Here is a 57,671-nt window from a genome sequence, read left to right as displayed (position 1 = left end):
TTGAGTTGGCAAAACTTAATCTCGATCACACAAAGATTTTATCTCCTCGAACAGGCTATATTGGATTAGTTGGAGCGCGGGTAGGGCAATATGTTATGCCGGGGACACAATTGGTCTCTGTTATTTCTGATGATATTTGGATTATTGCTAATTATAAGGAAACGCAACTTTCTCAGATGCGTGTGGGACAACCGGTTGTTTTTTCTGTTGATGCATTGAACAACAAAAAGTTAACAGGGCGTGTGGTTCGTTTTGCACCTGCTACAGGCTCAGAATTTTCATTGTTAAAAACGGATACGACAATTGGTAATTTTATCAAAATTGCGCAACGTATTTCAGTACGGATTGCTTTAGATCCTGGGCAGGAAGGGATTGAAAAACTCATTCCTGGCATGTCCGTAGTTACCTATGTAGATACTTCGCAGCGAGTCGATTCTGGAGGATGAAATTTTGGGTTTTTTCAGTTTAATTTTTGCGTCATTTACTTATAGCAAGTGGTTGTTTACATTGGAAGATTTCGTTTGGTTTGCTATACTACATGTTTTAAAGCTCTTAGGCTTCTTATACTTTTATGTCATGATGTAAAATAATGTTCCTTAGAATATTAAAGCGCATGCATCTTTACTCACTTCCATTTCTTTTGAACTAACTCAGTAGGGGGGGTGGAGTATTGGAAGCTTTGCTTGTGGTTTTGCACAACACTGTCCTTTGAGGTGTGGTGTCACCGCATGTTTGGAAGATGGGGGTAGGGGGAAGCCAGATAAAAAATTGGATTATAGACTGGGTTGGATGGGAAACTTATCCTTTTGGGTGAGGGCGTAAAGTTAGGAGGAAGACGTAAAGTTTATATTTTGTAAACCATAAAAATGCCCGTTTTAAGGCGGGCATTAAAAGGGAAGGTTATTGGTTGTGTTATTAATTTTTACGGATCAGTAAGAAGCTTACTAAAACGACTCCTGCTGCTAATGCGAGGGTTTTTTTAGGATTTTCTTTCGCTTTTTTCTTTAATTCTGTAGCATGTTCGTTGAGGTGATAAAGTGCGTGACGGCCTTTTTGTTTCCATGTGTTAAACAGCTCAGAAATATTTTCAAAGCTATCATTTTGAAAACTCCAATGATTTACGGGGACCAGCTCTCTTTTTAATTGTGCTATACGTTTTTTAATTTTAGCATTTTTTCTATGGGGTGAAAATAGACACATTTATTGACTCCTTCATGTGTTAAATTGTTGTGTGACAGTTGGGATGGTGTTTGGGGTTTTGCTATAACGGCTTGAACATTGAAAGGTTGCATTGATAATGCCGCGCGTGGGTGAGATGAGAATTAAAAGTTTGGGTTTAATGAGGCATTTCTTAATGTACTTGAGTTCATTTCGTGATGGTGTTTGTTAAGGATGTAAGGTAAAAATTTTTACAAAATGGTGTAAGATTCATTCATAAAGATGGTGGGCGATGTCTTCATTTTTTTGTTTGTTTAAAGTGTTGGGATAGCTTTTGGCACTTGAAATAGTTTATAAGGAGTTTTTATCTATCTATTCTCTTGTGGCTGTAGGGAGTGGTATTGATTGATTCAATTAAGAAGATTTAAAATGAGGAAATCTTACGATATTTGGGGTTGCTATTCAAATTTGTAAAAAATAGATTATTATAAATCAATATGTTGGATTAATTTGGTGATGTCTTTCATGCATTTTTAAAAATTGCGCTTTGATAGGCGTTATCTGTTGTGTTGTAAAACATTGTTTTGTGGTGACGTTGATTAAGGTATCGGCATGCAACTTAAAAATACAGTATTGTCTCTGTTTTGTTTCAGTTTCTTTTTGAAGCAACCAAGTGTAGAAGTATAAACTTGAACAGAAGTAGTAGAACTTATCCGGTGCGTCTATAGAATGAATCTACCTATGAATTGTATTGCATCAGTGTTAGTAGGTAGAACCTTTTGAGAGCAATCTGTTAAGATTGGTGGGCGGTGTAATTTTCGTCCTTTGAAGCGCGGAGGAAGTCAATGTAAATAATGATTGATAGCGCAGGTTTTAAAAATTTGAGGACTTGATGAGTACGACCTATTTTTTATCTAAACCACTTGAGCGTCGTCGATCTGTTGGTGTTGTTGTTGGTGATGTGATTATTGGGGGGCAGAGCCCGATAGTTGTACAGTCAATGACTAATACAGATACCGCTGATGTTGATGCAACTGTTTCTCAAGTAGCTGCTCTTTGGCAAGCTGGTTCACAATTGGTTCGAATTACTGTTGATCGCGATGAAGCGGCGGCGGCTGTACCAAAAATACGGGAGCGATTGGAGAGGTTAGGATTTTTTATCCCATTGGTGGGGGATTTTCATTATATTGGTCATAAGCTTTTATCTGAGCATCCTGCGTGTGCTGAGGCGCTTGCAAAATATCGCATCAATCCTGGAAATGTTGGTTTTGGCGCAAAAAAAGATCGTCAATTTGCAGAAATTATTGAGATTGCTTGTCGGTATCATAAACCTATTCGCATTGGCGTGAATTGGGGCTCTCTTGATAATGCGTTGTTAACACGGCTTATGGATGAAAATGCACAGCAAGAAAAACCCTTATCTGTGGCTGAAGTGATGCGGGAAACTGTTGTTCAGTCGGCTTTGCTTTCGGCTGCTTTAGCAGAAGAGTTAGGATTGGGGCGTGATAAAATTATTCTTTCTGCTAAAGTGAGTGATGTCCAAGATCTTATTGCTGTTTATACCACCTTGGCGGCGCGTTGTGATTATGCTCTTCATTTGGGATTAACGGAAGCTGGGATGGGAACAAAGGGCATTGTTGCTTCTTCGGTGGCTTTGGGTATTTTATTACAGCAAGGGATTGGTGATACGATACGAATTTCCTTAACACCAAAACCTGGTGGTGATCGGACACGAGAAGTAAAGGTGGGGCAAGAACTTTTGCAAGTGATGGGGTTTCGCCAATTTTTGCCTGTTGTTGCGGCTTGTCCTGGTTGTGGGCGCACAACTTCTACGGTCTTTCAACAATTGGCGCAAAAAATTGAAGCAGATTTATACAAAAATATGCCTGTTTGGCGTGAAAAATACCCTGGCGTTGAAAGCTTGAAGGTTGCTGTGATGGGATGTATCGTCAATGGACCGGGGGAGTCAAAGCATGCGGATATTGGAATCTCTTTGCCTGGAGTGGGGGAAAGTCCTGCGGCACCTGTTTTTATTGAGGGACAAAAGGTAAAAACTTTGCGGGGTGATCACATTGCTGAAGAATTTGAAGCGCTTTTGAGTGATTATATTCATACACGCTTTGGGCAAGGTTGAGGTAAAAATCGCATAAGGTTGAAGTAAAAAGGGTGTGTCGTTTTTTTTAAAACAAGCTGTCTTCAATGTGAAGAGGGTGCTGTTGTATGCTGCTTTAGCTATGGTCAATACTGTTGTTGGTTGCTTATTATTTTAGGTAAAACCAGATGATATGCCTGTTTTAGAATCAGAAGCTTATGAAGGATATTAATGAGTTTGAGTGTGTTAAGACTATTAAGCAAAACGATATGAATACTTTAAATGGATCCGTAAATGTTGTTGCTGGTTTTTGGCTGCTCTTGAGACAGTAAAATATTTAACGGATTCTTCAAATATCAAATTATAGAAAGAACATTGTTTATTGATTTTTCAGGCATTTTCCCAGCATTTTTTGGGGTATCAAATTGATAGGATTGGAAATCCTTATAGCGATTATAGTCCTATTTGTCGTAAAATGTAAGCTTTTATATGGATATAAAATGATGTATACGGGTGCCTTTTTTGGCGTTATTGGGGGAGTGCATGACAAGTATATTAGCGTTTGGCTTTTTATTTAATGGTATAAGGATTTTAACTGGCGCCTTTATTGTCTTTTATATGCTTGAAAAAGGCTTAACGCTTATTGATATTGGTGTCATTAAGTCGTTTCAGGCTTTTATTATGATGGTTACAGATATTCCTCTGGGATATTTTGCTGATCGAAAAAGTTATAAAATATCGATCGTTTTGGCAGCGGCTTTTGCTGCCACATGGCTCTTTCTCATGGGATTTTCTACAAGCTTTTATGGTTTTCTTTTGGCAGAAACTTTTAATGCCTTATCGCTGACATTGATTGCGGGGGCCTATAATGCTTTACTTGTTCAATATGCAAAAGAAAAATTGACATCTACTAAAAAAGTGCTTGGTTCCAGCTCTCAATATAATTACATCGGCATGTTTATATTCAGTTTAATCGGGGCATATTTTGCTGATTATTCTAGCCAATATATATGGTATATCGCGGCGTTTTTAATGTTGATGACGACACTATTTGGTTTGTTTTTTCTTGATGACTTGAAGGGGGAGAAAAAACCAAATAAAGTGAATTCTCTCATTTGTGAAGCTAAGGAGATGTTGTCTATTTTTATTAAAGTTCCTTATATCTCTTTATGCTTTTATTTTTCATTGATCTTTTTCAATATATTCTCGCAGTATTGGCAGTGGATATTTAAAGATCATAATATTAATGTCACTTATTTTGATCTTGGTGTGACATTTTCACTTATATTGTTCTCTCAGCTCTTGGCTAGTCTTCTCTTTACAAAACTAAGTGAAAGAGTGAATTTTATTTTACTGTTGTTTCTTTCGGCTTCACTGATTTTTACCGTTGCTTTCTTTGAACCAAGAAAAGAAATGGCTGTCATTTTAGTCTGTATGATTTTTTATCTCATTAAGTATACATATCTTCGTGTAGAAGTTGTTTTGCATGATAGTATTAGTGATTATTTCAGGGCTACATATGAATCTTTCTTGTCAACTGTTGGGAGATTTAGCTTATTGGTATTTTTTTACATGAGTGCGTATATGGTCAATATATTTGGCTTTTTCTCACTCGTTTATATTTTTGCTATTTATTTATTGATTTACTTGTTAGCAGTATTTTTTTTAGAAGGAACTCTCAAAAAAGTTCAGTGAGAATATTAACTTATTACGATACGTGTTTTATAGGGTTTCATAGTGGGGCAAGGCTTTGATTTATTAAGGCGCATCGTTGTTTTTGCATGTTGAATGAGAAAGACTGAATAGTGTCAGTTACTCTTATTTCAAATCTATGTATGTTGAAGTAATCAAAGTCATCTGCTTGTACATTATAAGTGGGCTTGGCATAATAATCGTTAAAAAGGAAATAAAAATGCTGCTCATGAATATTGCACAAAGAGTTGCTGATAAGATTGGACGCTGATAAAGAAAATGATTGTGCCAGATTATATGCTTATTAAGGAATGGTGATAGAGCAGTTTTCCCGTTTTTATTGGTTCCTTGCTGGTAACACTTTATCTCATTAGAGCTAATTTAAGCAGTCGGACAATTTATAGCCTGTTCAAATAGGCTTTCCTCATGACTGATTTTATTGTTGATATATTTAACGCGTTTTATTGCTGTTTTCTTTAAAATATCAATTATCTTGTTGAGATAATTTTTTTACGTTGTTCATTCTCGTTTTTGAGTATTTTCTCTTTGATTGTGGCGTTAGCTCTGTATTTTCTGATGTTAGAAAATTTCTGATCCAGATAATAAACTTATCTATGGAAACTTTGAATGATATCTCCCCTCTTTGAGAGGGAATAAAACCAAGTACAGAAATATTGTTGAGTACAATTTGCTACAAATAAGCCACAAGAAAACAGCATATATTGATATATTTGATAGGAATCTGTTAAGCCGTACAAATTATGGTCATTAAAAGGTAAAGCGATGAAATCGTTATCCATAACGCGTGTTGTAACATTGATAACTCTTTTTTTGTATCTGTGTTGTTGGGATGTACGCGCGTGGATAGTCTAGAACAGTACGATAGACTTTACGAAAAATATATCAGTGAAAATTACGGCGCTTTTGAACATTTTCAAAAGCATGAACAAGCAAAAAAATTTGTATACAGCCATGGCTATCAGAATATCGTACCAAAGTTTGACATTATACGGCATCGTCACATACTGATTGTTTTATGTGGACGTTTTGTTAATTTATTGCGTGGTGATTATAATGAATGGATATCAGCAGATATGTTACTCAATGTCATAAGCAGTTTGCGTAATGACTATAACTAGAGAGAAAACGATTTTATTTGGGCCTATAATATGTCTATGAATGCTACCGACCCCATGATTGATTACGCGAAAAAGTTTCTTAATTCTTCAAGTGAAAATGGCATGAGTTTCAAAACACAAATGATTGATCTCGTGTCGAGTATGAGGACCGGTGATGATGAAAATGTTAAACAAATAGCGCGTTTTTGCATAGAGCTAAACACGATATATGACATGATGAAACCAAGAAGAATTTACAAATGACATTGAATGGATAATGAGAAAAATTCTCTCGAAGGATATTCAATGGCTATAATACTCTTGATAATCGCGGCATTTTCTTGGCCATGTTGCATGTTTTTTTATTATGGCTTCAAAAGGTGGACATATTTTCCAGCTTTTACAACAGGCATAGGTTCACTTACAATGATGCTTTTCATCTTAATAAGAAAATTGCATTTAAAGGAGGAAATTTGCACTTGGATTGAAAAAACTACTTATCACAAATTAGATTGCGCTATTATATATAATAATAAGGACTTTTTTTATCTTTCTGTTGCAATGATCATTCTCTGTTTAATCTTATCAATTTTCTTTTTATGTGATGAATTGAATAAACGAGATAAAGAGCGTGATGAATTAAAGTTGTACAGTGATCATGATTATTATTCAATTGAAGTTATTACACACTTTTGTAAATAAAAATGTTTCTGCTTTTGAAGGAGCATGCCGACACAATTATTCACTTTGCTAGCCCCTAATGTTGCGGACAGCCCTTGGCTTTTAAGACGGTTCATAAGAGGCAGTTTTTAGTCTTTTCTTTGATGTTTTGCCCCACACGGCTTTTCCCGCTTGTGACGTGCAAGCAAGTGATTTTGATTGATTTAACATACACAGATTTGAAATGAGAGAATCTTACGGTATTCAGGGTTCTTATTCAAGTTAAAAACCGCAAATTATCATTATAAATCAATGTATTATATATTTCTTGCTAAGAAAAGAGAGATCGGTAATAATATTTTTTTGGTCTTTCGTTCTATTGAAATTAATGGCTTTATTTATCCTGTTATGCCGTAACATACTGTCATTTGAGGGGTGGTGAAGGTATCTTGTTTGATACATTAAGTATTTTAAGAAGTGTATGGTGAATATTCTTAAGTCTTGTTTATTGCGTCTTTAGTTTAAGTGAATCGCATGCGTGGAAAACGAGAGAAACCTACTCGGTAGGACACTAGACTGTTTACAGAGCAGATTGGATTAAAAGACTTTGTTCTTTGAGGGTGGCATAAAAATCAAAATAGCCATTATATTCATTTTTTTCTGATATTTTAAATACGAGCTTCAAAAAAATGATGCCTAAACTAAACAACGAGCACTTTTGTAAAAGTGTTTTTAGAGAGCAAGTAATACACGAGTGAATTTACAGAATGTGACCATATTTGATCTTTTACAACAAGATAGCGTGGAAAGGCATAAAAATTACGACTCTTTACTGAGGGCAGTGTACTCCTAGGGTTGGCAATAAACAACAGATGACTTTGATAAGGCTACAAAGCCAATCGGCATTTTTATTGTTTTTTGCGGGTTTATAAAATGCCTGGTTTTATACTTATTCTGTTTATTTTTTGCCTTATCGTTAGAAGATTAAAGATATAAAGGAGAAAATGAGTTTTCCTCTTTCCGGTTGTTTTTTATTCGGCTTTAAAGCATCCACTGTAATATCTTTTAAAGCCTGAATATTACGCATTGCTTTACCGTTTTTGTTTCTTTCAGTCTTTAATGGAAGGCATTTTTTATGCAAAATAGGATACCCAGAATGCATTTGTGTTATAAATTTACGCGGCTTGTTTTAATGAAATTCCTCTTAAGATTTGTCGCACCCATTTCATGATAAGGACTATAATGGAGATTAATGGTAATGTTTCTTTGAAAAATCTATTATGCATTCAATAAATATGATGGTGTACACTATGTACAATAGGGCGGATGAAGTTTAATTTTGGCGTATTGCACTAAAGTGTGCTGCTTGTTGGAGGGGGAGTGCTTTAGCGCCAAAAGGATGTAAGAATGCTTCTGCTTTACTGATGAGTGTATCTCGCTTTTTTTGGGTTTCTTTAATGCCGTAAAGATGAACAAAAGTGGCTTTTTGTGCCGTTTCATCTTTTCCAGCCGTTTTTCCTAGGGTTTGCGTGTTGGCAGTGACATCAAGAAGGTCATCGGTTAATTGAAAGGCTAAACCAAGATAGGTCCCAAAATCAGTAAGTTTTTCAGTTAATTCTTTAGATGCATTGCCAATGATGGCACCTGCTTGGCAAGCAAAGCTTATCAGGGCTGCTGTTTTCATGTGTTGTAGAGTGATGATGTCAGTACTTTCTTGCGGTCTTTTTTCAGCTTCAAGGTCCAGCATTTGTCCACCTAACATACCGCCAAGTCCTGCCGATTGTGCAAGAGACGTGATCAGCTTGATTCTAATATCTGTAGATAGATTACTAGCTTTATGGGCAATGATTTCAAAGGCAAATGTTAAGAGGGCATTGCCTGCTAGAATTGCTGTTGCTTCATCAAATGCTACATGGACAGTGGGTTTTCCACGCCGGAGTATATCGTTATCCATAGCGGGAAGATCATCATGAATGAGCGAATAACAATGGATACATTCTAAGGCACACGCAACATCAAGAGAATGTTCTACAGGGACATCAAAAAGTGCAGCACTTTGAATTACAAGAAAAGGACGCAAGCGTTTTCCACCGTTCAGCACACCATAGCGCATGGCTTTGATTAAATTTTTAGGGCGTGAAATTTCACCAGTTTGGATTTGATCACTTAACAGGGTATCAAGCCGCTTTTCAACGGTATTTCCATGTTTTGCAAGAAGGGTGGTAAATTCGTGCATTCTTGCTTCCTTTGTTTTTACAAAAATGAAATTATGAAGTTTAAAGAGAAAGGTTGTTGCTTTTTCTTGTTTTCATAAATTGGCGTCGTTTTTTATTAAAAATCAACTTCTCTTTTTATCTGTATCTCTACTGTATGCGCAAATCCCTTTTTAAACCAAATAAAAATTGAATGAAGGGCTTATAAAAAAGCTTTCATTGGTGTATAAAATTCTTAAATTTTGCAGTGTTTTTGATATTCATTTGATTATTGTGACACCATTTTTGATAACAGGAAGGTCATTTTTGGTAAGAGGAGGATCATTTTGACATTGCCTCTTCTTTTTTATCAGTGTATAATATACTCAAATTTTATGGTATTTTAAATGAAGCATTGTCATTTTTGACATTGCTTTTTCTGTTTTAATGGATTTGGAGTGTCTTTTTATGGCTGTACCTAAACGAAAAACCTCTCCAGCGAAGAGGGGCATGCGCCGTTCGGCTGATGCTCTGAAGGCGCCGACTTATATCGAAGATAAAAATTCTGGTGAATTACGTCGTCCTCATCACATTGATTTGAAAACGGGAATGTATCGTGGGCGTTCCGTTTTAGTGGTTAAAGACTGAGCGTTTTCTTTCTTTTCCAGAGGTCAACTTCTTTTATTTCATCGATCAATGCACGCTTGGGGCGTGCATTTTCGCTTTAAGATGAATGTTGAGGTTCCCTTGCGTCGTCTTCTATCGATGTGGAACAGGGAATGTATCGTGGGCGTTCTGTTTTAGTGGTTAAAACTTTAGCGTTTTCTTTCTTTTCCAGTGGTGAACTTCTTTTATTTCATTAGTGAATGCATTGGGTAAGATGCGTTTTTCACTTTTTCTTGAGAACATGTGTGGGATAAAGTTTTGCTGTAGAGAAATGATTCTATTGTGGGAGATGATTTTCTTGTTTTCTTGAGAGGCTATAAGGGATTGCTTGTATCAGTGTCTTTTATGATGACTTCGTTAAGAGCTTGGGTATTGATATAAGTTAGCTCAGTAATAGAATCATTTTGTATCGCACTTAATCTTTATTGACTATAGAGAGAATCCTATTAGACCGTAAAATATCATCGTTTAAGGCGGTTGATCTATGTAAGGATTTAAGCATACCGGTGTTTTCCGGTGTTTGTTATGAGAATATTTAAGGCAATGGTTTGTCTATAGACTTATATTGTGACATGTGATTCTCCTTAAAAAAATAGAGATCGACATCACATTGATTTATAAAGATCATTTGTTGTTTTGCGCCTTGAATGGAAGCTCTATCGTAGGATTTTCTCATTTCAAATTTTTCCCCATGTTGAATCAATGACAATCACTTGCTTTTCGGTCACAAGTGGGGCTGGCATGTGGGTGAAAACTCTATAAAAAAGGAAAAATGTTTATAATGAATATTTTCAAATGTAAGAATTGTTGTAACATTGGGGTTAAGTGTATGCTGATGCCAGCGTGCTTTCTTATGAGCAGAAAAGAGAAAACCGTTACAAGACAGAAGTTGTACACATTCAATAATCTTTAGTGCTTTTTATGATAAAAGTGCATGAGACTTTTCTATGAATATCACGCTGTCTTTTCATATTTTTGAACTAAGAATTGTCCATATATTTTTCGTATTTTTGTGAATATAAGGGATTTGTTGCGAACAGCTTGTAAAAATAAGTAAACTTAAAACCAGATATGTTATGTGTGGGGGTGAGCAAAGTATTTTATCAAAGCCGGTACGATTCTCCAGTTCATAGCTGGTTTATGAATGATTTTATAGTGTTTCTTACCTAAGTTTATGATTTTTTTGTTATCTGTTCATCACTAGACAACATATTGATTTATATATATAATTCATTGTTTTTCATATTGAATTAGAACCCCGAATAACGTAAGATTCACTTATTTCAAATCTCTCTATCTAGAATCAATCAAAACCACTCGTTTGCACGTCACAAGTGGGATGAGTGTGTGGATAAAATTTGTATAAGAAAGGACTAGAAATGGTTCTTATGAATCGTCTTAAGAGCCAAGGGCTGTCGTAACACCCACGAGCTGGAAAATATAATGATGGTACCGGCTTGCTTCTTCACAAACGTAAGAGATGGGGGTGGTCAATGGATTTACCGTTATACCTTTCACGGGGGCCGCGAAATGGGCTTGGGAGCGTTGCGAGATGTTTCTTTAAACAAGTCCGTGAATTGGCAATTGGGTGGGGTGCTGTTTTACGTGAGGGGCGTGATCCCATTAAAGAACGTGAGAAACAAAAGCGTGAGGCAATGCGCAATCTCCATTATTTAAAAAATATTGCTTTAGATGCTTTTGAAAGCCGTAAAGCTGAATTAAAAAATGATGGTGAGGCGTGTGATTGGTTTTTACACTGACGCCTTTATATTCTCCCCAAATTAGGTTGTCTGCCCGTTTCAGAGATTACGCAAACTGAGATACGCAATACGCTTTCTCCCATTTGGCATGCAAAAGCTGGAACAGCTCAGACAGCACTGAAGCGTCTTAATCTTTGTCTTAAACATGCGGTTGCATTAGGGTTTGGATGTTGATTTACAAGCAAAAAAAGCACGCGCGCTCTTAAGGTAAGCAACGTCATAAAACGTAAAATAGACCAGCTATGGATTGGAAAGATGTCCCTGCTTTTTATCAGTTACTCTGTAAAACACAAAACATAACACAACTGGCTTTGCGTTTGCTTATCCTGACAGGCGTTCATACTAATCCTTTGCGTCATATTCGTGAAGATCAGATTGAAGATGATATCTGGACAATTCCTGCTGAGAATATCCAATCTTTAGCGGTTTGTTTGAAACAGAGATTGAGACTTTTAAGAGTTCTATGAATCGTTCTAGATTTTTTGTGTCCGATTGGAGTAAGAATATTGCATATATTTCGTAATCTCTGAAATAAGAAACCTCATTTTGGAAAAATATGAAATTGAAAGGGGCAATGCTAACGTTCATTTTTATTGTTATTTTTTAAGTTAATTTTACAGCTTTCAAAAGTATTTGGAATGCCTTTTACAGAATGGAGATGATGGTTTTAGTTCATGCTTTTTTTATCGCGTTTTTTAATGGGGGGAATGCTTCTCATGCAAAATAGAGTGCCCAAGACAAAATATGCTTATGTTGTACTGTCACGCTTTTTTTAAAAGGAATATTTTTCAATATTTGTGGCATCCATTTTATGACGGTGTTTTTGAATGTTCCAATGGTTTTGTAGAAGGGGGTAAATGGTAAAGTTTCGGTGTAGTGTATAAACGGCACTATGATCTTTACGCTTAATAAAAAAGCAAGCCTGCAGCCTTACACATCTTGCCAGATTCCAATGTTGGTATATCCTTTGGTGCTTGAGACAGTGTCTCGCTCTTTTTGTACAGTTTTTACCCACAGATCAGCTCCGCTTGTGATTGACAAGCAAGTGATTTGATTAATTCAACATGAGAGAAATTTGAAATGAGTAATCTTACCATATTCAAGATTCTAATTTAATATGAATAATGCTAGATTATGATGATTAATCAGTTTGTTATCTATGAAGAAAGAAAATGAGGAAGAGGAATTTGTCGAAAAGTTAGATTGTTTATAGATTGGCGCTGGTTAAGAAACTTTGTCCTTAAGGGCAGAGAGGATGTTAAAAAATAAAACCAGCTTTTCGCTGGTTTTATCGAAATATCATCATTATGATGAAAGAGTGTATTATGCAGCGTAGACAGCTTTACTGTTTTCATCTGTTTCTTCTCTCTCAGTTTTAAACTCGCGTTCCGGCTTGTTGGAGAGATGCATCTCTATGAGATTGATAGCTTCTGTTTCAGAAAGACTATTGATAACCGCAATTTCACGGGCCATTCTTTCAAGAGCAGCTGTATAAAGTTGGCGCTCAGAGTAAGATTGTTCAGGCTGTAGATTAGAGCGGAAAAGATCACGGACCACTTCGGCGATACAAATAAGATCTCCTGAGTTGATTTTAGCATCATATTCTTGTGCACGACGTGACCACATGGTCCGTTTAACGCGTGCTTTTCCACGTAAAACTTTTAAGGCACGTTCGACAGAATCACTAGCAGATAATTTACGCATTCCAACGGAAAGGGCTTTTGCAATGGGGACTTTGACATCCATCTTATCTTTCGCGAAATGAATGACAAAAAGTTTTAATTTATGTCCTGCAACTTCTTGATCTTCAATCGCTATAATTTGTCCTACTCCATGCGTAGGGTAGACGATATATTCAGAGGTTGCAAATTCTTTGGTCTTGGAAGACGTTCCATGTTGGGATGCCATATTTTAGTTTACTCCCTTATGATCAACAAATGTATCGGAAAACAGGTTATAAACCTGAGGGTTGAGTTTTCTTTAACCAAGTATATTGTACCAATTAAGTGAGCATAAAAGCCGAGTACTTTTAAATCAACAAAAAATACACCGCTTTACTATAACAAGCAAAGAAAAATACTTAGAAAGATGATCATGTTAAAATAACACTAACATCAAAATTTAAAAGAATCAATCATTTCGCTTAAGGATTTTTTATTTTTACAAGAGAAGTCTTTCAATCGTTGAAGGAGGAGAGTGTACACTTTATCATTACTCTTCGCCACTTCCTGGATTTTCTGAAAAATACTTTTCTAATTTATTTGGAACACCATCCATTTCTTTTGCTTGAGGAAGAGGATCTTTTTTGGTGGTTAGATTAGGCCATTTGTTTGCATAATGAAGATTGAGTTCTAACCACTTTTCTAATCCTGGTTCTGTATCAGGTAAAATCGCTTCTGCTGGGCATTCTGGCACGCAAACACCACAATCGATGCATTCATCGGGGTGAATAACAAGCATATTTTCCCCTTCATAAAAACAATCAACTGGGCAGACTTCAACGCAATCCGTATATTTGCAGTGAATGCAGTTGTCGGTTACTACGTGGGTCAAGATCAAACTCCATTTGTTACTTTAATTCTCTTTAGAGGAAAGTGTGTGCGTGTTTTTATGATTGGTGAGTTGATCGCGTAGTACAGCTAGTTTCGCAAAAGGTGAATCAGGATTAAGGCGCTTTTCTTTTTGAAAGGGCTTATGATTTGCATGTTTCCCTTGGGATTTGTGGAACTTATGAGAGCGTTTTGCTTGTGATGGTGCTTCTTGAGGGGAATTTTCATTTTTGTATTCCGCTTTTTTTACAGCGTTCTTCGATTTATTTTGCCACTTATTTCCTAATTTATCACGTTTTTTTTGTGCATGGTGGGGAAATTGATGCTTATAATGCCATAACAAAATAACTTTATCTTCTTCTGTAGAGCGAGGGGATTTGGCAAAATTCCCAACAGGTTCAGCTGCTGGTAAACGATTGGTTTTATGGAGATGTTTTTCAATACCAGAGGATGAAGTGTTTGGGAATGAGGTATTTTTTTCTTCTCGTGTTGTTTCTAAATCGCTTACTGTTTGCCATTGACTTCCAACGCATTCTGCTGCAGGAACATCTTGCATTGCCCTATTGACAGGGGAAGAGGCTTGGTGTGCAAAGAGATTTTGTTCAAAAACAGTATTGCTTATGCTGTACGATTGATAACCAAGTCCTTTGAGGATTTCTTCCATATCGTTTCCATTGGCCCCAAGAATGGACATCATGGCTGGTGTAACAAAAAAACTTTTGCCATCATAGGCTCCATCGGGTTTAGGATCACTTCCTTGTTTCCAATGAAGTGCGGGACGGATGAGATTGGCAAGACGTTCTAAAATATCAATCCGTACAGCACGTTGTCCTAAGATTCGGTAGCCGGCTAATTGATAAAATTGGCGGTTATAGGTAGGGTCAACAATTAAAGAGGTTCGACCAGCAGATAATGCTGAAAAAACTTCACCCAAACCAGTTTGATCTTGTCCCGCATTTTGAAGATTCCACAGGAGAGTAATGGCTTGAACCGGAGCAGGTTTAAGCATTCCGGCAACATAGATATGAAAAGCGCCAAAACGCACGCCTAGACGCCGAAGAACGGCACGTGATTCTTGCGCAAGGTTTTTGACAATGTCTAAGACTTCGCGGCGTGGTAAAATCCCTAAAGAGTTAAAAAGTTGTAAAGCAAGACTGTTTGTTGAATCCGTTAAATTATCAGCATTGCGCAAATCAAACAGGGGTTTTAAAGTCGTTTCAAAATGAAAGGTGACAAAGCGTTCTAATCGTTTCACAACGTTATTGCGGGATTCTCCCGTGAGTTGTTCATCTGCTAAAACAATCAGTTTTGGTTTAAAAAAATCTTCTGTTGCTACAAGTTGTCCTACGGGTTGACCAATCCAGCGCACAATTCCATCAGAACTGAGGGTAAAATCTCCATTTGCAGAAGCACAAAAACGTGTCGCGCGTTTGGAAAAAGCAAGAATCAAATTCTCATTCTCTGTTGAAATTTGCTTCTCAGCTATTTGATCGGTACTGTTTTTGTTGGCATAAAAACGAAAACCTTCAAATTTACCCCTTCCGTGTTTTTCAATGAGAATATCATCTTGAAGAATCTCATTCTGTTGAACAATCTTGCTATCCATGATCATTTTCTTTCTCAGTGTGACACTGGTCAAAAGCTTTTTGCGACAATTTCATAATGGTGCTCTTTCTTTAACACGTTTGTTGCGTTTGCTTCAATCACTCTTGTCATTTTTTGCTGTTTCTTTGCGCCTTTAAAACTTGAATGATTCTTTTTTCATTCAGTTTTCATTCAGTTTGGATGCTTTATATTTGCAAATTACACTTATTAGTTGTATTGTAAAGCTAAAAGCATAAATAAATTCTTCAATTTAAAAGGAAACGGAACCGGTTATCAAAAAACGGCATTTCTTTTGCATGATCACTTTATTTTTTTGCTGTTTTGTCATGAAAAGTGAAGAGAAAGTTTTTTCAAATATTTCATAGGCTAAAAGGCATATTGTAAAGGCATTTTGCAGGTGAAATTGTGTCTTATGTCAAGAAGTTTTACCATGACAGTAAAAAAAAACAATTGCGATTATAAAATTACACGTTAAAGTAGTGGTCACAGAAGTTAACAACTTTTGCGTTCTTTTTAAGCGAAGAACAATGATGTCGTTGCCAAATCAATTTTGATAATTTTAATCGCAAGGGGTTATTATGGGTAATCTTTCAAATGCTGTTTATAAAAGCAGCAAAAATTATAGCGATGCAGACAAAAGCTTAGGACGTAATATGATGCGTTCTGCTATGCAAGCACCTTATCTTGAACGACAAAAAGAGCATGATTTGGCTCTGCGGTGGAAAGACAAACGTGATGATGATGCCATGCATCAAATTGCAGCGGCTCATATGCGTTTAGTGATTGCTATTGCTAATCGCTTTAAACGTTTCAAAATGCCATTGGGGGATTTGGTACAAGAAGGGTATGTGGGACTATTGGAAGCAGCTGCACGTTTTGAACCTGATCGGGAAGTGCGTTTTTCAACATATGCAACGTGGTGGATACGCGCTTCTATTCAAGATTATATTTTGCGAAATTGGTCAATCGTTCGAGGGGGAACGAGTTCTTCGCAAAAAGCACTTTTCTTTAATCTTCGGCGTTTGCGTGCAAAACTGATACAAGATGATAGTGCTTTGTCAAAACAGGATATTTTTCGCACAATCGCTGAAAAACTCGGTGTTTCCGTGCGCGATGTTGAAACGATGGATTTTCGTTTTTCCAGTTCTGATAATTCCTTGAGTGTTTCTGTTTCTGAGAACAGTGATAATCCCATTGCTAAGATGGATGTTTTGGTGGATGAGAGTCCTCTTCCTGATGCTTTAATTGAGCAAGTCATTGATGGTCAACGGCGTACACAATGGCTTTACGATGCGTTGCAAATTCTCAACGAACGGGAGTTGGAAATTATTCGCTTTCGTCGCTTAAATGAAGAGGGGGCGACTCTCGAAGTTTTAGGTGAAAAGTTAGGAATCTCGAAAGAGCGCGTGCGTCAAATTGAAGCTAGGGCTTTGCAAAAATTGCGCTCTGCTCTCCTTACGGTTCATTCAGAAGACGCTTACGATATATAAGCAGTGAAAGGCTTTGGGGGGGAGGAAAGAGAATGTATTAAGTGGGGGCATATGAGAATATGATAAAGTCAGTTTTAGGGGGTGTTCATATTTGTTTAGGAATATGCCTCCTTGGGGGCGCTACTGATAAACAGAGGAAGATAGGGGGCTGTTAGTTGGAGGAAATATATATATCAAACGGAGACCTATAAAGGCATGATGAAGTTGGATTTTAAAGTGTTCCTCTTTATTTTCGAATATGCTTTAAGGGGGAGGGCGTGATACAGGCAGAAAAGAATCAAAACTGTAACGGATGAGAAGAAAGGCTTATTCTGTAATAATTTTCACTTTTGTACCTGCGGGTAAAGTTTGCGTTGGTGAGAGGGCGTTGAGGATGCGAAAGAGTTTTTCTTTATATGGTGTGTATTGCATTTTATCTGCAAGATTGGCAACGGTTTCTCCTTGTTTAACACGGACAACACGGATTTTTAAGGGCTGCAATTTTTTTAACTGTGAAGATGAAAGAGAATGAAAGCTTTGTAGCGTTTTTTGGGCAACCTCTGCAAAATTTCGAGAATTATATGGAGCGGCCGTCAAAAAACGAAAGATGTGGTTGTTGAATGGAATGACAACCACATCAAATTGCCATTGATCATTGGTAGCATAGGCCCGCGCTCCAAGTAAACTTTGGCTTTGGGATTCTTGGCGCATAAATTCTTGATTGGGGAGCCCTTGAATTGTGATGGGGCGGATAGATGATTGATCTAGACCGATAATCCAGCCGCTTTTCAAATAATCACTCGCAGATATTTCAGCAGGATGTGGAATAGCATCAAAACGAATCGCAATTTTATCTGGTCCACTGGCCCAAACAGTGTGTGCTGAATGTTCTATTGTAAAATTGTTTGGAACAGAAAAAGCTATGCGCAATTGTGGGTGAATAAATTGGTTGCCTCGTACAAAACCTGTATAAAAGCCTCCTCCAAAAATTATGCCATCAATGCTTTTGAGAAAAGAATCATGATCGGATATTTTACTATTCCCTTTACTGATTTTACGCGCTTTTTCTATCGCAAGCCGAATGCGTTGAGGGGTAGTTGGGTGGGAGGCTAAAAAATCTAGAGAGGCATTTTGGGTGCCAGAGATATTACGAAAAGCACTATAGGCTTCCATTGTTTGAAGAAAGCGTGGTGAAGCAAAAGGATCATATCCTGATTGTTGGAGCATTTCGAGCGCAAGGGAGTCAGCTTCCAGCTCTTGATTGCGGGAAAATTGCGCGAGTTGTTGCTTGTTTTGCATAGGGTTATGAAGTTTTTTGCCAATAGAAGAAAGAAGACGTGAAGACATGTGATTGGTCATCTTTAATTGGGCTTCTTTTTGCAGGCGTAAAATGCCATGATTGGCTCTGATATGTGCTATCTCATGGGCTAAAATGGCTGCAACTTCTGAAGAATCATTGGCTAATGCCAGCATACCACGAGTGATGTAGATCGAGCCGTTGGGGAGCGCAAAAGCATTGATAGTTTCTGAGTTTAAAATTGTTACAGAATAGCTTTGATGAGAACTATGTGATGCAACTGCCAGTTTACGGACAATCTTTGCTAAAAGGTGTTCAAGTTTTGCATCATGATAAGCGCCACCATACATTTGCAAAATACGTGGGTGTTGCAGAGCGCTTAATGTGACATAGATATTGTGGTTGTTGGTACGTTTGATCGTTTTAGAAGAAGTGGAAGAAAGCCTATCATTTTGAGAAAGTGGTGTATGACAAGCCGAAAGGAGAAACGTTAGACTTATGAAAGTTGCTTTATACAGGCAAGAGCGAAAAAGAAAATTGCGGTGAAAAATGGGGTGCGTTGGACCATGGTGCACATTATTTCTGCGGAGTAATTTGGCAAATTGCATTTGTATCTTTGTATCGTATGTTTCTTTAAGAAAGGCATTAGGGATAAGGATTCGTTTGGCTATATCATGCTTTTTGTTTATAAAAAATGACTCTCACTTATAAAAAGATGCACTGTAAAGAAAATTTTGTGAAAGGCAAAGTATGGCATGACAACATTTACGATATTATTAAATGGGGATGTTCATATCACTGATCGTTTGCTTAATCAAATTCAAAACAGTCGGGTGATTGCTGCGGATGGTGGTATGCGTCATGCGGCAACGCTTAATGTAACGCCTGAGTTGTGGTTAGGAGATTTTGATTCATCAGATGAGAATTTAATCCGCCAATATAATCATGTTCCGCGTGAAGTTTTTCCCTCTGATAAAGATATGACAGATAGTGCTCTGGCATGTGAAAGAGCGCTGCAAAAGGGTGCTAAAAAGCTTATTTTATGCGGTGCTTTGGGAGGGGAGCGAAGTGATCATAGCCTTTCTCATATGACGCAAGCGTTGATGATGGCTGAAAGGGGTATTTCAGTGTTGTTGACAAGCGGTTTGGAAGAAGGTTGGCCGGTTTTGCCAAAGCCTTGTTCATATGATTTGCCTAAAGGGTGTTTGTTTAGTCTTATCGGTTTTTCTGATTTAAAAGGTTTAACGCTTAAGGGAGTAAAATGGCCAATTTGTGACAAAAATGTGTCATTTGGCTCTTCTTTAACACTTTCTAACCGTATTTGTGGAACCTTTTCTTGCCATTTAGGTTCTGGAAAAGCTATATTGCTAGTGTCTGTACCTATTCCATAAAGCTCTTCCAATATATTTTGAATAAGGCAGGGGGGGGCCTAGTGATGAAGTGCCGACATAAACGATATATGTATTGATCTTGAGAAGGAAAGGTTTTGATATGTTAAAATCAATTTTTAAAGTGGCCGTTGTTGCAGCCATTGGTTTCAGTTCAGTCGCTTGTACTACAAATGATGAACGCGTTGCACGTTACGGCGTAGGAGGAGCAGCAATCGGTGCTTTGGCTGGAACTGCTATTGCTGGAAGTACGCCTGGAGCAGCACTTACCGGTGCAGCATTTGGTGCTTTGGCTGGAACAGTAACAGGTGCAGCTGCAAATCAAAGAAAACAACAAAGACAGGCATCACAATTGTGCACGTATCGTGGTCGTAGAGGGCATGTTTACCAAGCACCTTGTAGACAAAGAGTTCCTGTACGGCAATTGTGTGCTTACCGTGATGCAAGAGGGGTGATGTATCAAGCACCTTGTCCGCGCCGCGTTCGTTAATGGCGGTGCCGCTTCTGCGGCTTGACCGCATTTTCTTAAATTTTGGAAAAACGCCTTTGCTCAATCAAGCTTCTTTATCGGTTGAGCAGGGGGCGCGTATTGCGTTGGTTGGCCGTAATGGTTGTGGAAAATCAACCTTATTAAAAATTGCCGCAGGAATATTAGAACCTCATGGTGGCGAAATTTTTCGCCACCCGCGAGTAACGCTCCGTTATGTCTCACAAAATCCGGATTGTTCAGGATTTGAAGATATTAATGCTTATATGGAAGCGGGGCTGGATGATATATCTGATGTTCAGTGGATTAATACGCTTCGCACAAATTTAGGGTTTTCTGGGACGGAAAAATTGGAAACGCTTTCGGGAGGCGAAAAGCGGCGTGTTTCATTGTTACGGGCCATTGCTGCAAAACCCGATATTTTGTTCTTAGATGAACCAACCAATCATCTTGATTTACCAACCATTGAATGGCTGGAAGCTGTTTTGGCTTCTTTGCGTTCAGCGATTGTGGTGATTTCCCATGATCGGCGATTTTTAGAAAATGTTACGCGGTCAACGGTATGGCTTGATCGTGGCACAACCAAAAGACTGGAAAAGCGTTTTTCTGAGTTTGAAAATTGGCGTGATAAAGCACTGGAAGAAGAAGCCATCGAACAGCATAAATTGGGGCGCCAAATTGCTCGTGAAGAGCAATGGTTGCGTTATGGCGTGAGCGCACGGCGTAAGCGTAATGTACGGCGCTTAGGCGAATTAAAAGACTTAAGACAGCGTCATCAAACCTATAAAGGGCAGCCAGGAAATGCACTTTTGACAGCAGCAAAAAGTCATGATTCTGGGCAATTGGTGCTTGAAGCAAAGAAAATTTCAAAATCCTATGGTGATCGCATTATCGTGAAAGATTTCTCTTTGCGCATTCAGCGGGGTGATCGAATCGGTTTGGTAGGACCCAATGGAATCGGAAAGACAACGCTCCTTTCTGCATTAATTGGGCAAGAAGCCGTGGATAGTGGAACGGTGAGGCATGGCTATAACCTCTCTATGGCATTGCTTGATCAGCAACGTATTTTAAATGAAGAAGAAACTTTAGCGCATTATTTAACGGGGGGAAGAGGTGATACTCTTGTGATCAATGGGTTGGAGCGGCATGTGGTTTCTTATATGAAAGACTTTTTATTTTCACCGGAACAAGCACGCACTCCCCTTAAAGAATTTTCTGGGGGAGAAAGAGCACGCCTCATGCTTGCACGACTTCTTTCTCGTCCTGCAAACTTTTTGATTCTTGATGAACCGACCAATGATTTGGATATGGAAACTTTGGATTTGTTGCAAGAATTTATTGCTGATTTTGCGGGGACAGTATTGTTGGTCAGCCATGACAGAGACTTTTTAGATCGTACTGTAACGCATATGTTGGCACCTCAAGGTGATGGTCATTGGGTTTTGTATGCGGGCGGCTATAGTGATATGATGGCGCAAAACCAGCATGCTCTTCGCTTACAACGCAAAAGAACAGAATTATCGCAACGTAAAGCACCTTCAAAATCTCATGCGGGAGAGCTTTCAAAGCAGGACACATCAACAGATGATCGCTTGATAGGGCGGGAGAAAAAAACACGAGGTAAATTGTCTTATAAGCAGGTTTATGCATTGGAAAAATTGCCTGAAGAAATTGCTGTTTTACAGGACGAAATCAAAAAAATTGAGCAAGAACTCTCTGATCCAGCCCTTTATCGCAGTGATAAAGAGCGTTTTGAACGTTTATCAACAACGTTGGCAAAAAAGAAAAATACTTGCACACAAAAAGAAGAAGAATGGTTAGAACTTGAAATTTTACGCGAAGAAATGGAAGCGCGTTCACGGTAATATCTAAAAAACTTTAAAAGATTTGTATTGCATCATCGCTTTTCTTTAATTTGTTACAAGAGTTTGTCGCTGATTTAGCGGGAACAGTGTTGTTGACGAGTTATGGCAGAGACTTTTTAGATTGCACTGTAACATATAGCATCTCAAGGCGATGGTCATTGGGATTTGTATACGGGGGAGCAGTGATATGGTAGCGCAAAACAAGCATGCTCTGAGCTTACAAGGCAAAGAAACAAAACTATCTTTGCCGTAAGTTTTTTCAGAATTTCGTATATGGAAGTACGCCAATTCCCTTGCATACTTTGCCAGTCCCCAATGTTGCTACAGCGCCCCTTAGAACTTGAGAGCATTCATAAGAAATATTCCCCTGTCTTTACCTTATGCTTTAAACATACCACCCCCACTTATGACGGAAAAGCAAAAGATCCTCATTGATTCTAACGTAAGAAGTGTTGTGATGAGAAAAGCTTACTGTATTCGACATTATGATTTGAGTTTAAAAATGATGATTTGTTAAGATAAATCAACGTGTTATTGTGACATTGTCTAGGAGGAGAAAATGATGGCAATTAAAACAAAGCGAACAATTTCCACATTGATCGGTTTAGAAGATGCAGCTGAACTGTCTTCTTATTTCCTCCGTAATGCGAATCATCTGCGTCCTTTTGAACCTGTTAGATCTGATGGTTACCACAGCCTAACAGCTTGGGAAACACGAGCCAATGCATTTGCTTATGAAAGCGCACAGGGACAAGCATACCGATATGCTGTACGATTAAAAAATGAAAACACAGTCATCGGTGTTGTGAATTTTACAAATGTGGTTCGGGGTGTTTTTCAAGCCTGTCATCTTGGTTTTTCTCTTGATGAAAAACAACAAGGCAAAGGTCTCATGTTTGAGAGTTTATCGGCTCTAATACGCCATATCTTTCATGTTTATCATCTGCATAGAGTGATGGCAAATTATAGACCTGAGAACATAAAAAGCGAACGTTTATTAAAACGCCTTCATTTTGAAAAAGAAGGCTATGCCAAAGACTATTTGATGATTTCTGGAAAATGGAGAGATCACATTCTAACCTCTCGAATCAATGATCTTTATGAGTCCGTTAATAGATTCGAATAAAGTTTTGTTAAGGGTCTTTTTATCAAATGTGTAAATATGCTGCACTTTTCCCTATCCTAAAAGACGAAGATCCTTAACCACCTCTTCTTTTGTAAACGGTTCAGACTCTCGTTTAGCGGATTTCAACGGCTGACCGCTTTCATATGTTTCTTTTCGTAGATAAGAAATTGATTTATCATCATAACTCATTTTTTTAATTTGAAGAGAGTCCTCAATATCGGAAGACTTTCTCATTTCAAATTTATTGATGTTTAATCATAAAAAACACCTCTCTTGCACATCACAAACTGAGTTGGCATAGGTTGGCATACAAGTGAGGGTTTATGTGGATAAAAATTATTGAAGAACAAGAATAAAAATTCTCTGTATAAATCCTTTTAAATGTGAGGGCTGTTGCAATATTGTGTATTCTGTGACCGATAGTCTCGTTACAAGTTACACAAACGGCTTATTGTTGGGTGAAATTTTTATACATTCATTTGTTTTTTGCATTTTCTTTTCTTAAAAAAATTTCCAACGTTATCAATGGTTTTAATTCATACCAAGCGCATTTTTATAAAGTTCAATGATTGCTTCTTCTTCCATTCGTTCATGTTCTTCTTTTTTACGCAGCCGTATAATGCTTCGAACAGCTTTACTATCGAAACCAGAGCCTTTAAGTTCAGTGTAAACGTCTTTAATATCATCAGAAATGGTTTTTTTCTCTTCTTCTAGCCGTTCAATACGTTCGATAAAAGAGCGTAATTGGTTTACGGATATAGCGTGTGTTTGATCGGTTACTGTATCGTTCATTGTATTTTTCTCCAGGTTATATATTTTAAGTTGTTTTTCGACGACGAATTTATGTTAAAAAAGCTTGAAAATAAAAAGTAAATCAAGCTACACAGCTTTTTTACAAATTGACTTTAAATATTTTGTAAAATTTTTAAGATATATGCATTGATAAAAGGGCTATAAAAAGAAAAATATAAAAATATACGTTTTAGATTTGAAAAGCTTTAAAAAAAAGAAATGTGTAATTTGTTTTGAGAATTTGGCATTATAGAGGAAGTTTTGTGATTTTAAAAAAGCGATATTGGGTGTTTCAGAAAGGATTAAAAGTTTTTCTCTTGAGCATTTTGCTCTTGTTTCCCCTTGTTGTTTTTGCAAAAGCTGACTTTAGAGTTTGTAATACAACCCAACAGTCTGTAGGGGTTGCTCTTGGATATCGTACATTTTCAGGGTGGGTGAGCGAAGGCTGGTGGACGGTACCAGTGACGGAATGTAAAACTTTAATTGAGGGGCCTCTTGCTTCACGGTTTTATTATTTTTATGCGGAAGGGGCACAAAAAAAAGGGAACTGGGCAGGCTCTGTGACCATGTGTGTGCAAGATAGCCAATTTACTATTCAAGGGGTTCATGATTGTTTCCCTCGAGGATATCAAAAGGCTGAATTTAAAGAGATCGATACCGGAAATCAAACCAGTTGGATGGTACAGTTGACGGATGAGTCTTTGTTAAACAATTCAGTTATACCTTCTCTTTCAGGAAATTCTCCACCGTGAAACGTGCACGTAAAGTAAAAATTATTGCGACTCTTGGTCCTTCTTCTTTTTCTCGTTTGATGATTGAGAAGCTTTTTAGGGCAGGAGCAGACGTTTTTCGTCTTAATATGAGCCATACTGATCGTGATATGCTGGGTGATTTGGTCGAGTCTATACGAGAAGTTGAAAAAACAGTTCGACGCCCCATTGGTATTTTGGTGGATCTTCAGGGGCCAAAACTGCGTGTGGGGCGTTTTGCTAAGGGGCAAGAAGATTTGCGTGTTGGGCAAAGCTTTACATTAGATAATCGCGATGTTCTTGGCGATGCGCAGCGTGTTTTTTTCCCTCATGAGGATGTATTTGCGGCTGTTAAACCAGGGGACCGGTTGTTGATTGATGATGGAAGGGTGGAACTGCGCGCGCAAGTATGTGATGGTTATTCTGTCCAGTGTCGTGTGGTTTCTGGTACCCGTATTTCTGATCGAAAAGGTGTGAGTTTTCCCGATACAATTTTGCCTTTTGATTCGATGACGTCAAAAGATAAGGAGGATCTTCAGGCTCTTTTACAGCAGCCTGTTGATTGGGTTGCTCTTTCTTTTATTCAACGTCCAGAAGATATTATGGCGGTGCGTCAGTTGACGAAAAGTAAGGTGTCTTTGATGGCTAAAATCGAAAAGCCTCAAGCCTTGGAGCATATAGAGAAGATTATTGAAATTTCCGATGGTATTATGATTGCACGGGGTGATCTCGGTGTGGAAATGCCTCTGGAAAAGGTCCCTGCACTTCAGATGGAGTTGATAAAAGCTTGTCGTTTAGCTGGAAAACCGGTTGTGGTGGCAACACAAATGCTCGAATCAATGATCACATCTTCTGTTCCCACACGCGCAGAAGTGTCGGATGTTGCTACAGCAGTTTATGCAGGAACAGATGCGGTGATGTTGTCTGCTGAATCTGCTTCTGGTCGTTATCCTGAAGAAGCTGTGCTTATGATGGACCGAATCGCGCGACAAATCGAACAGGATCACACTTATGCCGCTCAGGTTGGAGCACAACATCCAGCACCAGAATCAACAGGAACGGATGCGATTTCTCTTGCTGCGCGTCAGATTGCTGAAACACTTGCTCTATCCGCTATCGTTGCCTATACGGCTTCAGGAACAACGGGGGTGCGCGCCTCTCGTGAACGCCCTAATAGACCGATTATTGCTTTATCGCCCATTGTGGAAACAGCAAGGCGTTTGGCTCTCGTTTGGGGGCTTCATTGTGTGGTCACGCAAGATGCTCGCAATTTAGAAGATATGGTTGATCGAGCAGCAGCCATTGCATTTCAGGAAGGCTTTTGCCAAGGAGGGGATCGTTTCCTTGTAACAGCCGGTGTTCCTCTTGGAACGCCCGGTGCGACAAATCTCTTGCGTATTGCTTCTGTCTCTCAAGATGGAACGAAAGGGATTTGAGCCGTTTACGCATGGTGTTTTTTCATGCGCCTTTGAACAGGCTTTAAAAACAACGGGTGTGCGCTTCTTGTGAATGCCTCCATAGACCCATTATTCTTTTATCTCCTATCGTAAGATAGCAAGGTGTTGCATTAGGTCGTCCAGTTTGGGGATGGAAGCAGATGCGGTGATGTTGTCTGTTGATTTTGTTTTAGTTCTGAGGAAACTGCTTTTACGGTAGGCATTTAATGGGAGCCCCCCTTTTATTTCATTGAGACAGATTGGGGATTGCTTTATTGATGTTTATACGAGCGAGATGTTTATTGATAATGAGAGTTCATTCTTTCGCTTTTTGGATAAGAGCCTTGAAATTTTTCCCATTTTAAACTTTTGCAAACAGAATTGAATAAAATTAAAATTATGTGCCTAAAAAATCGTACTGGTATGTTATGAGAAAAAGTGATGGGTGAATGTGTTTTTAAAATATGCTTTGTCGAAGCATTTGCAACATATTGATTTATAATGATAATTTATCGTTATTAAACTTGAATTAGAACCCCGAATTCCGTAAGATTTTCTTAAATTTATTTATGTTTTGTTAATCATAACTCTTTGTTTGTACATCACAAGCGGGTGGGTTTTATGGGAAAAAGCTGTACAAGAAAGGCGTCCCTCTTATGAATCGTTTTACGAGCCAAGGGGGCTATCGCAATATTGAGGTCTGACTATAATGATGATGCCGACTTGCTCTTTCTTTTATTAAGCTTGGAGATTTTGAGGGGTGGGGAGAGAAATATGGATTATTTGTTATAAGGATAAAAATAGCGGTAGAGGATGTTTTCAAGAGCTATTATTGTTGTTTATGATGTTTGAGGTTGTATGAGATTAACATACTCTTCGGGTTTGACTTTTTTCCTGCTCTAAAGGATGAAAATACTAAAGTTCACGCTGGTTTATAAATGATACGGTTCTTTTCGGTGGGTTTCATCGGATGGACATCTCAGGTGCAAAGACTCCATGGTGCTTATAGTATCAAATAGCGGTGTTTTACGGTATAATAGATAAGGTTATTTTTTAATATATATTGAATCTGCTTGATATTATCTAAGGGGCAAGGATTTTTGGGCATGCATTCATAGGGAACATGAATATAGCTCTTTTTTTCGAAGGGTGCTTTATTTGTTTGTTGCTGTTGTCATTTATATGATTTTTTTACAATGATGTTGATTTTGTTATCTTATTGCGCGGTTAAAAGACATCTCATTTGAAATGTGGTGATATAAGGCAGTCTCCTTGATGTAGGAAGCGTTTGTGCGGAGGTGAAATATTCAGGGTAGGGCTTTCTTGTTGAGGTTTAAGTTAATCCCATAAGTCGTGAGTAGCTGGAATCCTTCCTATAAAAAACCAGACTGTTTACACACTGGTGTGGGTTTAAGAATTTTTATCCTGTGAGATGTGGCGGACAAGTCAAATCTCTGGTTTATTATGCGCTGATGTACTTTTTAGAAATCTTCCTGTTCCTGTTCTTGTTCTTGAAGGTTTGTGCGGTTTTGATCATCTTTGAGCAATTGGTTTGTGAGATTTTCAATGCGTTGTGTGGTGTCACGCATAATTTTCCCCATGGTGCGGTCTCTTTCGTTGTGGAGTCGTAAAAGAGTATTGTAGTCTTCTTGTAATTTTTTATTTTCTCGTTTTATTTCTTCCATTTCATCAATAATCATTATGCCAGCCATAACCGATAAACGATGGTCGCCAATTTCACCAAAATTGTTCTTTAAATGTGTGATATATTGATCCAATTGAGCAGCAAGCGCAATAAGACGACGTTCTTGTCCTTTGTCACAAGCCATGCGATAAACTTTACCATCAATGGTAACGGAAACAGTTTCCATACATTCAAACCTTTATCTATCAATGACAACACGAATTGTTTCCATTGCTTTAATAAGACGTTTGGAAACTTCTTTGTTTACGGACTCTAAGCGTTCAATTTGGGCTTCAGCTTTGTCAAGCGCTTGGGCAAGATGGCTGCGGTCAGCATTCATTCGTTGGATTTCTTCTTCCCATTCGTTATTTTTATCAATAACGGCATTGCGGTTTATTATGGTGATCTCTAAAGTTCTAAGTGCCTTTTCTAGGTGCTCTAAAGCATCTTGTAGAACTGTAGTCTCTTGGTTCATTGCTTTTATCCTTTGGGTAATTGTATCCTTTATCAATGTGTTATGCAAAAACGAATCACTTTCACTCTTGTGTTGTGTGCATTTTATTTTTAAGTATGTAGGATATTTTAGCAAGCAAAGCAGGGGATAGATATAAATTAAAAGCTGGATTTTTTGCGCGTATTGGCATAAATGACATGGATATACAGAACGCGTGAGGGGAATGTTATTAATATTATTGAAGTGGTGGCAAAAAGTCTCACGCTAATGGTTAGAAAATAGTATTTCTTGAGAATTTTAAGAGAATACGGAAAAAGCAACAGAATAACGTATTTAACGAAATGGTCGAGTATTCATGACAAACACCCACCAACAGAATCAGATGGCCAATGCTATCCGTTTTCTTGCTATTGATGCGATTGAAAAAGCAAATTCTGGTCATCCGGGCTTGCCAATGGGAGCAGCCGATATTGCTACGGTTCTTTATACAAGATTCCTTGCTCATGACCCCAAAAAACCTCGCTGGCCTAACCGTGATCGTTTTGTGTTATCAGCAGGACATGGGTCTATGTTGCTTTATGCTCTCTTGTATCTTTCTGGTTATGAAGATATTGGCATTGAAGATCTCAAAAATTTTCGCCAATTAGGAGCAAAGCTTGCTGGGCATCCAGAATATGGGCATGTGGCAGGAATCGAAACAACGACTGGTCCTCTTGGACAAGGGTTGGCTAATGCTGTGGGGATGGCTCTTGGAGAGCGTTTGCAAAATGCTCGTTTTGGTGATCTTATCAACCATTACACTTATGCGTTGGTGGGCGATGGATGCCTTATGGAAGGGATATCTCAAGAAGCACTTTCCCTTGCTGGTCATTTGAAACTCAATAAGCTTATTGTGTTGTGGGACGATAATAATATTTCTATCGATGGAGAGATTTCCCTTGCTGACAGTACAGATCAGATTGCGCGTTTTAAGGCATCTGGTTGGGAGACACATAAAGTCAATGGGCATGATCAAGCAGCAATTGCGCGGGCTATTGAGGCGGCACAAAATTCCGATAAACCAACTTTGATCGCTTGTAAAACAACAATTGGCTTTGGAGCACCCAATAAAGCGGGTACCAATAAAGTTCACGGAGCCCCTTTGGGCGCACGAGAAATCACTGAAACCCGTATCGCGTTAGGGTGGGATGCTGAGCCTTTCGTTATTCCAGCCGATATTCTCGATAATTGGCGCTTGGCTAGTCTCAATGCTGCTAAAAAACGCCAAAAATGGGAAGAAAAATTTGCTGATCTTCCTGTCTCAGAGCGTGTGGAGTTTGAAAGATTGATGCGGGGCGATCTCGTGGGCGGATTTGATGGCGCTATTGATACTTATAAACAGAAATTGGTTGAAGAGCGCCCCGTTGTTGCTACGCGTAAAGCTTCGGAAATGGCTCTTGAAGTGATCAATGAAGTCGTTGTTGAGACTATTGGTGGTTCGGCTGATTTAACCGGATCTAATAATACAAAAAGTAGCCAGATGAAAAGTATCTCTGCTGAAGATTTTTCAGGGCGCTATCTGCATTATGGAATTCGCGAACATGCAATGGGAGCTGTGATGAATGGTCTTGCCCTTTATGGCGGCTTTATTCCTTATGGGGGAACCTTTTTATGCTTTTCTGATTATATGCGTCCTGCTATGCGTTTGTCTTCTCTCATGGGGTTGCGGGTGATTTATGTCATGACTCATGATTCTATTGGTCTTGGTGAGGATGGTCCGACCCATCAACCCGTAGAGCATTTGGCTTGCCTGCGTGCAATGCCTAATCATTTTGTGTTCCGTCCTGCCGATGCTATGGAGACAGTCGAGTGTTGGCAATTGGCTTTGAAAGCATGCGGGACGCCTTCTACCTTGGCTTTAAGTCGACAAAATCTACCGCTTTTGCGTCAAGAGTATGAAGAAGAAAATCTCTGTATGCTTGGTGCTTATGAATTTCTAACAGCTAGCGATGATGCACAAGTGACGCTGTTTGCTTCTGGTTCAGAATTGCAAATTGCAGTGGAAGCACATGCGGTGTTAGAAGAAAAAGGCATCCCAACGCGTGTGGTTTCTGTGCCTTGTTTTGAACTTTTTTCTCAACAATCTCTCTCCTATCAGCGTGCTCTCATTGGAGATGCACCGATTAAAGTTGCCATTGAAGCTGCTGTCGCCCAAGGATGGGACCGTTTTATTGGCTGTGATGGTGTGTTTATTGGTATGGAGGGCTTTGGGGCAAGTGGAACAATTGATGCCCTTTATGCGCATTTTGGTATTACTTGGGAAAATGTTGTTGCCACCGTTGAAAAAGGGCTGGAAAAGATCAAAGAGGAAAAGACAAAGTGACAGCTTGTGTTGTCATGAATGGGGTGATTGTAGGGCATCATATTCTGTGCAGTATTGTGGATGATCTTGTGCATTATTGTGGATAAGTGAGTGAGTGATCAAGATATTGACATTGTGGGAATTAATGATTTTGGATTGGTGAAATACCCATTTATTGTGTTTTAAATGTTGTGCTTTTAAAAATTGATGAGGAAACATGTGAAATGACAGTTCGTGTTGCAATTAATGGGTTTGGTCGTATTGGTCGCAATATTTTACGTGCACTTGTGGAAAGTGGACGACAAGATGTTGAAGTGGTTGCAATTAATGATTTGGGATCGGTGGAAACAAATGCCCATTTATTACGCTATGATTCAGTTCATGGGCGTTTTCCTGGGATTGTTAAGGTGGTAGGGGATGCTATTGATGTGGGAGGTGGTTTAATAAAGGTATGCGCAGAGCGTGATCCTGCTCAATTGCCTTGGAAAGATTTGGATATCGATATTGCTTTGGAATGTACGGGTATTTTTACTGCGCGTGATAAAGCAAGTGCTCATTTAGATGCGGGGGCAAAGCGTGTTCTTATTTCTGCGCCTTCTGAAGGAGCAGATCTTACGGTCGTCTATGGGGTTAATCATCAATCTTTAAGCAGCGAGCATCGCGTTGTTTCAAATGCTTCTTGTACAACCAATTGTTTGGCGCCTGTTGCACAAGTTTTACACAACACGGTGGGCATTGAAAAGGGCTTTATGACAACAATCCATTCTTATACGGGTGATCAACCTGTATTGGATACAATGCATCGGGACCTTTATCGTGCACGTGCGGCAGCTCTTTCTATGATTCCTACCTCAACAGGAGCGGCAAAAGCTGTGGGATTGGTTTTGCCAGAATTAAAGGGATTGCTTGATGGTGTATCGATTCGTGTTCCGACCCCTAATGTTTCTGTGGTTGATTTGACATTTATCGCTAAGCGTTCCACAACAATCGAAGAAATTAATACAGCTATTGCTACTGCTGCACAAGGTTCTTTGAAGGGTGTTTTGGACACTACAGAAGAGAAACTCGTGAGTTGTGATTTTAATCATAATCCTCATTCAGCTATTTTCCACAATGATCAAACCAAAGTGATTGATGGTAAGCTCTGTCGCGTTCTGGTTTGGTATGATAATGAATGGGGCTTTTCTAACCGTATGAGTGATACGGCTGTGGCTTTTGCTAAGACAATATAAGAGGACCTCAGGGTCCTCTTTTTATAGGGAAAAGTCTCATTTTTGTGCAATTTTGAGAAAAACAGTTAGAGGCTGTTGTTCTCATGCGCTAGAGAGAAGAGGCTATTGAAAAATTGATGATGTGTTTTGTTTTAATACTGTGTCAATACGTGCTTTTAAAAGATGCATGAAAGAGTAAACTTTGAAAAAGTAAGATCTGAACGAGATACCTTTTGAGAAAACGTTAGAAAACAGGAGATGTAAACTCTTTTTCCTAGAAGTAAAAGGAAGCTTTAATAGAGATCAAGTTGAGCCAATGCATTTGTTTGCCACAATGGAATATGAAGATTAAGAGCAATGGTGGGCTTTTGTACATTTGACGATAAAAGCTTTGGATTTTTATTAAGCAAAGGGTGAGAGATAGGCTGTCGTGGATCTCTTGTAAAAGCAAAGAGGGGGATAAGTGGAAAGAAAAGTGGGCAGGGTTGTTGGATGCGTTTTTATTTGAAACAATGGAAAGTGAAGAGGAAGCAGTGATGGGGTTTCGTACACTTGATGATGTTGATGTTTTGGGTAAACGTGTTCTGGTGCGCGTAGATTTTAATGTTCCTATGGCGCAAGGTAAGGTATGCGATGAGACGCGTCTTGTACGACATAAAGAGACACTCGTTGAGCTACAAAAGCGTGGTGCTAAACTTATTCTGCTTTCTCATTGTGGTCGCCCCAAAGGAAAGGTAGAGCAAGAGTTTTCACTCCGTCCTGTTGTGCAAGTGCTGGAAAAGATCATTAATCAGCCGGTTGCTTTTGCTCCTGACTGTATCGGTTCGGCGGTGCAGGTTGCAGTTGAGTCATTACAAAATGGTGGTGTTTTACTGCTTGAAAATGTTCGTTTTTATGCTGGTGAAGAAAAGAATGATTGTTCTTTTGCAGAAGCTTTGGCTCATAATGGAGATCTCTATGTCAATGATGCTTTTTCAGTTTCTCATCGTGCCCATGCTTCGGTGGAGGGAATAACGCATTTGTTGCCTTCTTATGCAGGACGCTCTTTGCAAGGTGAATTGCAGGCATTAGAAAAAGGACTTGGCAATCCAGCACGTCCTGTGGTTGCCCTTGTGGGAGGAGCAAAGGTTTCTAGTAAGCTTTTTGTGCTCAATCATTTGGTGGAAAAAGTTGACTCCTTAATTATTGGTGGGGGGATGGCTAACAGTTTTTTAGCAGCGCAAGGTATCCATGTAGGGAAATCACTGTGTGAACATGCATTGATGGAAACGATAAAAAAAATTATTAAAAAAGCGCGAGAGTGTCACTGTACGCTTCTGCTCCCTCAGGATGCTGTTGTGGGATTTCGTTTTGAAAAAGATGCACCGCATCGTCTTTATGACATTGAAGATATTCCACAAGATGGCATGATATTGGATATTGGGACGCGCTCTATTGCGCATATCAATGCTGCGATAGATGAAGCTGCTACTCTTGTGTGGAATGGACCCCTTGGTGTTTTTGAGATGCCTCCCTTTGATAAGGGAACCATTGCCGTTGCACGCCATGCAGCAGAACGTAGTTTGACGGGAAAGTTGGTTTCAATTGCGGGAGGGGGCGATACGGTTTTTGCCCTTAATCATGCCGGTGTTGCCAATGATTTTACTTATCTCTCAACTGCTGGAGGAGCTTTTTTGGAATGGATGGAAGGTAAGGTTCTTCCTGGTATTCTTGCCCTTATGCAGGCTTAAAGGGCTTCTTTGAAGGGGAAGGTTAAAGAAAAACTATACGGTCGTGTAGAGTGTTTTGATAGTGTTGCGCATTTTTAGAAATTAAGACAAAATAAGAGGAATTTTTTATGAATGAACGGCTTGAAGATATTGCACTTGCTTTGGTGCATGCGGGTAAAGGTATTTTGGCGGCAGATGAAAGTACGGCGACCATTGGAAAGCGTTTTGAAAGCATTGGTGTTGAATCCAATGAAGATAAGCGCCGTGCTTATCGTGAAATGCTTTTTAGTACAAAAGAAGCGATGGAAAACGCCATCTCTGGGGTTATTTTATTTGATGAAACCATTCGGCAAAAAGCATCAACTGGGAAAATGTTGACGGATCTTATTCGGGATTCAGGCGCTTTGCCAGGGATTAAAGTTGATACCGGTGCAAAACCCTTGGCTGCTTTTCCCCAAGAAACAATTACCGAAGGGTTGGATGGTCTTCGTGAGCGGCTAAAAGATTATTATGCTTTGGGAGCACGTTTTGCTAAATGGCGTGCGGTAATTGCTATTGATGAATACACTTTGCCAACAAGAGGCGCCATAAGACAAAATGCACAAGCTCTTGCACGCTATGCTGCCTTATGTCAGGAGTTCAATATTGTGCCCATTGTTGAGCCGGAAGTGTTGATGGATGGATCATCGTGTGGGCATTCAATTACACGCTGCTTTGAGGTGACACGCACTGTTTTGCAGGCTGTCTTTAAAGAATTGTTTGAAGCTCGTGTTCTTTTGGAGGGGATGATTTTAAAGCCCAATATGGTGATTGATGGAAAGGATGCACGCAAGGCTTCTGTTGAAGAAGTTGCTGAAAAGACCGTCCAAGTGCTTAAACAAACTGTTCCTGCTGCTGTTCCAGGAATTGCTTTTCTTTCTGGAGGGCAGTCTGATCAGGAAGCAACGGCGCATTTATCTGCTATGAATTCTTTGGGCGTATTGCCTTGGAAATTGACCTTTTCCTATGGACGCGCATTGCAAGCAGCTGCCTTAAAAGCATGGGCAGGAAAAGATGAGAATATTGCTGTTGCACAGAAGGCATTTCGTCATCGGGCTCGGATGAATCATCTTGCGGCTTTGGGACAATGGACAAGAGAACAAGAAAAAGCGTGCGATTGAAGCACAAGCCCTGTTTTTAAATGCGGAGAGATTTTGCATGTTTCTGCGTGATTTTTTGTGCCCTCATCATGATAAAAATGGCGGGGGCGTTTTAGACTTGAAAGCTTTCTCAGAGAGTTTTTTCCTTGGACCTTTTAAAAGTCTTTAATGGGTGCTATCGAGAGATAAGATTGCGGGAGAGGTGCAATTTCGAGAAGGGGAGACAATGCTAGGAAATTTGTGAATGCACAGCACTTTAGTATGGTGTCGTTCATGGGTGGGCACTTGCTTTTTGAGTGAAAATCAGAAAGCTCATACTGTATTGAAGAGTTTGATATTGTGATATTTTTTCTTTTTCATGTTATCATTACTTGTCATCAGCAGAATTCATTTGATTGCAGTTTCAAAGGTGGATTAAGCGGGTAGATTAGAAAGTTGCGATTTCTGAGCGGATTGGAATACAGCTTATGAAGCTTTTCTGCGTCAGGATAGCTTCCTCTTCAATGGGGGTAGTTTTTCTATTGGCGAACGAATTGAATAACTCTTGCGAAAGAAAATAGATTTGTACCTCAATAAAACACCTATTTTTTCGTTAAAATGGATAAATTTTTCTTGTATTTTGTGATGATATAATTAAAAATAAATAACTTCATAGCATCTTGGCTTAAAACGGGGGGAGTTGTGGACGGTATATCTTCTAAAAATAACAGCATATCTTCTAAGAATACAAGCATCAAAAGAAAAAATCGATACGCAGAACAGAGCTTTTCTGCAATTATGATGCGAAAATTGTGCAATATGGTGCGTGGGGTATTCGAAGGGATCTTTACAGTATTTACTTTCATAATTTTTATTATCTTGCTCAGCATACGTGGACCGGTTCATACCGCATTAAAAGTTTTTGGGTCGGTGAGTGGAATAGGGTGCTTTTTCTTTTTTGTCGGATACTACTTAGAACGCCGTGACGCAACAGCAGATGAAGCCGGTATATCGTTCGCATTACTCATGGCAATTGCTGAAGGCGTTTCTTCTATTTGCTGCCTGTCTGCTGCGTGGGGTTACGACGCTCTCTTATTCCGTTTAGCACCTCCTGGGTATGTTCTTATTCTCCCTGAATAAATAGAGTGCAATTCGTTTGCATACAAATAAAAATGAGAGGCTGTCTGCCTCTCAAATTCTTAATAATCGCTCTCCAAAATCATAACATCAAACCCGCTTTTAATGAAGGGACTAACAAGCCTTGGGTCCTTAAGCCTCAAGGCAACCCTTTACAAGGGCGGTGCGCCTAACGGCATCCTTGACCTTAAGACACTCAAATGGCTTATTTTGTTTTTCTCATGTATGATATAAGGGGCAAGCTTCTCATCGTGCCTAAATGGTAACTTATCGTGTGTTAAATGGAAAAATGAGAAAAAGCATCTTTATGCAATATAATCCAATTATAATTTTTTGATTTGAAGGTAAAGGGTTTAAAGTTCTACAAGACTGATACGATAAAGGGGGGAAGTTGCCTATCTTAGAAACTAAGGCGTATTTTAGGTGCTCTTGATATAGTTACCAAATGGTTTTGAAGACTTATCCTTTTAGCTCTATTCACTAAAAGGTCATTTTGAGGGGGCTTGGCTAATGAATGTAAAGGAAAATTAGCACGTAATATTTCGCTTTGCTGGTATAGATGCTGAATGAGTTAATTATCGAGAGGATCACTGAAGAGGGAGCGCTAAAAAATGGTGAAAATCCTCCGTACTTCGGTGAATTCGTGGTTGAAGATATAATCGTAGAACTTGGCTTATCTGTTCCTGAAACAGCTGAATGGTTTGAAATGGTTAGGGTGTCAGTTCTGCATATGCTTGACTCGCTATACAAAAAAATTACGATTTCGTGCAAGCTTTAAAACATAAATACCCTAAAGATATATCCTCTTTGTACATGTTCTTATCATCGTTAAAATGCCTTCTTAAAGCACGACAGGGGATGCTATAAAATTGAGAGCTGTAAAATATATGGGGCTTGGAGGGGGTGAGAAGATGGTGTTCAATCGAAGTACTCTATCCTTATTTTTATGGGCTATGCCTGAAAGAGAGAGCTGGAGAGACAATTTATGAGCAAAGAGAAAGTGTTTTGAGGTTGCGTGTCTGCAAGAGCAGAACAGTAGTCGTGGTGATATTTAAAAACAATAAATTTGATAAAATTTTACAATTTTGCCAAAAGCCAGTTTATTATAAAAGCTGTTGCTTATACGCGCTCATACAAAAGTTATAAGAAGCCCAAAAGTGCTAAAAAAGTCTTTGCTCTTTTTCAATAAGACGGATCTGCAAACAATATTCAAAAAGTGTTCGTGTGTTTGAAAGAGAATAAAAGGATATTCTTGCAATAGAGAGAAGCGTATTTGTGAATTACAATTTGTCATGATTTTCGGTAAACACTATTGTTTAGAGCGGTGAGAGAGGGCATGAAAAAATTTTTATATTCAGTTTTTTAAAGAGTGTGGTCAGTCTTTAGGGTAGTGCTTGTGTCCCTAGAGCCTATCAAGTGAGCCGCGTAAGGGTTTCAGCAAGCGAGCACCATTATACTCTTTGCCAGCGTATACTCTTTTGTCAGCGCCCCAATGTTTTGACAGCCCTTAGAACGTAAAGGGGCAAGAGAGGTATTTTATTCCTTTCTTGTACCGTTTCACTTCACACGCCAACTCTGCTTGTGATGAGCAAGCCAAGAGATTTTGTTTGACTCACTATGAGGGTTTGACATGAGAAAATCCTATGGTATTCATGATCTTTCATGAAAAACAATGAATTGTCCTTATAAATCAACGTGACAGTGCTGTTATGAAGAGAACTCCTTGCACATCTTAATAGCCCATAGAGATTTAACTGGGTATTATTTTATATTCTGTACACAGAAGTGTCTTTATAAAAATACTCCATCTTGCGCAGAAAAAAGAACAACCCGTTAAGACTTTAAAAGAAAAAAACTCAATTTTTTTCCCTCTTTTTTCCATGAGCCCTTAAATTAATAATTCTCTACCTGTAAAGCGCGGTATTCACGCCCAAGTACTGCTCTTGTATCAAGATCACTCACTCAGGTGAAAATTGGAGTTTTGCGAGGTAAGCATAAACGCCATTTTTTGCCACAAGTTCGGCATGGGTTCCTTCTTCCACAAGGGCGCCTTTATCCATAACAAGAATGCGATCTGCTTTTAAAATTGTTGCCAAACGATGTGCAATGACCAAGGTTGTGCGGTTTTGCATCAACCCTTCTAAGGCGTCTTGCACCAACTTTTCACTGTTTGCATCTAAAGCCGATGTTGCTTCATCAAGCAGCAACAGGGGTGCATTTCTTAAAATTGCCCGCGCAATACCAATGCGTTGTTTTTGTCCCCCAGAAAGCATGGTACCGCGTTCTCCTACTTGCGTATCCAAGCCATCTGGTAAAGCTTGAATAAATTCAAATGCATTAGCCGCTTTAGCAGCAGCAAGGATTTCTTCTTCATGGGTATTTTCAGTTCCAAAAATAATATTATCACGCAATGTTCCATCAAAAATAGCAACATCTTGTGGAACATAGGAAATTGCACTGCGTAAATCTTGTAAAGAAAGGCGATTAATTTCTATGCCATCCAACCGAATTGTTCCATTTGTCGGATCATAAAAACGAAGGATCAAAGAAAAAATGCTGCTTTTTCCTGCTCCGGAAGCCCCAACAAAAGCAACCGTTTCGCCTGCTTTTACAGAAAATGAAAGCGAGCGTAAAACCTTCTCTTGTGGTCTAGAAGGATAGGTAAAATCAACCTGATCAAAAACAAGTTCACCTCGAACAGGTTGCTCTAATGATAAAGCATTTTTAGGAGCTACAATAGTAGGTTGTTCTTGTAACAATTCGGCAAGCCGTTCAGCAGCGCCTGCTGCTTGGATTAATTCTGCTCCCAGTTCCGATAATTGCGCAAAAGTAGAAGCTCCAAAAACCGCATAAAGGACAAATTGCCCTAATGTCCCTCCTGTCATCGTTCCATTCAAAACATCGCGCGATCCAATCCATAAAACAGCAACCACACTGCTAAAAACCAAAAAAATTGCAAACCCCGTAAAAAAGGAGCGCAAGATTACAGAAGCACGTGCTGTTTGAAAAGCACGTTCTATCAATTGTGAAAAACGTATTGTAACGAGTTTTTCAGCGGTAAAAGCTTGCACAGTGCGAATAGCACTTACCTGCTCTGTAGCAACAGCATTGGCATCTGCGAGACGATCTTGCGCCGCGCGGGTACGAGAGCGAACTTTACGTCCAAAGACTACCAAGGGAATGGCCACAACAGGAATAGCAGCTAAAACCAACAAAGACAATTTAGCATTGGTGATCACCATCATCACGACGGCTCCGATCACGATAATCAGCTGACGCAAAGCGGTAGAGGCGGTAGAGCCCACAGCTAATTTTATTTGTGTGGTATCTGTTAGAAGCCTTGAAACAATCTCTCCTGAATGTGATCGATCAAAAAAAGCAGGAGAAAGTTTCATAATATGGACAAACACATCACGCCGTAAATCGGCAACAATCCGTTCTCCCAAGGTGATAACACAGTAATAACGGGCTGCTGAAGCAAATGCGAGAAACAAGGCTAAGATAAACAAAATTCCAAAGTAAAAATTGATATGTCCATGGCTTGAAGTAGAAAACCCATGATCAAACATTTGGCGGATAGCCACAGGCAAAGCTAATGTGACTAGAGCAGCAACAGATAACGCTAGAAAAGCAAAGATAAACAACCAACGATAGCGCAAAAGATAAGGAACAAAAATTGCAAGCGAAGAGAATGAAGATTTTTTAGGGGAAGACTTTGTCGATTTTTCTGAACGAGAACGTAATGTCATAAAATTTTGCTCACTGTATTGGATTTGTAACACTTGATACAATGATGTATCTTGAACACTTGTTTTTTGATGCGTGCTCAGTTATAGAAATAAATACTTTAATCAATGTATCAAAAAGACAAAGGAAGTGCACTTAAAAAAACAAGCAAGTGCTATTTCATTCTATAAACGCAAAAGGTTTGACGCATGAAAGCGAATATTCACCCCAATTATCATAAAATTACCGTTGTTATGACGGATGGAACCCAATATACGACGCGCTCTACTTGGGGAAAAGAAGGCGATACTCTTAATCTAGATATTGATCCAAGAACGCATCCGGCATGGACAGGTGGCTCCCAAACACTCGTAGATCGTGGTGGTCGTCTTTCTAAATTCAAAAATCGTTTTGGTAATATTGGCATGTAAAAGCCTCCTTTTTATGGGGAACAAAGGTTTTAAACAAATCGATTGCAAATGGATGGATTTTTATCCTATCAAAGAGTGCACTTTAAATATTAATTCAAAAACGCATCCGACATAAACAGATGGGTCTTAAACACTTATAAATCATTGTGGTTGCGTTTTTAAATTCAAAAATCATTTTGAATATATGCATAAATCCTTTCTTCCCTAGAGTATAAAGACTTGAAATAAAATAATTGTAAACTTTTCTTCTTTTTTTGGAACTGAACATACCCATGGAGAGGAAATTTTGGCCACTTCTAAAGCTGCCAATGCATTTGAATTTATTCAAGCTTTACCAGATGGCTTGGATACGCAAGTAGAAGAACGTGGTACTATGCTTTCTGGGGGGCAAAAACAACGCATTGGTATTGTACTGGCGATTTTAAGAAATGCAGCCCTCTTGTTGCAAGCTGGCACCGTCATTATATTTGCCAACTCGTGGATGTTGCTACAGCCCTTGGCACTTGAGATAATTTATTATAGGCATTTTAAGTTCTTTCTTAATAGTTTTTTATTCACGCGGGCTCTCTCCGCTTGGTACGTGCAAAAGACATGGTTTTGATTGGTTCACCATGGAACAGGTTTGAAATGAGAGAATCTTACGGTATTCGGGATTCTCATTCAACATACAAGACAATGAATTATTATTATAAATCAAAATGTTGCCACTTGATGAAGCAAGATTTGCTTTAGATGCAAACAGTGAAAAGTTGGTGCAAGATACCTTAGAAGGATTGATGCAAAATCCTAAATCCTGGTCATTGCACATCGTTTGGCAACAATTTTAAAAGCAGATCGTATTCTCGTGATGGATAAAGGCGCTTTTGTGGAAGAAGGAACACACAACTCATTATAAAAAATAATGTTTATGCGCATTTGGCTCAACTGCAATTTTCATCTGAGTAAGTGATCTTGATACAAGAGCAGTATCTTTAAGGGCATAAACAGTATTCTTTTCAGACAGGCTTATCAATTTAAATCTCTCATGGAAAAAAGAAAAGCAAGCATTGAGGTGTTTTTCTTTTTTAACGGGCTGTTCTTTTTTTGCCTGAGATGAAGTATTTTTATAAAGACACTTCTGTGTATAGAATGTAAAACGATGCCACGTTAATCTCTATGAATAATTAAGGGGAGAGTTCTCTTCATAACAGCACTGTCACGTTGATTTATAATGATAACTCATTGTTTTTCATGAAAGATCATGAAAAACATAGGATTTTCTCATGCCAAATGTAGTTATATTAAATCAATCAAAACCATGTCTCTTGTATGTGGCAAGCAGAGAGAGCTCGCGTGAATAAAACACTTTAGAAAGAATAAGTCCTCTTTATGAATCGTCTCAAGTTTCAAGGGCTATCACAACGGGGGGCGCTGGCATAAGAGTATGATGGTGCTGGGCTACTTAAAGAAGAACTGCTAAATAGGCAGAGGCGCTTTTTATTGATGTTATAAAACAGTGCGAACAAAGCACGCAGTTTGTTTTGCTGTTTGGTTGAGTTAAGGTTTTTATTACTTTGAAAATCAATATTTCATGGATCATGCATTTTGAGGGCTTATAAGGCTTTTCTTTAAAGTACATAAATCATTAAAACAGCATTATTAAATACAAATTGTTTTATTTTACCAATAAAAACATCTATATTTTGTGTATTGTTTTTATTAAAATATAATATGTAGTGATTTTCAAATCAGATGTACACACAATGATACAATATCGAGGGATCGATAAAAGAGCTGCGTTAAATATTGGTGGGAATAAAAGAGAGCAAGAATGGAAGAAGACATAAAATTGGCAATAGCTTTCATAATAGCTATAATTAAGGTCATTTGGAAATGGGGGAAAAAATGTGGGAGTGTAAGATGCGGCGTTATGATTTTCTGCATCATATGGATGGGGAAGTCGTGGTATTCGGGATACTCAGTGGATTTTTTGTTCGGTTTGGCAATGATAGTGTGTTGTGGGGGAAGCTTAATGCTTGCATTGGCAATTTATCAGAACAAGCATTTAACTAAACAACTTGAGCAAAAAGAGCAAGAGTGCGCTGGATATCAAGATATTATTGCTCAAGGGGAACAGAAATGTCTTCAATTGACTGAACAACTTGAGAAAAAAAAGCAAGAGTGCGTTGGATATCAAGATATTATTGCACAAGGGGCATATAAGTGTCTTCAATTGACTGATCAACTTGAGCAAAAAGCGCAAGAGTGCGCTGGATATCAAGATATTATTGCACAATGGGAACAGAAGTGTCTTCAATTGACTGACCAACTTGAGCGAAAAGAGCAAGATTGCGCTGGACATCAAGATATTAGTGCACAATGGGAACAGAAGTGTCTTCAATTGACTGAACAACTTGAGCAAAAAAAGCAAGAGTGCGTTGGATATCAAGATATTATTGCACAATGGGAACAGACGTGTCTTCAATTGACTGACCAACTTGAGCGAAAAGAGCAAGAATGCGCTGGACATCAAGATATTATTGCACAATGGGAACAGAAGTGTCTTCAATTGACTGAACAACTTGAGCAAAAAAAGCAAGAATGCGCTGGACATAAAGATATTATTGCACAAGGGGAACAAAGGCTTGTTAAAAAAACTCAAAAAGTATCGCAGGAATGGTTGAAACAATGGGATGAGGGAGTAAGGCTATGGGAAAGAGACGTACTGGGGATAAAAAATCCTAGGGAAGATATGAAATTCAGTGGAGATCGGCTTCCATTGGTAAAGGATATTTGTGTTCGAGGGGATCACAAAGTGCGTTTATTGTACAAGCAAGCACTTGGAAAAAAACTTACTTATGAACATTACAAAAAAATATGTAGTCTCTTGGATACCTCGTATTTTAGGAAATTTTTTATAAAAGCAGTGCGATTAATGAGAAGGAATGGAATAACTCTGCAAAAGTTTGTAGATCCTCTTACGAAAAAAAAACGGAGTCAACCTACAATGTTATTACTTCATTGGTGGTTATATGTTCTTGATGATATGATTACAGCTGAATGCAAACAGCACCAAAAGGAAAACTTTACAGGGGAGGATGAAAAGAAAAAATTTACAGATACTTTGTGGGACCACATATCTATAAGTATAGAACACAAAGAGATAGAGAAAATGCTAAAGCTTTCGGAATCTTGGTCTGGTGAGTGTACTTTATTATTATATTGTAAAAAGAATGTGTTGTTGTTGTTGTGTGATATTTCCAGTGATTATAAGGAGGCAAGAGAAACTTTCATTTACTATAAGAAGCTTATTAAAACAGTGAAAAAAGGCTATGTTGCCTTTGATAATGGTTGCCATTCTGTCACAGTTAGAGATGTAATCAATACTTGTAAAGAGAATGACACAAATAGAGCAAAAAAGCTTTCCATTGTTGAAGGGAATCCAACATTTGAAGAAGCTTACAAATTAGGCGTTAAAGAGTGGATGAAATCATCAAATGAGAAATGCGATAACCGATTGATCTTTTGGGAGAAGCTTGTTGAGGAAAAAAAGTTAAAAGAAAAATTAAAAATTATCTTCGGTAATGAGAAGGTAAAGGCGCTGAAAGAGGTTGTTGAAAAAGATAAAGAGCAGCTTGCAAGTGAAATGCAGAAAGCAATTTTGGAAAACAAAGATTTTCATTATTATAAATGTCGTCGGCATTTGATAAACTATTTGTAAAACGGTTGAATAAAGGGGTAGAGAACAACCCACTGAATCAGTGGTTTTTCTGAAATTTCTGCTATTATGTAGTGGTGGAAAAGAGTGAAAACTCTTAAGCATATGCGGCAGCTTTTATGAGAGAGGAGAGTTTTTCGATCAATGGATAGCGCACTGTAAAGAGCATATATTGAGGAGTAAATGGGCTGTGTTCTTGTTTTGGGTGCGATAATTGCTTTTTGGGGCGTTTGGTTATGATGGGATTTGTGTTTATTGCCTTTTGCAGCTTGTTTGCAGGGGAATTTGAATAACAGAAACGTCAATAAGGTAAGCTATTGGGGATTGCTTTTGTGGGGGGTATAGCAAGTACATTTTTTGTTCGTGGTGATGTTTTTTGTCACTATCTAATCAGTTATTTCCTATCGTTTTCTGTAAAGAAAATTAAAAACTCTTTCTTCATGTGTTTGTTTAAGGTTCTAAGGGTTTTGTAAAAAACTGTAAGAATTAAATGCTTTTTTGAAGTTTTTTTTATAGTTTGATGCGAATGTGTTCATTTCCGGCAATGATATTTTTTTTGCGAAATATATCGCTGCTGCCTTCTTTATCAGTGACAAAAACACCGGTTTTGCGAAGCATCAGTATGCTGGTAGTTTTATCAAAAATGTGCAGGTTATCTCCCCAAAAACCATCGGTTTTTTCTGCGGCGACATAAGATAAACTCAAGAGCAGCGCCAAAACGGCGCAATCCAGTAACTTCCATCATTATATTGCGTAATTCAATAAGATAGGTTCCATGATTTGGGCGACCAAAATGAGGCATTCCCGTGGCAATGACACAATCTTCCAGTCTGCGTCGAGCAGAAACGCGACAGCGTCGGTTATTGAAAAAAGCACCATACCCGCGTTCTGCGGTGAAGAGTTCATCACTCACGGGATTGTAAATGACACCACCAACGATTTTTCCTTGGCTTTCTAAGGCAATGGAAACAGCAAAAAAAGGAATGCCATGGAGAAAATTTGTGGTGCCATCTCAAAGGGTCAACAATAAAACGGTGTTGTGAATCTTCTCCAGTGATTTCTTCTGACTCTTCCATCAGAAAACCAAATTTGGGGTGCGCTTTGCTTAATTCATTTAAAATAATTTTTTCCGCTTTGCGATCTGCTTGGCTGAGGTAATCTGCTGGATTTTTTTAGGCTTAAATGCCTTTTTTGAGGGTTTTTTCTAATTTTAGGCGAATGTGTTCATTGCCGGCAATGATATTTTTTTTGCGAAATATATTGTTGCCGCCTTCTTTATCGGTGACAAAACCACCGGCTTCACGAACCATCAATATTCCAGCAGCCATATCCCAAATTTGCAGGTTATCTTCCCAAAAGCCATCGGTTCTTCCAGCAGCCACATAAGCTAAATCAAGAGCAGCAGCACCAAAACGGCGAAGTCCGGCAACCTCTGCCATCACATTACGTAATTCAATAAGGTAGGTTCCATGATTTGGGCGACCAAAATGAGGCATTCCTGTAGCAATGACACAATCTTCTAGTCTGCGTCGAGCAGAAACGCGACAGCGGCGGTCATTGAAAAAAGCACCACACCCGCGTTCTGCGGTGAAGAGTTCATCATTCACGGGATTGTAAATGACACCACCAACGATTGTCCCTTGGCTTTCTAAGGCAATGGAAACAGCAAAAAAAGGAATGCCATGGAGAAAATTTGTGGTGCCATCTAAAGGGTCAACAATAAAACGGTGTTGTGAATCTTCTCCAATGATTTCTTCTGACTCTTCCATCAGAAAACCAAATTTGGGGCGCGCCTTGCTTAGTTCATTGAAAATAATTTTTTCCGCTTTGCGATCTGCTTGGCTGACATAATCTGCTGGTCCTTTCAAAGACACTTGCAAATTTTGCACTTCACCGTAATCACGTACCAACGAGCGTCCTGCTTTCATTGCAGCTTGCACCATGACATTCATGACTGCAGAATGGGCCATTTTTTATTCCTTTATTTATCTTTTTCATTTGCGCGACGCAAATAAATCAACTCATTGGTGTCTACAATGATACGTTCACCAGCATTCATAAAGGGGGGAACAAGAATACGAATCCCGTTTTCAAGAATGGCGGGTTTATAAGAGGAGGTAACCGTTTGTCCTTTGATGGCAGGATCGGCTTCCGCAATTGTGACAGCAACCTGATCAGGAAGTGAGATGCCAATAGGCTTTTCTTGATAAAGTTCAACTGTGACAGTCATCCCATCTTGGAGAAACGCAGCACGTTCACCAACAAAATCCTTTTGAAGTTCAAGTTGTTCATAAGATTCTGAATCCATAAAGACCAAAGCATCCCCTTGTTGATAAAGAAATGTGAAATCCTTTTGTTCAAGGCGCACGCGTTCAACTGTCTCAGCAGCACGAAAGCGTTCATTAAGTTTTGTACCATCAATCAAATTTTTCATTTCAACTTGGTTAAATGCACCACCTTTTCCTGGTTTTACAGCGTTACATTTAACAGCAACCCATAAGCTTCCTTGATGTTCGATCACATTACCAGGGCGAATTTCATTGCCATTAATTTTCATCGTTTCTATCCAATTCTATTCTTGCAAAAAGAACTCTCTTGTTGTTTTTATGGCGCTTTTCTTTGCTGCCTTTAACAGTCAAGCTCTTTTGTTATTTTCGGGCTAAAATCCCTTTGATTAACCTTGCGGCTCTCTCATGGTCCTGTGTGCTCTTTATGGGCTTTCTCCTGCTTTTTGCAAAGAGAAAAGCTTAAGTAAAAAAGGACCTTTATGTATTTTTGCTTTTCAGTTCTTTGCAAGACCATAAAAAGCGCTCAGACGCAAGCTTTTTAAAAATTTGCACAAAAATTTTTTAGAATTTTTGGGGAAATTTATCCCGTTGTGTCGTAAAATATCATCATTGATGGCAATAATATAATTGATGGCAATGATATAAGTTCCCTAAAACCATGAGGTGTTTTTAATTAAGAATATGTGATGAATATGTGAATACGGAGTTTATTATAGTGTCTCATGGGATAGAGCGTGGTGTTAGCTTTCATTTTGATCAGAGAGTAATTGTAAAAAGGCTCTTTGTTTTATCGAGATTAGGACTCTAAATTTTTTTAAAAGCAGGTATTTTTCTGTACTTGATGCGATTTCATCATGGTGGTATGGGGGCTGTTGTTTTGTTAAGATATCAGCATAGAAAAAGACAAGTGGAGCATTTAGGATATCGGCTATTTCTTTTAAACGCTCTGCGCTGACACGATTTAAGCCGTTTTCATATTTCTGGATTTGTTGGAAAGTAACACCTAAATGTTGACCTAATGTTTTTTGAGACATCTTCAACATTTTTCGTCTCAAACGAATTTTTTTGCCAATGAATTTGCCGCTGAAAATGTCGTTATAAGGATTTTTACCAAAACCCTAGAAAATGCTACACGGGATATAGAAAACTCTTCAGCTGCTTCAATCACAGATAGTCCAAGTTTTGCATTTACATCTTCGCGTAACAATTCACTAGGGTGTGGGGCATTTTCATTATTTTTAGTATTCTTCTTTTCTTAAATCTCAAAGCTATAATTTACACTATTTTGTATTGTCACAATCTATAATAAAATTTATCCACTCTGGCTAAAAATGAGGGTTTTTATTGAGATGCAAATCTCTTTGCCTTTCGCAAGAACTTTTAAGTCTTTACGTGTAAAATATAGAGAATGTTTACATTAAATAGCGGGTTCATTTGGGCTGAGTACTTATATGAGCACGTAGTTCTCCGTTCACACTATACTGAAAAAGAGACACTATAGTGCTACTATTTAATTTTATTCTATACCTCAAATTCACACCCATGTTTTGTTGCTTTTGAGGTTGATCTGTATAGATCACATTATATCCATTCCGTCGCAACAGATTGATAAATAAAGGAGTAAAGTTGTCTGCTGTATTATTTTTCTTTATAAGAAATGTGGTTGTAGCTGGTGGTAGAGGTCTCTTGATATAGCTAATAAATTTGTTAGCAACTAATTGTGCCTGACGCTTTGTAAGACTTTGATCAACATAATTTGATGAATAATTGCCTACAGATGCGCAACCAGCCACCAACACAACCGGTGACAGCAATAAATATTTTAACATCTTTAATTCCCCTTACTTATTGTTGCTCTTTATTTGCGAAGCTCCTCTTCCAGAAATTAAGAGCAACTTTACTTATAGCACATTAACAACATATCGGTATCTAATCAATCGGTTAATTAATCAATGAATAATGGTTTCAGCTGTAAAGGCTGCTTGAAGTGCTTCTGGTGGCGTATATTTTAATAAACAGCTGCTTTTAGTGATTATGATAAAAAAGCAATTTTTTGCGTTTGCATGTTAAGATCATGTCCTCTATCACCATTATAAAATGATGCGTTAGGTTCTGTTCCAGATCGACCAAAAAAATTTTCAAGCATTGCTTTTTGAGGGCTGTCTTTTTTTAAATACGTATGAATGCTTATTCTGTTTGCTGTAAAATACTGTCGTTTGAGGTGTGGTGCTATAAGACATAAAACTTTGTACATGTGATGTTTTTATGAGAGTGTGTGGTGAATATTTGAGGGAGAGCTTGTCCGGATAATCTTGTGAAATGAACCACATAAAATGGGAAGCTAAAAGAGTTCTGTTCTGAGAAGACGGATTGTTTCCCAACTGGATAGGGAAGGGGCTTCTGTCCTTTGAGGGGTGGGAGGCAAGTCAAGAATAGAGAGTGTAGCGCCCTATATTATGATGTTAAAAGCTTTCATTTTGATCAGAGAGTAATTGTAAAATGGCTCTTTGTTTTATCGAGGTTAGAACTCTAAATCTTTTTAAAAGTAGGTATTCCTCTGTACTTGATGCGATTTCATCATGAGAGTACGGGGGCTGTTGTTTTGTTAAGATATCTGCATAGAAAAAGACAAGTGGAACATTTAAGATATCGGCAATTTCTTTTAAACGCCCTGCGCTGACACGATTTAAGCCGTTTTCATATTTCTGGATTTGTTGGAAAGTAACACCTAAATGTTGACCTAATGTTTTTTGAGACATTTTTAGCATTTTTCGTCTCAAACGAATTTTTTTGCCAACGAAAATGTCATTATCAAGATTTTTGGCTCGCATTTTAAAGCCCCCGCCGGTTGCGAGCGCCCTCGCGTTGGTATTCCGGGAGTCTAAAAACACTGACCTCGAATCAGCATTTTGCTTTTAGTGCTTAAAGCACCTGGACATAGCAAAATCTCCCGGAATTCCGGGATACCCGCAAAGCGGGGTAAATTTATGTACGAGGTTTCGGGTTTTTAGAGCCCTATTGGTCGTTGCGTATGCGACCAAAACACCTTTCAATATGTAAAGTAATTTCGGAGGCTTGGCAATAAAAAATAGCTTTTTACTGAGAGTCGGCGTGTTTTTCATCCAAGCAAAAAGAATGAAAAAATAGAGCTTGCGGAATTTTCAGGATAGCCTAGCTGTTTTGCTTATTGGGTATTGTTTGTTAAGCAAATGATACCAGTGCGTTTTCTTTACCAATGAAAATGTCATTATCAAGATTTTTGGCTCGCATTTTAAAGCCCCCGCCGGTTGCGAGCGCCCTCGCGTTGGTATTCCGGGAGCTTGAAAATACTGAATCCGAATCAGCCTTTTTGCTTTTAGTGCTTAAAGCACCTGGACAGAGCAAAATCTCCCGGAATTTCTATAAATTTTATCTTTTTGATGCAGAGAGGAGTATTTAAAAAACAGGAAGGAGCTTTATTGCTTCTTTGTGCGCTTTTTCTAGTTGTGCCTTATCCATGCCTTGGAGCATTATTTCAAGATCAGGAGCTTGCATTTTTGCCTCCTTTGCGAGCATATACCATGCCGCTGCCATTATTATATCGCCTTTTGTTCCTGTGCCATCTCGATAAAGCCTTGCAAGGGAAATCTGTGCTGGTGCAATCATGTTGACGGCATTTCTGTGAAGTAAATGAAAAGCACGCTGAAAATCTGTTTCTCCTCCACGCCCCTGTACAAGCCATTGTGCTAAATGAAGTTGAGCTTTTAAGTGGTTGTTTTGAGCTGCTACTTCCATGAGCTTGCGGGCATTGTAATCATCTTTTGGTCGCTTTAACGTGCCTAAGGAAAGAATTTTTGCAGCAGAAAAAGCCGCTTCAGCATCGCCAAGAGCAGCACCTTTTAAGTACCATTTTAAGGCTTGCTCTATTGCTTCATTTTCACGACTTTGGGAAGAAACACCAGGGAGAGCTTGTTTTTCCTGTGAGGCCTTATAAAGAAGCAGTTGTCCATAATAAAAATAGGCTTCCTTGACGCCTGCTTTGACAGCTTTTTGAATGAATTGCGCACCAAGTTCTTGATTTTGTTTTATAAAGTTACCATCAAACAACATAAGTCCATAGCGTAGTTGTGCTTGGGGTTCCCCCTGTTTTGCAGCGCGTTCAAACCATAAAGCAGCACGCGCACCGTCAATAGGAACAGCGCATCCTTCCATATAAATTCGGGCAAGAAGAGTTTGTGCAAAAGGATCATTTTTTTCAGCACGTCGGAGTGCTTCACGAAAAGCTTTTAAATAATAACCTTGGATGTAATAGTCATAGGCTTGGTCATAATCTCCAGCTTTTAAAGGCTGAAAAGGTTCTTGTGTGTTTGACGCATCTTGAACCGTATTGAAAGAGCTTTCAGAATTTGAGATTTCTTCAGTGTTTCCCGCTGAACTTACAGCAGAACTTGCAAGCCCAATCACGCCTAAGATGAGCAGCTTCACGCTTCTCTTGATCATGGTGTTTTCTCCTCATTACCGATCAGAATTTTCACATTTTTTTTCATCATTACAAGCCGTATAAGAATTTCATTTCTATATTACTTTTTATCTCTCAGTTTTTCGTCTTGGTTCAAGGTAGGGTTGGGTAAGTTAAAAAAGTAGCATAAATGTCGACGAGAGACAGACTGTTTAAAACAGTTCTGTTAAAAATAATACAGTCCTGTTAAAAATAATAATGATGAGGGGTTATCGTATGTAAAGATGCTTATCTTCTATTATATCAATGGCTTATCCCCCTAAAATGAAAAAATGCTTACAATGGAGGTTGCTTTTTAAAATACGTATGAATGCTTATGAATAGCGCACGCTATTCGTGTGATGTTAGCTTGCATTCTCATCAGAGATCAGCTGTAAAAAGGCTTTCTTTTTTACCGTTGTTAGAACTCTAAATCTTTTGAGCAGCAGGTATTCCTCTGTGCTTGATGCGATTTCATCATGGTGGTATGGGGACTGCTGTTTTGTAATGATATCGGCGTAAAAAAAGGCAATGGGAACATTCAAGATATCAGAAATTTCCATTAAACGCCCTGCGCTGACACGATTTAAGCCGTTTTCATATTTTTGAATTTGTTGGAAAGTGACACCTAAAGCGTGTCCTAAAGTTGTTTGAGACATTTTTAGCATTTTTCGTCTCAAACGAATTTTTTTGCCAATAAAAAGATCAATATTAAGATTTTGAGATTGCATTTTTCCCCGCCGGTTGCGAGCGCCCTCGCATGAGTATTCCGGGAGCTTGAAAGTACTGAAATCTAATCAGCTTTTTTTGCTTTTAGTGCTTAAAGCACCTGGACATAGCAAAAACTCCCGGAATTCCGGGATACCCACAAAGTGGGTTCATCTTTACGCTAGAACTTAGGGTTTTCAAGGCCCCTTTTGGTCGTTGCGTATGCGACCAAAACATCTTTTAATTCATAAAGTAATTTCAGGAAATTTACAATAAAAATAGTTTTTTACTTACAAAATTTGTTTTTTAATGAGAGGCTATCTTCCTCTTAAATCTCTCTGGAATGATTGTCAAAATCATGACATTAGCCCCCGTGTTTTTTGAGAGGGTTAAAAAGCCTTAAGGTTTAAGATCAAAAGAACTTTGGACGCTTAAAAGTTAAACATTTTCAATTCTCTAGTATTGACAACATAGACAAGAGTAATTATCTCCAATATTCAGGAATAGAAAGGACATATATTATGAAGACCACCCTTTCTCCGCTAATTTCAGAGTTCGAAACCGTTGAACAGGAAAGCAGCTACACTGCATGGCTGCGCGATAAGGTAGCGAGCAGTCTTGCAAATCCATATCCTCCTATTCCGCATGATGAGGTTATGGCTGAAATGGAAGTTATAATCAGTCAGCTTGAAGCTGAACAGGACAAGTGATGCTTCCGGTTGTTTGATTGTCTTCGGCGCGCGACAATTTGCGTCAGATGTTACCTATATTGCTCGCGAGAAACCATCTGCTGCGCGCCGAATGAAAAGGTTTTTGGAAGCATCTGTACTGCCATTGGCTGAACATCCATATTTATACAGACAGAGTGAGAAGGTATTAGGATTACGAGAAATTGTAGCGCATCCAAATTACCTTATATTGTATCGAGTAGCTGCACATCAAATCGAAATTGTAGCTGTAGTACATGCCTGACGTGAATTTCCTATTTTTCTTTAATCTAATGAGAGGCTGCCTCTTAAACTTTGCAAGTCCATCAAAATTATGACAACAGCCCCGCGTTTATCAAAGAGACTAAAATGATTTCTTCTACGGTAGTGAATTCACGCGCGGTCTCTTCATTAAAATTTGCACAATCGCTTGCTGTTTGAATAAGAGTGGGGGGTGGATCGTTTCTTTGAGCCTATAGAATGGGTGTGTCTGTGGAATGTGGTGGGATGCTACGTGGTTTTAGGCGTGCGCTTTAAAAAATAAACATAAGCATTATTCAAATTTAACGTGATGCTGTAGCAAATTTTTTTGCATCTAAATTGTAGCCAACTTCACATAGTCGATCAATAAGATCCGGAAGTGTTTCTTTTACGTGTTCATTAAAAGAAAGGTAGTAAACTCCACCAACATCTGAAAGCATTTCAATGCCTTCTTTTTGTAGAATAGCAATCCTCTCAAGAGGAAGTGCGGCAGCTAACATGCCCATTTCGAAAATAACGTTTTGTCGTGCACGGGGTTGAATTTTTTCTGCACCTTGAGATATAGCATAACCCATGTCATCATGCGTGAGGAGTACAATACCAAAACTTATAGAACTGTCACAAATTTCTTTTTTCAAAGTTTGAATGATGGGTAAACCATTACCACTCGTGTTTTGTAAGATGTATGGTTCGAGACCAAGCCTGCGAAGAATAAGTTCAAGTTGCTCTAGAGCAATATGGTCATGGCCATGAACGATAAAGATTTTTTTATTTGAGGGATTGGGGGCAGTTTTTGAGGAAGGAATCGTTGATGTTTCTTCTATATGCTTTGCTAAATCTTCTATTAACTTTTGTTTTATGTTTTCTTTGCCTTGAACGTTGATTGTTCCTGTGCTTTCATACCAATTAATAACGCCTCCTTCGGAGGTTTTGATCTGATATCCTTTAGAAGAATTAAGTGATAGAGACTTAATTTCTATGATTTTATATCCAGCTGTTTTAACTATATCTTTAAGGTCTTCGAAGGTTCCGCTATATTTCACTGTTTATATTCTTTCAATATTGCTGGCTATTAATATAAAATGGTGGTTTATTTTTATAACTATTTGAATTTAAAGAGCGCTATGATTTCATTTTCTTATACTATGCACAAAAAAAGACAGTCACCTTCCATTCAATTGATTGAAACGTGGGAAAACTTGACTAAATGATGGGAAATTTTACTGCGTGATGAAGCGATCTGATTGAATTATGAATAAACGAAACGAATTTTTCTCCTATTTTTATATATCATTATGTTCTCTATAAGAAACACGAAAGTTAACGTTTTATTTATAAATTCTTCTCCTATATTACAAGGGGGTGTCCTTACATTTTTCTTGCATTGTTTTAAGCAGTATTAAGGGATTGTCGTTCCCGAAAATGACTTCTTCTACAGCAATGAATTCACATCCAGTCTTTAAGGCTTCATCAAAGGTTGAAAAATCGCTTCCTGCTTGCACAACAGCAGGGATTTCCATAATCTCTGCCCACCATGTTGCTAACTGGAGATTGCGGGGGTGCGCATGGGGTTTTTTATCAGCCCCTAATTTGCCAAAAAATAGATAATCAACACCTGTTTCCGCTGCAAGCATAGCACTATGGCGATTGCGTAAATTGCCAAAGCCTATGATTTTTTGTTCCTTTTGCTGATTTTTGAAGCTTTCAAGAGCGTTAAGATCATCTTCTATGTGCAATCCATCAGCCTTTATACGCCCAGCAATGCGGCTGTCATCAGCGATGAGAAGGGCTGCGTCATGATGTTGAATATCTTCTGCGTAAATTTGCGCTTGTTGTTGTAAAAAAGAGCTATCATCTTTCAACTTTTCAGAATCATAGAGGATGACGCATGCAAAAGACTTTGTTTGCAAAATTTGCCGCAATAATGCGTGTGGGGTGTTGCGCCGAACATCAAGTGTTAAAATCAACTGAGGGAAAAGAGGTGGATCAATTGGTTTATTTTTTTGTTCTGTCATGTCAAATCCCTGTTTCTTAGAAAAAATAACGCTTAAAAATTAAAGTTTCATTCTATTATGCTTATTTGCGATGAAAGTGACCACCATTTTCACGTAATTTAAAGGATTTGTGGGTGTGTGGAAGCCTGTTTATGAGAAATGAGAGTGTTTTTAAGCATAATATGTCGCCTTTTTGTTGTGATACACGTATGGACGCTTTTCGTTCTTTTGCCTTTAAAAAACTTTTGCTTTTAAAAAAATAAACGCTTAAAATGAAACTTGACTCTTAAAAATTAAAATTTCATCCTGTTCATGCTTGTTGGCAATAAGGGTAAGCACCATTTTTATGGGACTTCAAGGGGGGTGCAACGTGTGGGAGTCCACTGATGAAATACCAAGGTATTCTTGAGCATAATACTCAACCTTCTCATCGTGATACACGCATTGATGTTTTTCGTTCTTTGGCCTTATTGACGATTTTCATCAACCATATTCCCAGAACGATCTATGAGTCTTTTACTCATAGAAACTTCGGTTTTTCTGATTGTGCAGAAGTGTTTGTTTTGCTTTCAGGGATTGCTCTTGGGTTAAGCTTTCATGGACGATTACAGCAAAAATCCTTTGCTTTTATTATCCGAAAACTTTGGTACAGAGCTCTGCAGCTCTATGGTGCATATCTTTTTACTACTTTTGTCACGTTAAGTCTTTTTTTTGCTGCCTTTTTATTATGGCGAACAGAAAAACTTTTATCGATGAACAATGTGGGACTCTTTTTTAAAGAGCCTAGTATCGCATTTTTGAGTACCTTAAGCTTTGGGCATCAATTGGGATATAATAATATTCTTCCTCTTTATATCGTTTTGATGTTTTTTGCGCCTTTTATCCTTTATTTGAGTTGTAAGCAGACAAAATGGCTGCTTTTGGGCTCCTTTACACTGTATCTTATCTGCGGATTTTATAAAATTGCTCCTCCTTCTTATCCTTTAAAGGGAAAGTGGTTTTTAAATCCTTTGTCTTGGCAATTCTTATTTGTCATAGGATTGACCAGTACTTTAGCGCTTAAACAAGGAAAAAAAATCGCTTTTCAGTCTTTTTGGATTGTTTGTGCGGCAGCGTATCTCTTGTTGGCGCTGTTATGGGTTCGCTTAAATTGGTGGGGCATTTTGGGGTGGCTTGGCTGGTCTTCCCCATTGTTGAACTTTAATAAAACCTTTTTAAGCTTGCCACGTTTACTCCATGTTCTTGCATTAGCCTTTCTCATTCTTTCTTTGCCGCGCATCAATAAATGGTTTTATGTCTCTCAGAAACATCCTTTAGCAATTTTAGGAAAACATAGTTTACCGGTCTTTGTAACGGGAACCATTTTTGCGATGTTTGGACAAATTATAAAAACAGTGATGACAGAAACGTTTTTTTCCGATACCCTCTTAATAATAACGGGTATTGCTTTGCAATTTGGAGTCGCTTATTATTGTGAAAAACGGCAATCTTGGCAGTGGTCATTTTCAAGGAAAATGATCCGTTTATAAAAAACATTCCTATAGTGTTTGTTGGGCACGTTAACCTTAGTATAAAAAGTGCGTTGCGCAAAAAAATTAAAAGAGGTAGCAGTTTTAAAAAAAAGCGTTCTATACAGCAACAAAAGAAACTTTTTAATACTCTGTTCGTTGAGTGGTATAATTTTGTGCTGATACTTGGAGTATAAAAGCGTGAGTGTACATAAACGTCCATATGATGAACCTATTATCATGATTGAGCATAATGCTTTTGAAAATGCTTTTAATCGTCTCTATGAAGAAACAATGGCGCTGATTGAAAAAACCGCAGCGTATATTGACTCAGAAGGGAAATTAGTAGCACGCTCTCTTTCGGCAGAGGTTTCTGCAATCTATGCAAAAGAGGCTATGTATTTAAGTACACGACTTATGCAAATCGCTTCTCAACTCCTTCTTCTTCGCGCAGAGCGTGAAGGGGAAATGTCATCAGAACAAATAAAAAAAGAAATTGTAAAAGTGTCACTTCATACACCGACATTGGAACTTGAAACCCCGCATTGGCATGAATTGCCAGAAATTTTTCGCCAATTTGTTTCTCATTCATTGCGTTTAGAAGCGCGGATAACCTATATGCGTGCTGGGTGGGAAACTGCGGCCTCCTGTGATTTAGAAGATGATAATCCAGTGGGAAAACAAATCGAATTGCTCAAAACAGCCTTTGGGCGTTCTTAGAGGGACTCCCCTTGCTTTGTGCGAAGGAGAAATGTCATCAGAACAAATAAAAAAAGAAATTGTAAAAGTGTCACTTCATACACCGACATTGGAACTTGAAACCCCTCATTGGCATGAATTGCCAGAAATTTTTCGCCAATTTGTTTCTCATTCATTGCGTTTAGAAGCGCGCATTTTTTTCATTTAGAGATGCTGCTGTAGTTTAAGCGTTCTGGTCAATAAGGGGCGGCTGTAGTTTAAGCGATGATAATCCAGTGGGAAAATAAATCGAATTGCTCAAAACAGCCTTTGGGCGTGCTGAGAATAATAGCTCCTTGCTTCTTTCTTGCGATATTTAGAGCAGTATACCCATTTTTTTTTACAACCGAAATTTCACAACTAAAACTAATCTAGAGTGCTTTTTTCTGCCTAATTTTATTTGAGCGTAGGAAATATCTTGAGCTTATAGCTGAAGGGTATAGGTATTGATTGTAAATTATGGCATGGGATGGAGTATGGTTGGTTTTGTGGGAAATCGGCTTTGGTTGATTGCAGCTGGAACACTTTCTGTTGATCTATCGTGTGATTTTGTTTTGGCTCTGATAATGATCTGGCTCTAAGATAGAGTAGGGGCTTGTACATCAATTTATTTGTGCTCTATAATTTATGCCTATAAAGCTGCTGTAAAGTGTGTGTTAATGAGGATGATACACATTGTTACAGTTTTTGGGCTTCTTTTGTCTTGAATGGAAGGTATTTTCCCTCGCGTAAAGTAAAATATCCAAAATAAAGTGCCATATAATGAATGCCCCATGGGTTCCCTGTGCCCCCATGCAATGTCCCTCTATATGCAATGTCATTGTGGTGTGATGAGTATACTCAAAAACACCTCTCAGTTCTTATTCACATTCGTTGAGCCTCTCTCATTTTTACGCTTGCAAAGGAAAAAGCCGGCACTATCATCATCTTTGCCAGTCCCCAATGTTGCAACAGCTTTTGGAACTTGAGACAATTCATTAGAGGCATTTTTAGTCCTGTCTTGTACAGTTTCACTCTATACGGCAATCCCACGTTTCATATGTAAGAGAATGGTTTTGATTGCTTCAATATAAACAGATTTGTAATGAGAAAATCTTAGGATATTCGGGATTCTTATGCAACATACAAAATAATTAATTATCTTTGTAAATCAATGTGTTGAGTTATTGTGGTAGCGTCATGCTATAATGTAAAAAGTTTCCGTAAAGTGTATACTATTCATTGCATAGCCTCTTTATACTTATGAATGTGCAATCCAGCACTGATCTATTTTCTCGTTTGCGATGTTTAACCATTATGGCATTGGAAATGATACAGAAAGGGAATTTTTATGCTTTAGAGGGTGCTTGATAAGGTGCTTGCTTGTGATGTGTGAATGGTT

Annotated in this window: 44 protein-coding genes and 4 pseudogenes (1 of these 48 only partly in view); 28 read left to right on the top strand and 20 right to left on the bottom strand. The window is 38.5% G+C overall.

Features of this window, described 5'->3' with window-relative positions; genetic code table 11:
- On the top strand, positions 1–446 hold the 3' portion of the coding sequence (locus tag ACFIMK_RS02140) for an HlyD family secretion protein (protein ID WP_375611727.1). 562 nt of this gene lie to the left of the window's left edge; 446 of the gene's 1,008 nt are visible here — the last part of the coding sequence; its start codon lies off the left edge, out of view; it ends in the stop codon at positions 444–446.
- Between the two features lie 469 nt (positions 447–915).
- Here the strand turns inward: ACFIMK_RS02140 and ACFIMK_RS02135 are convergent, their stop codons facing one another.
- The gene (locus ACFIMK_RS02135; protein WP_375611728.1) at positions 916–1,200 is read right to left on the bottom strand and encodes a hypothetical protein; all 285 of its coding nucleotides are present in this window, start codon (positions 1,198–1,200) and stop codon (positions 916–918) included.
- Between the two features lie 850 nt (positions 1,201–2,050).
- Here ACFIMK_RS02135 and ispG point away from each other — a divergent pair.
- The 3 genes from ispG (at position 2,051) to ACFIMK_RS02120 (ending at position 6,081) form a co-directional block, all read left to right on the top strand.
- Positions 2,051–3,292, top strand: a complete 1,242-nt coding sequence (gene ispG / locus ACFIMK_RS02130; protein WP_375682648.1) for a flavodoxin-dependent (E)-4-hydroxy-3-methylbut-2-enyl-diphosphate synthase — start codon at positions 2,051–2,053, stop codon at positions 3,290–3,292.
- Positions 3,293–3,793: 501 nt separating this feature from the next.
- Positions 3,794–4,945 carry an MFS transporter gene (locus tag ACFIMK_RS02125; RefSeq protein WP_375629662.1) on the top strand — a complete coding sequence of 384 codons (1,152 nt, stop codon included), beginning with the start codon at positions 3,794–3,796 and terminating at the stop codon, positions 4,943–4,945.
- 857 nt (positions 4,946–5,802) lie between these two features.
- Entirely contained in the window at positions 5,803–6,081 is a 279-nt protein-coding gene (locus tag ACFIMK_RS02120) for a hypothetical protein (protein WP_375682647.1), read from the top strand.
- Positions 6,082–8,053: 1,972 nt separating this feature from the next.
- Here ACFIMK_RS02120 and ACFIMK_RS02115 read toward each other — a convergent pair.
- Positions 8,054–8,956 carry a polyprenyl synthetase family protein gene (locus ACFIMK_RS02115; protein ID WP_375632065.1) on the bottom strand — a complete coding sequence of 301 codons (903 nt, stop codon included), beginning with the start codon at positions 8,954–8,956 and terminating at the stop codon, positions 8,054–8,056.
- Positions 8,957–9,380: 424 nt separating this feature from the next.
- On the opposite strand from ACFIMK_RS02115, the gene rpmF reads away from it, so the two are divergent.
- Together rpmF and ACFIMK_RS02105 are read left to right on the top strand one after the other, a co-directional pair.
- Positions 9,381–9,560 carry a 50S ribosomal protein L32 gene (gene rpmF / locus ACFIMK_RS02110; RefSeq protein WP_005774555.1) on the top strand — a complete coding sequence of 60 codons (180 nt, stop codon included), beginning with the start codon at positions 9,381–9,383 and terminating at the stop codon, positions 9,558–9,560.
- Positions 9,561–11,035: 1,475 nt separating this feature from the next.
- A pseudogene (locus tag ACFIMK_RS02105) lies at positions 11,036–11,754 on the top strand (tyrosine-type recombinase/integrase); the annotation flags it as partial.
- Between the two features lie 907 nt (positions 11,755–12,661).
- Here ACFIMK_RS02105 and ACFIMK_RS02100 read toward each other — a convergent pair.
- The 3 genes from ACFIMK_RS02100 to ACFIMK_RS02090 form a co-directional block, all read right to left on the bottom strand.
- Positions 12,662–13,246, bottom strand: a complete 585-nt coding sequence (locus tag ACFIMK_RS02100; protein ID WP_273790499.1) for a CarD family transcriptional regulator — start codon at positions 13,244–13,246, stop codon at positions 12,662–12,664.
- Positions 13,247–13,549: 303 nt separating this feature from the next.
- A complete protein-coding gene (gene fdxA / locus ACFIMK_RS02095) occupies positions 13,550–13,891 on the bottom strand; it encodes a ferredoxin FdxA (RefSeq protein ID WP_015856977.1) in 342 nt (113 codons plus the stop codon).
- A gap of 21 nt (positions 13,892–13,912) precedes the next feature.
- The gene (locus ACFIMK_RS02090; protein WP_375613182.1) at positions 13,913–15,493 is read right to left on the bottom strand and encodes a hypothetical protein; all 1,581 of its coding nucleotides are present in this window, start codon (positions 15,491–15,493) and stop codon (positions 13,913–13,915) included.
- A gap of 577 nt (positions 15,494–16,070) precedes the next feature.
- Here ACFIMK_RS02090 and ACFIMK_RS02085 point away from each other — a divergent pair.
- Entirely contained in the window at positions 16,071–16,982 is a 912-nt protein-coding gene (locus tag ACFIMK_RS02085) for an RNA polymerase factor sigma-32 (RefSeq protein ID WP_375628693.1), read from the top strand.
- A gap of 306 nt (positions 16,983–17,288) precedes the next feature.
- Here the strand turns inward: ACFIMK_RS02085 and ACFIMK_RS02080 are convergent, their stop codons facing one another.
- A complete protein-coding gene (locus tag ACFIMK_RS02080) occupies positions 17,289–18,866 on the bottom strand; it encodes a M48 family metalloprotease (protein WP_375613184.1) in 1,578 nt (525 codons plus the stop codon).
- Between the two features lie 147 nt (positions 18,867–19,013).
- Between ACFIMK_RS02080 and ACFIMK_RS02075 the strand changes: the two genes are divergently transcribed.
- The 4 genes from ACFIMK_RS02075 to rimJ all read left to right on the top strand — a co-directional run bounded on the left by ACFIMK_RS02075 (position 19,014) and on the right by rimJ (position 23,124).
- A complete protein-coding gene (locus tag ACFIMK_RS02075; protein WP_375613185.1) occupies positions 19,014–19,649 on the top strand; it encodes a thiamine diphosphokinase in 636 nt (211 codons plus the stop codon).
- 100 nt (positions 19,650–19,749) lie between these two features.
- Positions 19,750–20,136, top strand: a complete 387-nt coding sequence (locus ACFIMK_RS02070) for a hypothetical protein (RefSeq protein WP_375645924.1) — start codon at positions 19,750–19,752, stop codon at positions 20,134–20,136.
- Positions 20,136–21,998 (top strand): ABC-F family ATP-binding cassette domain-containing protein, encoded by a 1,863-nt coding sequence (locus tag ACFIMK_RS02065; protein ID WP_375682661.1) that lies wholly within the window; start codon positions 20,136–20,138, stop codon positions 21,996–21,998. The genes ACFIMK_RS02070 and ACFIMK_RS02065 overlap by 1 nt, the downstream gene beginning before the upstream one ends.
- A gap of 562 nt (positions 21,999–22,560) precedes the next feature.
- On the top strand, positions 22,561–23,124 hold the full coding sequence (gene rimJ, locus ACFIMK_RS02060; protein WP_375628687.1) for a ribosomal protein S5-alanine N-acetyltransferase: 564 nt from the start codon (positions 22,561–22,563) through the stop codon (positions 23,122–23,124).
- A gap of 531 nt (positions 23,125–23,655) precedes the next feature.
- On the opposite strand, the gene ACFIMK_RS02055 is transcribed toward rimJ, so the two are convergent.
- The gene (locus ACFIMK_RS02055) at positions 23,656–23,916 is read right to left on the bottom strand and encodes a DUF2312 domain-containing protein (protein ID WP_005774567.1); all 261 of its coding nucleotides are present in this window, start codon (positions 23,914–23,916) and stop codon (positions 23,656–23,658) included.
- A gap of 263 nt (positions 23,917–24,179) precedes the next feature.
- Between ACFIMK_RS02055 and ACFIMK_RS02050 the strand changes: the two genes are divergently transcribed.
- Positions 24,180–24,668, top strand: a complete 489-nt coding sequence (locus tag ACFIMK_RS02050; protein ID WP_273790491.1) for a DUF1036 domain-containing protein — start codon at positions 24,180–24,182, stop codon at positions 24,666–24,668.
- Entirely contained in the window at positions 24,665–26,101 is a 1,437-nt protein-coding gene (pyk, locus tag ACFIMK_RS02045) for a pyruvate kinase (RefSeq protein WP_375674806.1), read from the top strand. The genes ACFIMK_RS02050 and pyk overlap by 4 nt, the downstream gene beginning before the upstream one ends.
- Positions 26,102–27,582: 1,481 nt before the next feature.
- On the opposite strand, the gene ACFIMK_RS02040 is transcribed toward pyk, so the two are convergent.
- Positions 27,583–27,972: a cell division protein ZapA gene (locus ACFIMK_RS02040; RefSeq protein WP_375613188.1), complete on the bottom strand. Its 390-nt coding sequence runs from the start codon at positions 27,970–27,972 to the stop codon at positions 27,583–27,585.
- Positions 27,973–27,984: 12 nt separating this feature from the next.
- Complete coding sequence (locus ACFIMK_RS02035; RefSeq protein ID WP_005774573.1) at positions 27,985–28,260, bottom strand: DUF4164 domain-containing protein; 276 nt, start codon at positions 28,258–28,260, stop codon at positions 27,985–27,987.
- Positions 28,261–28,594: 334 nt separating this feature from the next.
- Here ACFIMK_RS02035 and tkt point away from each other — a divergent pair, with 334 nt between their 5' ends.
- The 5 genes from tkt (at position 28,595) to ACFIMK_RS02010 (ending at position 35,758) form a co-directional block, all read left to right on the top strand.
- Positions 28,595–30,601 carry a transketolase gene (tkt, locus tag ACFIMK_RS02030; RefSeq protein WP_375638265.1) on the top strand — a complete coding sequence of 669 codons (2,007 nt, stop codon included), beginning with the start codon at positions 28,595–28,597 and terminating at the stop codon, positions 30,599–30,601.
- 203 nt (positions 30,602–30,804) lie between these two features.
- Entirely contained in the window at positions 30,805–31,812 is a 1,008-nt protein-coding gene (gene gap / locus ACFIMK_RS02025; protein ID WP_375611739.1) for a type I glyceraldehyde-3-phosphate dehydrogenase, read from the top strand.
- A gap of 515 nt (positions 31,813–32,327) precedes the next feature.
- Positions 32,328–33,521: a phosphoglycerate kinase gene (locus ACFIMK_RS02020; RefSeq protein WP_375632092.1), complete on the top strand. Its 1,194-nt coding sequence runs from the start codon at positions 32,328–32,330 to the stop codon at positions 33,519–33,521.
- Between the two features lie 107 nt (positions 33,522–33,628).
- Positions 33,629–34,660, top strand: coding sequence for a class I fructose-bisphosphate aldolase (locus ACFIMK_RS02015; protein WP_375682912.1), 1,032 nt, complete (start codon positions 33,629–33,631; stop codon positions 34,658–34,660).
- A gap of 660 nt (positions 34,661–35,320) precedes the next feature.
- Complete coding sequence (locus tag ACFIMK_RS02010) at positions 35,321–35,758, top strand: hypothetical protein (protein WP_375638267.1); 438 nt, start codon at positions 35,321–35,323, stop codon at positions 35,756–35,758.
- A 1,955-nt stretch (positions 35,759–37,713) separates the two neighbouring features.
- On the opposite strand, the gene ACFIMK_RS02005 is transcribed toward ACFIMK_RS02010, so the two are convergent.
- Positions 37,714–39,504 carry an ABC transporter transmembrane domain-containing protein gene (locus tag ACFIMK_RS02005; RefSeq protein ID WP_375682911.1) on the bottom strand — a complete coding sequence of 597 codons (1,791 nt, stop codon included), beginning with the start codon at positions 39,502–39,504 and terminating at the stop codon, positions 37,714–37,716.
- 186 nt (positions 39,505–39,690) lie between these two features.
- Here ACFIMK_RS02005 and rpmE point away from each other — a divergent pair, with 186 nt between their 5' ends.
- From rpmE to ACFIMK_RS01980, 5 genes and pseudogenes are all read left to right on the top strand, one after another.
- Positions 39,691–39,912: a 50S ribosomal protein L31 gene (gene rpmE / locus ACFIMK_RS02000; protein WP_005774581.1), complete on the top strand. Its 222-nt coding sequence runs from the start codon at positions 39,691–39,693 to the stop codon at positions 39,910–39,912.
- A 286-nt stretch (positions 39,913–40,198) separates the two neighbouring features.
- Positions 40,199–40,513: a hypothetical protein gene (locus ACFIMK_RS01995; protein ID WP_375638269.1), complete on the top strand. Its 315-nt coding sequence runs from the start codon at positions 40,199–40,201 to the stop codon at positions 40,511–40,513.
- Positions 40,514–40,610: 97 nt separating this feature from the next.
- Positions 40,611–40,857: pseudogene (locus tag ACFIMK_RS01990) on the top strand (ABC transporter); the annotation flags it as partial.
- Between the two features lie 939 nt (positions 40,858–41,796).
- The gene (locus ACFIMK_RS01985; RefSeq protein ID WP_273790483.1) at positions 41,797–41,964 is read left to right on the top strand and encodes a hypothetical protein; all 168 of its coding nucleotides are present in this window, start codon (positions 41,797–41,799) and stop codon (positions 41,962–41,964) included.
- Between the two features lie 412 nt (positions 41,965–42,376).
- Positions 42,377–43,612: a hypothetical protein gene (locus ACFIMK_RS01980; RefSeq protein ID WP_375693511.1), complete on the top strand. Its 1,236-nt coding sequence runs from the start codon at positions 42,377–42,379 to the stop codon at positions 43,610–43,612.
- A 490-nt stretch (positions 43,613–44,102) separates the two neighbouring features.
- Here the strand turns inward: ACFIMK_RS01980 and ACFIMK_RS01975 are convergent.
- The 8 genes and pseudogenes from ACFIMK_RS01975 to ACFIMK_RS01940 form a co-directional block, all read right to left on the bottom strand.
- A pseudogene (locus tag ACFIMK_RS01975) lies at positions 44,103–44,781 on the bottom strand (inositol monophosphatase family protein); the annotation flags it as partial.
- Positions 44,782–44,787: 6 nt separating this feature from the next.
- Positions 44,788–45,579 carry an inositol monophosphatase family protein gene (locus ACFIMK_RS01970; protein WP_375638271.1) on the bottom strand — a complete coding sequence of 264 codons (792 nt, stop codon included), beginning with the start codon at positions 45,577–45,579 and terminating at the stop codon, positions 44,788–44,790.
- An 11-nt stretch (positions 45,580–45,590) separates the two neighbouring features.
- Positions 45,591–46,166 carry an elongation factor P gene (gene efp / locus ACFIMK_RS01965; protein WP_015856958.1) on the bottom strand — a complete coding sequence of 192 codons (576 nt, stop codon included), beginning with the start codon at positions 46,164–46,166 and terminating at the stop codon, positions 45,591–45,593.
- Positions 46,167–46,637: 471 nt separating this feature from the next.
- Positions 46,638–46,988, bottom strand: coding sequence for a helix-turn-helix domain-containing protein (locus ACFIMK_RS01960; RefSeq protein ID WP_375681307.1), 351 nt, complete (start codon positions 46,986–46,988; stop codon positions 46,638–46,640).
- 339 nt (positions 46,989–47,327) lie between these two features.
- Positions 47,328–47,726, bottom strand: a complete 399-nt coding sequence (locus tag ACFIMK_RS01955; RefSeq protein ID WP_375610286.1) for a hypothetical protein — start codon at positions 47,724–47,726, stop codon at positions 47,328–47,330.
- Between the two features lie 633 nt (positions 47,727–48,359).
- Complete coding sequence (locus tag ACFIMK_RS01950; RefSeq protein WP_375632054.1) at positions 48,360–48,728, bottom strand: helix-turn-helix domain-containing protein; 369 nt, start codon at positions 48,726–48,728, stop codon at positions 48,360–48,362.
- Between the two features lie 604 nt (positions 48,729–49,332).
- Positions 49,333–50,376 carry a tetratricopeptide repeat protein gene (locus tag ACFIMK_RS01945; RefSeq protein ID WP_375682909.1) on the bottom strand — a complete coding sequence of 348 codons (1,044 nt, stop codon included), beginning with the start codon at positions 50,374–50,376 and terminating at the stop codon, positions 49,333–49,335.
- Positions 50,377–50,739: 363 nt separating this feature from the next.
- A complete protein-coding gene (locus ACFIMK_RS01940) occupies positions 50,740–51,105 on the bottom strand; it encodes a helix-turn-helix domain-containing protein (RefSeq protein WP_375668273.1) in 366 nt (121 codons plus the stop codon).
- Between the two features lie 498 nt (positions 51,106–51,603).
- Between ACFIMK_RS01940 and ACFIMK_RS01935 the strand changes: the two genes are divergently transcribed.
- A complete protein-coding gene (locus tag ACFIMK_RS01935) occupies positions 51,604–51,792 on the top strand; it encodes an antitoxin (protein ID WP_375611750.1) in 189 nt (62 codons plus the stop codon).
- The gene (locus tag ACFIMK_RS01930; RefSeq protein WP_375683667.1) at positions 51,770–52,054 is read left to right on the top strand and encodes a type II toxin-antitoxin system RelE/ParE family toxin; all 285 of its coding nucleotides are present in this window, start codon (positions 51,770–51,772) and stop codon (positions 52,052–52,054) included. The genes ACFIMK_RS01935 and ACFIMK_RS01930 overlap by 23 nt, the downstream gene beginning before the upstream one ends.
- Before the next feature lie 298 nt (positions 52,055–52,352).
- Here the strand turns inward: ACFIMK_RS01930 and ACFIMK_RS01925 are convergent, their stop codons facing one another.
- Together ACFIMK_RS01925 and ACFIMK_RS01920 are read right to left on the bottom strand one after the other, a co-directional pair.
- Positions 52,353–53,093, bottom strand: coding sequence for a TIR domain-containing protein (locus tag ACFIMK_RS01925; RefSeq protein WP_375682907.1), 741 nt, complete (start codon positions 53,091–53,093; stop codon positions 52,353–52,355).
- Positions 53,094–53,402: 309 nt separating this feature from the next.
- On the bottom strand, positions 53,403–54,065 hold the full coding sequence (locus ACFIMK_RS01920; protein ID WP_375682640.1) for a thiamine phosphate synthase: 663 nt from the start codon (positions 54,063–54,065) through the stop codon (positions 53,403–53,405).
- A gap of 365 nt (positions 54,066–54,430) precedes the next feature.
- Here ACFIMK_RS01920 and ACFIMK_RS01915 point away from each other — a divergent pair, with 365 nt between their 5' ends.
- The 3 genes and pseudogenes from ACFIMK_RS01915 to ACFIMK_RS01905 all read left to right on the top strand — a co-directional run.
- Positions 54,431–55,573: an OpgC family protein gene (locus ACFIMK_RS01915; protein WP_375682639.1), complete on the top strand. Its 1,143-nt coding sequence runs from the start codon at positions 54,431–54,433 to the stop codon at positions 55,571–55,573.
- 180 nt (positions 55,574–55,753) lie between these two features.
- Positions 55,754–56,272: a DUF1465 family protein gene (locus ACFIMK_RS01910; RefSeq protein ID WP_375682638.1), complete on the top strand. Its 519-nt coding sequence runs from the start codon at positions 55,754–55,756 to the stop codon at positions 56,270–56,272.
- A gap of 22 nt (positions 56,273–56,294) precedes the next feature.
- A pseudogene (locus ACFIMK_RS01905) lies at positions 56,295–56,538 on the top strand (DUF1465 family protein); the annotation flags it as partial.
- Positions 56,539–57,671 lie beyond the last annotated feature (1,133 nt).

The sequence above is a fragment of the Bartonella sp. AP280QHHD genome (assembly GCF_042196125.1).
Lineage (GTDB): Bacteria > Pseudomonadota > Alphaproteobacteria > Rhizobiales > Rhizobiaceae > Bartonella.
This window is presented reverse-complemented; position numbering and strand designations above follow the sequence as displayed.

Bases quoted from the DNA above. Each gene is read 5' to 3' on its own strand.
- efp (WP_015856958.1), bottom strand. From the start codon at position 46,166: ATGAAAATTAATGGCAATGAAATTCGCCCTGGTAATGTGATCGAACAT.
- ACFIMK_RS01920 (WP_375682640.1), bottom strand. From the start codon at position 54,065: ATGACAGAACAAAAAAATAAACCAATTGATCCACCTCTTTTCCCTCAG.
- ACFIMK_RS02125 (WP_375629662.1), top strand. From the start codon at position 3,794: ATGACAAGTATATTAGCGTTTGGCTTTTTATTTAATGGTATAAGGATT.
- ACFIMK_RS02135 (WP_375611728.1), bottom strand. From the start codon at position 1,200: ATGTGTCTATTTTCACCCCATAGAAAAAATGCTAAAATTAAAAAACGT.
- ACFIMK_RS01915 (WP_375682639.1), top strand. From the start codon at position 54,431: ATGAAATACCAAGGTATTCTTGAGCATAATACTCAACCTTCTCATCGT.
- ACFIMK_RS01940 (WP_375668273.1), bottom strand. From the start codon at position 51,105: ATGCAATCTCAAAATCTTAATATTGATCTTTTTATTGGCAAAAAAATT.
- ACFIMK_RS02005 (WP_375682911.1), bottom strand. From the start codon at position 39,504: ATGACATTACGTTCTCGTTCAGAAAAATCGACAAAGTCTTCCCCTAAA.
- ACFIMK_RS02040 (WP_375613188.1), bottom strand. From the start codon at position 27,972: ATGGAAACTGTTTCCGTTACCATTGATGGTAAAGTTTATCGCATGGCT.
- ACFIMK_RS02065 (WP_375682661.1), top strand. From the start codon at position 20,136: ATGGCGGTGCCGCTTCTGCGGCTTGACCGCATTTTCTTAAATTTTGGA.
- ACFIMK_RS02035 (WP_005774573.1), bottom strand. From the start codon at position 28,260: ATGAACCAAGAGACTACAGTTCTACAAGATGCTTTAGAGCACCTAGAA.
- rpmE (WP_005774581.1), top strand. From the start codon at position 39,691: ATGAAAGCGAATATTCACCCCAATTATCATAAAATTACCGTTGTTATG.
- ACFIMK_RS01955 (WP_375610286.1), bottom strand. From the start codon at position 47,726: ATGTTAAAATATTTATTGCTGTCACCGGTTGTGTTGGTGGCTGGTTGC.
- ACFIMK_RS01945 (WP_375682909.1), bottom strand. From the start codon at position 50,376: ATGATCAAGAGAAGCGTGAAGCTGCTCATCTTAGGCGTGATTGGGCTT.
- ispG (WP_375682648.1), top strand. From the start codon at position 2,051: ATGAGTACGACCTATTTTTTATCTAAACCACTTGAGCGTCGTCGATCT.
- rimJ (WP_375628687.1), top strand. From the start codon at position 22,561: ATGGCAATTAAAACAAAGCGAACAATTTCCACATTGATCGGTTTAGAA.
- ACFIMK_RS02055 (WP_005774567.1), bottom strand. From the start codon at position 23,916: ATGAACGATACAGTAACCGATCAAACACACGCTATATCCGTAAACCAA.
- ACFIMK_RS02075 (WP_375613185.1), top strand. From the start codon at position 19,014: ATGACAACATTTACGATATTATTAAATGGGGATGTTCATATCACTGAT.
- ACFIMK_RS01985 (WP_273790483.1), top strand. From the start codon at position 41,797: ATGTGGGAGTGTAAGATGCGGCGTTATGATTTTCTGCATCATATGGAT.
- rpmF (WP_005774555.1), top strand. From the start codon at position 9,381: ATGGCTGTACCTAAACGAAAAACCTCTCCAGCGAAGAGGGGCATGCGC.
- ACFIMK_RS01950 (WP_375632054.1), bottom strand. From the start codon at position 48,728: ATGCGAGCCAAAAATCTTGATAATGACATTTTCGTTGGCAAAAAAATT.
- ACFIMK_RS02090 (WP_375613182.1), bottom strand. From the start codon at position 15,493: ATGGATAGCAAGATTGTTCAACAGAATGAGATTCTTCAAGATGATATT.
- ACFIMK_RS01970 (WP_375638271.1), bottom strand. From the start codon at position 45,579: ATGGCCCATTCTGCAGTCATGAATGTCATGGTGCAAGCTGCAATGAAA.
- tkt (WP_375638265.1), top strand. From the start codon at position 28,595: ATGACAAACACCCACCAACAGAATCAGATGGCCAATGCTATCCGTTTT.
- ACFIMK_RS02115 (WP_375632065.1), bottom strand. From the start codon at position 8,956: ATGCACGAATTTACCACCCTTCTTGCAAAACATGGAAATACCGTTGAA.
- ACFIMK_RS01935 (WP_375611750.1), top strand. From the start codon at position 51,604: ATGAAGACCACCCTTTCTCCGCTAATTTCAGAGTTCGAAACCGTTGAA.
- ACFIMK_RS02020 (WP_375632092.1), top strand. From the start codon at position 32,328: ATGGGGTTTCGTACACTTGATGATGTTGATGTTTTGGGTAAACGTGTT.
- ACFIMK_RS02015 (WP_375682912.1), top strand. From the start codon at position 33,629: ATGAATGAACGGCTTGAAGATATTGCACTTGCTTTGGTGCATGCGGGT.
- ACFIMK_RS02070 (WP_375645924.1), top strand. From the start codon at position 19,750: ATGTTAAAATCAATTTTTAAAGTGGCCGTTGTTGCAGCCATTGGTTTC.
- ACFIMK_RS02085 (WP_375628693.1), top strand. From the start codon at position 16,071: ATGGGTAATCTTTCAAATGCTGTTTATAAAAGCAGCAAAAATTATAGC.
- ACFIMK_RS02100 (WP_273790499.1), bottom strand. From the start codon at position 13,246: ATGGCATCCCAACATGGAACGTCTTCCAAGACCAAAGAATTTGCAACC.
- ACFIMK_RS02080 (WP_375613184.1), bottom strand. From the start codon at position 18,866: ATGCAATTTGCCAAATTACTCCGCAGAAATAATGTGCACCATGGTCCA.
- gap (WP_375611739.1), top strand. From the start codon at position 30,805: ATGACAGTTCGTGTTGCAATTAATGGGTTTGGTCGTATTGGTCGCAAT.